This is a genomic window from Verrucomicrobium sp. BvORR106 (assembly GCF_000739655.1).
Classification (GTDB): domain Bacteria; phylum Verrucomicrobiota; class Verrucomicrobiia; order Verrucomicrobiales; family Verrucomicrobiaceae; genus Verrucomicrobium.
This window is the reverse complement of sequence record NZ_BATR01000042.1, coordinates 1-41,836: the sequence shown is the minus strand read 5'-3', so window position 1 is coordinate 41,836 and position 41,836 is coordinate 1. Positions and strand designations below refer to the sequence as shown.

The window sequence follows — 41,836 nt, the reverse complement described above, 5'->3', positions numbered from 1 at the left end:
GCAAGCATCTGCGTTCACCCCGGAGGGGTGACAGCAAAGGTTCGCGTGCTGCTGGAAGTCGCTGGCATCCGCTCCGGGATGCAAGGCCCATTCTGATCACCCGGAGGTATCAGTCGCTACGCTCCTTCGACCGTCCGGCTAATGGCTTCGATGCCTCCGGCATCGAGTAGCCCTTGGGCCCCTCAGGCCTTGCCAACAATGGCGTGCTTTTCACCAGCGCTCTTGATGCCCGCAAAGCACGGAGCCGACAAGCTTACCGTCCAATCTGAGAAGACGCCACCGTGTCAGTTTGTCGCAATAGGGGCAAAACTGGCCCTCTGATCCGCCCCTTCGCCCTCATCCCACGGACTTCAGATGGCCCCTTTGCGGCCGCCTTTCACACCGAAAAATCAGCATAACACCCTGATCATGAGCGTTTCACCCCCATCCGCCAGCCTGCCTCAGTAACGTCAGGGCCACGCTAGGAACGGAATCTGCACAAGGTAGAGGTTCGCCGTCCGGGTCCTGTCGCCCGTCATCCTACCGCCTCTTGCCACCAGCCTCTCTTCAGTGCATAGTCCCGACCCCCTTTGATCCGGCGGCCTAATCTCGCCGCCGGTCTGCACGGCTTCCATTTCTCTTTCTGCTCATGAACTCAACGACCGAAGAACCCATCGCAGCTCAGGAGCCTGTCGCTCCCGAGACCGAAACCCAGGCCGCTGACGCCGCTCTCGAAACCGAATCGGCTCCCGTGGCCGCGGATCCCATCGCCGAACTCCAGGCCGAAGTGGCCAAGTGGAAGGACAGCGCCCTGCGCACCGCCGCTGAGCTGGACAACTACCGCAAGCGCGTGGCCCGCGACACCCAGGAAAGCCGTGCGTATGCGAACGCGGACCTGCTGCGCGACCTGTTCCCCATCCTCGACAACTTCGAGATGGGTCTCGACGCCGCCAAGGCCGAAAGCGAGAAGAGCATGATTTACATCGGCCTCAGCATGGTGCGCCGCCAGTTGGCCGACTTCCTGCGCGACGCCGGGGTGGAAGAGGTGCCCGGGCAGGGTGCCAAGTTCGACCCGAATGTCCACGAAGCCGTGAGTCATGAAGCCAGCGCCGATCAGCCTGAGGGCACCATCCTGAAAGTCATGCGTCGCGGCTTCAAGCTGAAGGACCGTCTTCTGCGTGCCGCGACCGTTTCCGTGTCCAGCGGCCCTCCGGCGGCGTAAACCCCTGCACGGGCCCTCCTGCCTGCGCCCACTTGATCCTTTCCTCTCCACATGGCCTCCAAACGCGACTATTACGAAGTCCTCGGCGTCTCCAAGACCGCCTCTCAGGACGAGCTCAAAAAAGCCTACCGCAAGCTCGCGGTTCAATTCCATCCGGACAAGAACCCTGGCGACCATAGCGCAGAGGAGAAGTTCAAGGAGCTGGGCGAAGCCTACGATGTGCTGGGCGATGAGCAGAAGCGCGCTGCCTATGATCGCTACGGCCATGCCGCCTTCGCGGGTGGCATGCCAGCCGGCGGCGGTGGTGGTGGTTTCCATGATCCCCTGGACATCTTCCGCGAAGTCTTCGGCGGCGGTGCCGGTGGTGACATCTTTGAAAGCTTCTTCGGCGGCGGCGGTGGACGTCGGGGGGACGCGGCGGCAACGGCCCGCAGCGGGGCAGCGACCTGCGCTACGGCCTGGAGATCACCCTCGAAGAGGCGGCCAAAGGCGTGGAAAAAGAGCTCGAGTTCGAGCGCCTGGCCAACTGCAAGACCTGCAAAGGCTCCGGCTCCAAGAGCGGCGGGGGTACCAAACAATGCCGCACCTGCGGCGGCGTGGGCCAGGTCATCAGCGCTCGTGGCTTCTTCCAGATCCAACAGACCTGCCCGGATTGCATGGGCACCGGTCAGACCATCTCGGATCCCTGCGGCGACTGCCACGGCCAGGGCCGGGCCAAGGATCGCACGCGCATCCGCCTCAAGATCCCCGCAGGCATCGAAGAAGGCTCCCGCCTGCGCTCGAGCGGCAACGGCGATGCTGGCACCCGCGGTGGCCCCAGTGGCGACCTCTATGTGGTGATCAGCATCAAGTCTCACGATCTCTTCGAGCGTGAAGGCGCAGACCTCCACTGCGATGTCCCCGTGAGCTACCCCATCGCTGCCTTGGGCGGTGAACTGGCGGTGCCCACCTTGGATGGCAAAGCCAACGTGCGCGTTCCCGGCGGCACCCAGAACGGGGCCACCTTCCGCCTCCGCGGCCAGGGCCTCAAGCACCTGGACAGCGACCGTAAGGGCGACCTGTACGTGCACGTGCAGATCGCCGTGCCCACGAAGCTCAACGCCGAGCAGAAAGAGAAGCTTCAAGACTTCGCCAAGGCTCTGGGAGAACACAACTCCCCGCTCCAGGAGACCTTCTTCGAGCGCGCCAAACGCTTCTTCACCTAGCGCCTGACTGCCCCTCCTTTGCACCCGCCCGCGCCGCCCCTCGTGGCAGCCGGGCGGGTTCTTGCTTTCTGGAACCCCCGCCCGATCATGAATATGACGATCTGGTTACTTGCGGGGAACTCCATCCTCCCGGAAGCCATCCGTTCCTCATTCATCATTCTTAATTCCTAATTCTCAGAGCGTGTCCGACGGATTTCTTCAGCCCTACCTCGACTCCACCTTCGGCCACTGGCTCTACATTGACTCCGCGATGTGGACCGCGGTGGGCTTTCTGGGAGCCGCCATTTTCGGCAGCCGCTTCGTCCTCCAGTGGTTGCAGAGCGAGAAGGAGAAGAAGCTCGTGGTGCCCTGGTACTTCTGGCATCTCAGCTTTTGGGGCAGCGTGCTGAACCTGCTCTACTTCCTGCACATCGACAAAGCCCCACTCATTCTGGGCAACTGCTTCCTGCCCTTCCTCTACGGCAGAAACATCATCTTCCTCCGCCAGACCCAGGATCGCCGTCGTGGCGGCGGCCGCATGGTCATGGCAGGCGTGGTGGTGCTCATGCTGGCCACCTTTGGCTACACCGCCCTGACCAGCCCGGATGCGAAACTCCGCAAGGATGTGCAAGCCCTCAAGGACATGGAGTCCATCGTCCAGGGGGTTAAAGGATACTACGCCGAGCACCACCAGCTGCCCAAAGGGGAGGCCCCTGCGATGGTGCGTGAACTCATCAAGGACAATCCCCGGCACATCGCCTATATCAATGTGCCCAAAGAGCGCCTCGACAAGGAGGGGGCCTGGCTCGATCCCTGGGGACAGCCCTATCGCATCTTCGTCTCAGGCAACCAGGCCATCGTTCGCTCCGCCGGCAAGAATGGGCAGTTCGACGACGGCCTGGATGACAAGCGGGACGACATCCTTGTACAGGGTGCGGTAAACTGAGACGCGACAGGAAGAGATCCCCTGCAGGTCGGTCAGTCAGCCGCCGGGGGAATGAACTTCGCGGAGATGCGATCCACGCCCACCCGCGGCCCATCGATCTTCTTGAAGCCCCCAGACGCCTCCCAGCCCGTCTTGCCCGGATAGGGATAGAGGGGGATGTCGATCTCGGTCTTGCCGTTCACGATGCGCTGGCCCTGGATGACGTCTGGCACCGCAGCTTTCTCGCGCCAGTCCACCACCAGCTTCAGCATGTTGGGCAGCTTATTGATGCCTGGACCAGGCCCATGGCTCATGCCGGGGACCAGGTAGAGGCGCAGGAACGAGCGGACCTTGTCGAGCGAGCCAAAGTGCTCAGCCGTGCGCTCGTAGTAGTCGATGGAGGCGTGATAAGGCACCACCGAGTCTGCGGAGCCCGAGATCATGAGCAGCTTGCCGCCGCGCTTTTCGAAGGCGCTCAGATCTGCGTTCTCGGCATTGAGGTAGGGAGCCAGTGCGGCGGTATAAGTGTCAATGTCCGCACCGAAGTTGAGCTCCGCCAGGTTCTTGTCTGGACCAAAGACCCATCGGAAGAGATACAGGTGGCCATGCGCCGCCTTGAATGAGCTACCAAAGGGGATGCCGCAGAAGATGCGCTCCCCGGTTACCGAGTGCTTCGGGCCGTCGAAGAGCTTGCGCATGGCCTCGGCGTGCTGGTCCGTGAGCGTGGTGTCTTTCTTCCTGGCCAGCTCAATCACGGCCTCGATGTCCGCTTTGCTGCACCGCGGGTCTGACACCAGCTTCCCGGCGGTTTGAGGAATCTCCCGTGTGGCCATGTACTCATTCCCGGCAGCGATGATGTTCGCCTCCTGGGACTCTGTGAACGGACACTGACGCAGGATCTGGTCGTTCCAGAGGAAATAAGCATGGAGGGGCGTGCGGCAGTGGGCCGGCACATTCGCCACAATGCCGTCGTAGTCCTCAGGGTAGCGTTGGGCCTCCTGCAGTGCCTGCTGTCCGCCAGTGGATCCTCCGTTGAAATACGAGTACTCCGGCGCCTTGCCGTAGTACGCTTTGACGAGCTGCTTGGCCGTCACCGTCATGAGATGCGTGGCGCGGAATCCAAAGTCCTTCCACACCTCTTTGTTCCCGATCCCGGAATCCGAATTGGGGGCTGTGCCCATATCCGTCGTGGCGACGGCATACCCCTCGGTGATCGGTCCGGCAAAACTTCCCGGATTGATGTTCCCCGCCGCCCCGCCATTGCCCAGCCCCAGGAACCGCCCGTTCCACTTCTCGGGGTCAGGCAGCCAGGCTTCGACCCGGAGGTTGGAGCCTTTTGCCGGATTCAACACGAGCTTCACCACCGTACGCGGCGGCAGGTTCTTGTACGCAGCACCGTTCGGAGCCGTCAGCGCAGTCTCCGTGATGCGCTCGATGGAAACCGCCTTCCCGGCCTCAATGGGAAGCGCCTTCAGCGCCGCAACCCGGTCTGTCGGCACAGGCGGTTCGGCCATCAAGGTCGCTGATGTCGCGACGGCAAAAAGAAACAAGCAACGCTGGATTTTCACGGCAGAGTTTAAGTAAGGTTTCGAGCAACAGTCCATGGGGCGTCTCAATCAGCTTCAGGACCTTTCATGGAACGGCCCCCTGAGGCCTGATCGAACAATTTGTCAGATCTTTTTGCCAAAGAAGCCATCACCCCAAACATGAGCCGCTTCCCCATCCCTCTTTTCCGCATTTGGCACCTGGCGACAGCGTGGGCCCTCTCCATCGCTACCGACGCAGTCCGAGCCCAAGATCATCCTGCACCTGAGGCCATTGTGACACCGTGGTTGTCAGCCATCCCGGAAGCCCCCTATCAACTGGACGACTGGTTTCCCCGGCCCGAGGATCTTCCTGACAGGCTCGGTGACGACGACTGGTACTGGTTGACCTCCAAAGCGACCCCTACCCAACGATTCAACGGACTCGTACATCTGCTCGCACCGCGAGCAGGCGTCTATCCTTCCCTGACGGCCATGAAGGACCTGCTCAACCAAGCCAAGCCGGAGTGGCAGTTCAGCGAGGAGCAGATCTCCCAACTCAACCAGACCATGCTCGCCTACGTTGCGCATCACCGGGCTTCCAAGGTGGCACCCGAGAGCGCCATCCGACTCCGGGCGTATCTTGAGGGATTCAGTCGTGAAGTTCATCTTTATCTTCTCGAGGGCGCTCGCACTTTGCCTCCAGAGCTGGTCACAAGATCCGACCAAGTGGTCAAACCGGACGCTTTGGTCGTGCAGCGATTTTGGAGGAAAACTGATCCCGGCGCTGCCGATGTGTATGAGAAGAAACGCGGGGAGCGCGCGGCGGACAGAGATCTGCTGGCGTGGACAGACGCCCTCCCTGACGCCAAGTCTCATGGACTATGGGAGCTGGACTTGAACTCTGGTGACATTCGCACCGAGCCCATCCCTGGATTTGACAGCGATGACACCATGAGGTTTTTCGCCCACCAAGGTCGCCGACTTGTGACTTCCGAACACGATGGATTTGGCCGCAAGGGAACCGGAGAGACTTGGCGTACATTTGAACTGCCACAGTTTGCCAGACACCTGCATGTCCTACCGTGGCAATCCGGTGCACTTCTCCTGTGGACCGCCCCACCCCATTACTTTGGAGAGGTGGAACGAGAACGCGACAAGGAGAAAGCGGAAGAGATGCTGAAGTCACTGGCTCCCACATTCGATGTCTGGGACGGAATTGCCGAGCAAGTCACCTCCATTCCCAAGAGTGACAGCATGCACTTCCTCGACAATCCGGAGATTGAACTGAACCCCACTTTGGTCACTGCAGGCGGACGGCTGGTTTTGGGTGTCCGGCAGCGCATTCCTGAGGACCCATCGGTACCAGTCAAAATCGCCGTGTACCTCAGCGCCCCGGGCGATGCTTCACGCTATGAGCATTGGGCAGACGTGCCCGGCAACTGGGAATTCCGCACCCGGCCCGGTGCAGAGAAGGATGAGGTTCTGATTCTCGTGAACCGTCCTGGCAACCGCTACTCCATGTGGGACGACGAACCCCAGCCAGAACGCGTATTTTCCTGCAACCTCATCACGCGCAAAGCCCAACTGCTGTGGAGTCTGGATGCGAACGAAACCGTGCGACATCCCTGGACCGTGAAGGAGATCAAGGAGCCCACCGCACCACGCTGGAAGCTACCCGCAGACTACGATCCTCCGCAGCCAGGCATTGTTCACGAATGGTTGCGGACCTTCGGACACGCGGGTCGTCTTTACGCGTTATGCTCCCGGATCGAAGTGGGCAAACAAGCCCTGCCCGACTATGAGCTGCTGATCTTCGCGCCGGATCACCACACCGCAAAGCGGGTGCCCTTGCACTTCGTCCTGCCCAGCGGTCTTCGCGAAGATGGGCTGGCCCCCCTACCGGTTCCTACCGATAACTACCTGGCATTCGACACCAGCTGCGGGGTGTTCTGGGTGAGCTGGAAAAGCGTAGAGGAGATAGCCAAATGAAATCAGAAGTCATGCTCCGCGCACTGTGACGGTTTGCTGGACATGACCCGCTTCCGCAAGGTGCCATCAACGGTTCGAGCCTCGCGTCCTGCCTACTTCCGCTTGCCACTTGCATCCGCAGGTGGTTCGCCGCCGCTTTCGAACAAGGCATCGCTGGCTTCAGTCACGGTCTGACCAGGCTTGGTGAAGGGGCTGGCTGAATATCCTCCCCCTTTGACCGAAATCAGCCAGTCAAGTATCGCGAGCTGGCCTGAACTGCCTGTGGCTTCGAAGATTTCCTTGTAGTGAGCTTCCGCTTTAGCAGGGGCAGCCAGGTGGACAACGCGCACCCAGGCAAGTCCATCTGACTTGAGAGATGGTGATGTTAGCGCTTTGGTGGCGACTTTGAGCAGCGGGGTTGGATCCTCAAGAGAGACCGATTCCAGATAGAAACAAAGCGCGTTCGCGCCATAAAAGCGGTCTCTCTCGTTTTTCCCCTCCGCAATCGGCTTGATGGCATCGGCAATTCTTTGGGTCGTTGCGACATCCGATTTCCCCCTTGCCAGTCCAAGCTCCTTGAGAAAGTTCGAATTGACTGGGTCCTCCAGAACTTTCGGCTCCTGCCCCAGGCAGAAAGCACTGATTCCAGAAATGATGAGGGACAGAATCTTAGTTTTCACGAGGCGCAGTCGAAACAAGCGACTATAACTTATGCAGAGACCTACTTCACGCCAGGCATCATCGTCAGCCTGACTGGAAGCCATCGGCACTCAGCGCTTTGTTCGGGGCTGGGCACCGCCTCAAAGTTGGCATCCGGCCGGGTTGTGATGAAGACGAAGATGTAAACCATGGGAACAAGGGCAGAATTTCCCCCGGTGTCATCAGCCCAAGCTCCATTTTTGAGGATGATACGGGCCCCTCTCGGCAGACTTCCCGACTTGAAACAACGGCGTGATAGATCTGCTAGCCCCGGATGCTCCAGATCCAAATGGGAGTCCCCTCCGAGTGCCAATGCGTTGGAAAGCTCTGCCGTTTTCAGCGCCGCCACACCGTGCTTCGTCATCCAATCCTTAACGACAGCATTGAAACTGGTTGTTGCGTCGGCGAGAGGCGTCTCTTGTCTGATCTCATAAGTCAAATACAGCGGAGCCTCAGCCCAAATTGAAGGACAGCAGACGAGCGCAGCCGCGATGAGCATAAGACGACAAACGAGTGTGGGCATACGGCTTGACTGGTAGGTTCTAAAAAAAGGCGATCCACCTAAATTGTCAGAAAACTCCTGATGGAGTCGTGACTCTGTTTTAGGAAACTGCTCCACGGTTGTTTGGCATCGAACTCATAGGCCTCATGCTCAAACTCCACGAGGACTCCTCGGCGAACATCCGGCAAGTCGAGGTATCCCATCGCGTCCCCAGATCCCCAGTCAAAGAATGGATAGTAAACTTCTGCGATACTCGGATGGGTTTTAACGAACCAGTCACGGATCAAGACCGAGAAGCCATGAAACTCGCGGGTCGGGAGGAACTGCCATGCCATCTCCTGATTGGGAAGAGCCAGCCCCACACCATCATGATGAGAATAGAGGTCACAGAACTCCTCGGTCCAGTGATAGCCAGTGCTTCGCTTGAACTCGGAAATGGCTTGCTCAGACACGGGTGCAGGCAACACCAGTTGGCTGTCGCCACTCTCATAGTAACGCCCATGTCTTTGTGTTAATAGATCTGTCCAGTTCTTCATGGAATTCTTGAACCAAGCTTCATCAAGGAACAAGGCCCCAAGAGAACGAGCCCTCCTTCATTATCTCGTTGACAGTGATACTGACGATCCTGCCCGTACCACCCTGTTGCGAAACGCGAATCCGCCATTGCTCCACACCTCCTGTGCCGGTGATGATCCAGCAGGCGATGGTTTTTTCCTCCCCATTCCCTTCTATTTTGGGATCGATAAAATATTGCTTCAGCGTGCGCTTCTCTTTGATCGCCCCCGCCATCCAGGCGTTCTGGGAGGGGTTTCGGGTCCAGAAATCAGATGACAGATAAGTCCGCTTGGGGCCCTTGTGCAAATAGGCAAGACTCCCACAGAGGCGTCCCACATCATCCTTGTTTGTTTCTGCGTTCAAGGCTCCGAGCCTCGTCCCGAACATGCCTGATATGATCTTGAGCCCTTCCTCGCCACTGACGCTGATCCATCGTCCTCGTTGAATCACATAACGGCAGCTCCCCCCATTCCCCTTGTAAAGGAGCACCACGTGCTGGGACGTGTCGCCATAGTCTATCATGTTGTTTACCATCCACTGCTCCACCGGAGACTTTAAGACGGCCATGGTTTGCCGCACCACAGCGTGGGGAACATCAACCCAGGCCCATTGTGGTTTGGCGGGATCGCCAACGCGGATGGTGGGGGGCAGTTCGGCGGCAGCCACTGATGCTGAGCAGCAGGCAAGGCCCCCGATGATCATCACCGTTGCCATCCAGTACTTCATTCGTGCGACGCGTCCCATGGCTGATTCGTTTTACAGACCCTCGGCTGAAAAAGGTTTGGCGTTCTTGGTGGTCTATTCATGGTCAGGGTTCATTCAAGCACAAAGAAAACCCAGGCCGATGAACCTTTCTGGCCAAGCGCAGAGAACTCACTCGCCTGGCACAACCCCGCAAAGCCTACTGCTTTCGCTTCACCGAGAGCGGCAGCTTGAGGAATTCATAGCTGCGCCACCGGCCTCCGTGGGAGAGCGTTGAAAGATCCAGATGAAGCCCAAGATAGAGGATGCAAACAAGCTCCTCCACTTCGAAGGTTGCGTTGCCGGCATGGACTTCCACGACACCGGAACCAAAATGCAGGAGGCTCCCCATGGGCAGAGTGCCTGACTCGATTGATCGCACAAGGTCGGACACGAACTCCGACTCGGGATGCTCTCGCGTGTAGTTCAGCATGCCCAGTAGCACCTGTTCATGGGAAACAACGGGCAACTGTCTGTTTCCAAACTTTTTCTTCAACGCGACATTCAAACCAGCCAGGCCCTCGGCAATCGGCGTCTCCGCCTTGAAGCCTCTCCAAAGACTGATGTGCTCAGCGATCTCCCGCTGGGTCATGTCTTGCCCCATCGCGCCTGTGGCCAGGCCTGCCATGCAAAAGACAACCAATGGGAGTTTCGAGATCATTCTGGATAGGCGCATTGGGTGAGGTCACCCATTGATGATCTGGCGTCGTTTTCTAAACCACTCGACGAGCGCACTCGGACCTGCACAGGCGAGAAGGCCATATAGCAAAATCGCGATGACTGCCATCACATGGCCTCCTATCAAACCTGAAAAAATGTCGAACGTGCTGCTCTTGCTGGTGCCAAGGATGACTTGGGTGGGATCGTGCGGCAGAGACAACACAGAAACACTCTGCCCTTCCGGCAACCTCCCCCGAAAGTCTTTCACAAACCGGCGCCCATCCATTTCGAGGACGTAGTAGAAGGTGTTGCCGCCCTTTGTCGAATGACTGACGTGATCCAGCGCCACCACATGCGCCGTCTTTTCGACCCCATATCGGCTGAAAGCGTACGTCTCAAACGCGAGCCCAATCGCTATCCAGGCTAGAAGCACCGCCCCCGCCGGGACCAACAGCCAGATGAATCCGTTCCAAAGTTTTTTCATAGCGTTGCACTGAGACTCGGAAACGACTGCAAGTCATCCATTCCCGCAAGCTGCAGTAATTCGAGGGGTGAATTCCTCGCCCGCCTACCTTCCCACCGGCCCCAGCTCCTGCTTCACCTTCACCGGTTCTGCGGCAGGTTCGGCTGGCTTCAGGAACTCCATGACCGCAGGTGTCAGTTCTTTGGCAAAGAGCTCGTATCCCTTGGCTGTGAGGTGAATGTTGTCTGCCTGGAAGAGACCTTCGAGGAGTTTGCCGTCACGGCGGAGAAATTTGGCCCCGGGGTTCAGGAAACTGACGTTGTTCCACTCCTCAAGCTGCGCGGCCAGCACGTTGAACTCCGTCGCACGCTGACGGTTGACGTCGGTGAGATCTGCGCCCACGGGCAGCAGCCCCACCACGAGGATCTGGCTGCTGGGGACGCTGCTGCGCAGCTTCTCCACCACGGCACGCAGACCCGCCACCACCTCTTCACTGCTGTTCTGCCCGCTCCAGAGGTTGTTGAGGCCCACCATGAGCACGACGACCTTGGGGGCGGGGTCCTGATCTTCCAAAAGACCGTTTTCCAGACGCCAGAGGAGATTGCCGGTGGTATCGCCGCCGAGGCCGAAGTTGGCCGACTTCAGCGGGACCAGAATCTTCTGCCAGGCCTCACGACCCGTGGTGGTCCAGCCCTGGGTGAGGGAGTCGCCCAGAAAGGCCACCTCGAAGCCGCCCTCTTCGGCGCGACGCACCTGACTCTCATGAAAGAGCTTCCAGGCCCGGGGGCGGTCTGGGAAATAACCCGGCACGGCCGTCACCGGCACCTTCTTCACTTCAGCGGGCGCTCCCGGCGCCTTGGGTTCTGCGCCAGGCTTCACGACGGTGACCTTGATGCCCTCCGCCTTCAGCTTCACATCATCCAGCCAGGCCTTCCCCTGCCCCTCCACATAGAGCGCGATGGCGAGCTTGCTGGCATTCTCCGGCACCGCGATCTCGGCCTCCAGCTCCTGCCAGTCATGGGTGCCCTCCAGCGTCTTTACCGGAAAGCAGTCGTTGGTGGTAAACCGTTCATCAAAAAACTGGGCCGCAAAGTTCACCTTGGCCGCGCCCTCGGTCTTCACCCAGCCGCTCAGCGTGATCTTGGACGCCGGCTTGACGGACAGCATCTGGTGCGCGCAAGCGTTGCGATTGTCTGTAAGGGTGCTGCGATCCACACAGAGGCTGGCCTTGCCGCCGTGAAACACAGTCGTGTCCCGGGCGACGATGCAGTCACCAAATTTGCCCGTCCAACCCAGAGGCACGCCCTCCCCACCTTCCATGCCGGGGTTCAGCAGGCGCAGCTTTGGCTCTTTGTCTTTATCCTTGTCGTCCTTCTGCTCCTTGTCCGCCGCCCCCAAGGCAAACGGGAAAAGCAAACCCAGAGCGATGGTGCAGAATTTCATGGGGGCAGGGCTGGAAAGGTCAGGTAGGCGACGACGCGGGCGTCGCATCGGATTCGCGGGAATCAGGAGACTGGTTGTCAGATTTTTTTCCACTGTGCAACCAGTTCAACAGCCATCCTTCGGCGATGACCAGGACGAGCACTCCCGTGAAGCGCTTGTGGAACCAGATCGGCTCACCCAGCTTCATGAGCAGGGCCATGACCAGCGTCCAACCGCCCACGGCCAGAATCACCAGACCCACCGCCTGCCAGAGACCCTTCTTCTCCACCATGCCTTTCGCCCGGGCCGCCAGCACGCCGCCCCAGATCAGGAGGACATAGCCTAGGGCAAAGGTGATCTTGCCGCCGAGGATTACAGATTTTTCATCCACATCCAGCCCCTTCATCAGCCAGCCAATGTATTGGAACAGCAGCCCAAAGGCGAGGCACTGGGAAATCTTGAGCTTGTGGGCGTACTCCATGGCGAGGCCCGATACTGGCTCATCTGGAGCAAATCTCAAGCGAGCAATCCGACTGGTCGCGGGGCAAACTCTGGGAACACTTCCTGCGGGCGCCCCAGCCCCATCGCCCCCTTCAGCACCTCACCAAAGACGCTCCGGTAGTCATGGGAGATCTTCATGCCCCCCGGACCGGTGAGCGTCTCCTCCACCACGCAGGGCCAGCCACCCAGGATCTGGCCGCCCCGCAGACGCTCGCTCAGCACCAGGGTGGCAAAGCCCCGGCCGTGATCGGTGCCCAGGGAGCTGTTCTCATAGATCCGGCGGCCAAACTCGGTCATCACCATCACCGTCACGTTCTGGCGATGCTCCTTGAGATCGTCGTCAAACGCCGCCAGACCTTCTCCCAACACCTTCGCCCGCTGGGCTTGAAGTCCCTCTGCCGCGCCCTGGATGAAGTGGGTGTCCCATCCTCCCAGGTCCAGGCACGCCACCTCCAGCCCCACCCTGGCCTTGATGAGCCGGGCCACCTCCCGCAGGCCATTGCCAAACCCATCCTTCGAATACTTCGCCCCGTGCGCAGGCGCGTAGTCGTTGGTCTGGAGTTGGCGCACGCGCTCGAACAAGTCCAGCGTCTCCCGCCCCTGCTGCCCCAGCAAGGTGACATCCGCTCCATACAGCCTCGCCAGGGCTTGCGCTGCGGCCTCCGTCTTGCCGGAGGGCGTCTTCAAAGCAATCTCCTGGAGCGACTGGATGACACTCACGACAGGCGCTCCGCGCAGTGACTCCGGGAGCGTGGTCCCAATCGCGACGGCGCTGAGTGGGCCTATGGCGGGATTTGCCCGCGCCCGGAGAAACCTTCCCAGCCACCCTCCTCCTGCCGGGGTGCCCACCATGGAGTCGCCATGCTCCATCTGGTCCTGACATTCAAAATGCGATCCGCTCGTGTTGTCCGTCCCCACCCCCTGGATGATCGACAGCCGCCCTTCGGCAAACTTCTCCTGAAGCGGCTGCAACATGGGATGAAGCCCATAACGATCGTCCAGACGAACGGCAGACGCACTCCCGCCGCCCGGCGGCTTGATGCCGATGGTCGGCCGGGCCCGGTAATACACATCATCCGCATACGGCACCACGAGGTTCATCGTGTCCGCCCCGCCCCGGAGGAAAATACACACCAGCGTGTGCTTGCCAGCTTCATCCACCGCAGGAGATGAAGAGACGGCCAGGTTGGTGAGGAGGCGCATGGGGAATGAAGTTCTTAGTTCTTGGTGCTTCGTGCTTGGTTAACGGGACGGCACCTCAATCCCTTTTAGCACCTCTGAAAAGCCGGGGAGGCCAGGACGGCACCGAGCAGTTCACCGGGATCCGTCAGATGCGTCAGCGCCTCCTGCTCCGCTTCCACAGGACGGCGACCGCAGGCGTGGGCGAAGAGATTGTCAGCAAACTTCGCTGAAGGCGGGTTCTTGAATTTGGCACCGGGTTCGAGGACACGACGCAACGCCCAGGCATCGATCCCGACGGTGGGCACCTTGCCGCCTGCGAGTGCGAAGGCGAAGTTCCAGCGCCAGAGCAGCGTGCCCAGCCAGGGAGCCTCTTCATCCGGATAGCCATCCGGGGTCGGGTGCTGAAAGAGCCCCTGCCCCATGCGATGCAAGTAGTCCAGGAGCGGCTTGTGAGCGTGCGTGTCCGCCGCCACCGCCCGCAAGGCGGAGACCACAAAGCGGAACGGCCGCTTGAAAAGGGCACCTCGTGATTCCGCGAACTCCTGGCTGTTCAGGATCACCCGCAGGAGACTCTTGATGTCTCCCGAGGTGCGGGTGAACTCCGCCGCCACCCGGTCCACCAGCTGAGGGACAGGCGTGTGGCTGACAAAGCGGTGACAAAGCTTGCCTGCCAGATAACGCGCCGTGGCGGGGTGGTTGCAGGCAATGTCCACCAGCCGTTCCAGATCCGCCTCGCCGCCTCCGGCGGGAATCTTCTGCCCCAGCACCGTCTTGGCCCCGTCATCATGCCAGTCCGGCTTGAAGTAGGTGACGCCACGGGCGGGGGCAAAAAGGTTCAGATCCTTCAGCATGCCGCGCTTCAGATCCACCGTCCAGCCCGTGAGGCAGCGCGCCGCCTCGTGCACATCCTCCTGCGAGTAGCCACCGGCCACGCCCAGCGTATGCAGTTCCATGAGCTCCCTGGCATAGTTCTCATTGGGGGCATCCTTGGGGAAATGCCGGCGCACCTTGTTGTCCCGCCCGTCCAGGTACGTGAGCATGGCGGGCGATTTCGCGGAGGCCAGGATGAGCTCACGAAAGCTGCCCAGCGCATGCCGGCGCACCACGCGGAGGTCGTCGCTGGGTTTCAGGTAAATGCAGTCGCCTTTTTCGAGGTCGACGTTCAGGTGGTCCGTCCAGAACTCCACCATCACCTCAAAGAGCTGCCGCCGGCTGTACACGGCCCGCAGGAAGGCGTGCCGGGTGATCTCGTCGCGCAGCACCTCCTTGCGGAACTCCCACGCGTTCCCCGGCTCGAAGTGGAGAGACTCAAACGCCCCGGTGCGCAGATCGCAGAGGGTGTCGTCAAGCGACTCCGGTTGCAGTTGTTCCTCGATCCACGCCGCCCGGCCCAGAGCCCGGAGCCGCTCCACCTCACCCGGCCAGGGGCCAAAGGTGGCCCGGCTCAGCAGGTGAAAATCCGGATCCACCTCCGCCGCATCACACACCGCCAGGGAGTCCGGCAGGCGCTGCCTCGCCTCCTGGCTCAGCAGGCTGGTGGCCCGCTCACAGGAGGCCAGCATGCCCACACCGCCCGCCAGCGCGGAGGATACGATGAAATCACGTCGGCTCGTTTTCATGTCAGGACCCCGTTGTCACACGCGGACGACTTGCGCATTCAAAGCCGGATCACGCCTGAGGCAGACTGGGCGGCCCCGGCACCAACGCGGACGGCAGGGGCGGAGCAGCGACAGGTTGCGGCAGATGAGCCTGCCTGCGCCCGAACCACGAACGCACCTGGATGCCCGCGCCCAGCACTGGCATCATCAGCAGCAGGAAGAACCAGCCGATGAAGGGTATCAGCAAACAACCCACCACGACGAGCCCGCCCTTCCAGGTCGCCCGCCACGCCTCGTCCCCGGTCTTGAACTGGGGCCACAGGATCTCGCCCACATGGGTGGCCAGCCCCGCCAGACCGGCCAGGGACCACAGCAAGGTCCCGCCCAGCAGCAGCACGTTGGCGATCTGGAACACGGGCTTCCCACCGGTGCTCAGCACTTTGGCCAACAGAAGGACAGCCGCCACCACGGGCAACCCCACCAGCAGGCTGACCAGCAGCCGCCGTGTGGAAGCATTCCGATTGCGTTCCACCATCGCAGGCCACTTGGCCCGGGTGAAAAGCCACAACGCCGGCAGTCCCACTGCCGTACCCAGCCCCATCAGAAGGTAGAAGAATGTTTGGGAGAATAGCATGGTGATACAACGCATGACGCCGCATCAGCCCGCTGGTTACACGCGAATTCAGCCCAAGTGATCCAGAGTTGAAAATGGATCACCTTCTGAAACGGAGTCTCCGCCTCACACCGCAACCCGGGAGACCCGCCAGACTCCGCTTTCATCGCGATGCATCGCCAGCGCCCCCAGGTAATCCGTGCGCGCCGCCCCCTTCTCATACAGAGCGAAGAGGAATCCTTCTGTGGGATCGACCACCTCGGTCAGAATCCTTCGCTCCCGCGGGGATTTGGCCACGGCCTCGGCAATCGATGATGACCAATCAGCACCGGCAGGCAGAGGCACCACCTCGTTCCCCCAGGCATCAGAGATCAAAAAGCTCCGGCCCGATGCATTCAGCAACGAGAGCTCTTCCCAAGCCGCGATCTCCAAGACTGGAATCACCGCACCCGGAGGCAGTGGCGTGGGATCCATGACCCACGAGCCCGGCAGCATGCCCCCCAGCACATGCACATGATTGCGACGCAGCGGCTGCTCCCAATCGGTTTGAAAAGGCTGTAGATGCAGCAGCGCGGGCCAGAGCGGCGCATTGGCCAGGACTGGCACCGCCACCTGAGGCGGCAGGGTTCGAGGAGCATCCGGCTGCACGCGGTGCCATGCATCCAGCACCCGATCTAAAAGAGATTCAGGCACGATCGTTGGCTGCACGCTCCAGCCCCGCCGGTGCACCCCGAGCGCCAGCGCGAAGATGCCTTCGTCCGCGAGAGCGATTTCAGGAGCCTCCGGCAGTCCCTCCAGCAGCGGTGCGAGGACTGGCCAGGGGTTCTCCGCGCGCAGTCTCTCCAGCTCGCTCGCGCTTGCAGAGAGGAACCGGTCCAGCAGATGCCCCACGGAGGTCAGATCTTTGTGCCGGGCCCGGCCTAGATGAACGGGTGCTGATGGTGCGAACGCCCCCAGTTGGGAAAGGTCTTGAAGGGCGGAGGATGCGGGGAAGGCCTCAAAGAACATCGGAAAGAACTCGGCAAAAGAGATGATGGCGCGGGGTCAGCCCAAGGGGGCTAGTTCAGTTTTTGGCACACGGGGCACCAGCAGGCGGTGCGCCCACGCAGGGATTCCCTCACCAGTTCTGCCTGACAACGCGGACAAACGTGACCGTCTTCCCACCGGTAGCGGAAGAGCCAGTCCTGCGGAGGATCGCTCCAGTCCACCCCCACCGTGTCCATCGCCCCTTTGCACACCTTCTTCACGGTACGGTGCAGGGCAGTGACCTGCTTGGCGGTCAGGCTTCCAGAGGGGGTGGCAGGAGGCAACTTCATCTGCCACATGATTTCGTCCGCCATCCAGTTCCCGACGCCGGGAAAATAGCGCTGATCGAGAAGGAGCATCTTGAGCGGCACCCGGGCGTGGCGTTGCAGCACCCCAGTAAGCAGCGCAGTGGTGAAGGCATCACTCCCGATTTCGGGTGGCAGCGCCTGCCAGAACTCCGGCAGAGCGTTCCCCTGATGGTACTGCACCAGGCCAAACTGGCGTGGATCCGTGAAAATCAGCGCTCGATCGCGCAGGTGGAGCACGAGGTGGTCGTGCTTGGCAGCCTCATAGGGCTGCGGTGCCACACGCGTCTCCCCGGTCATGCCCAGATGCACCGCCAGCCATTGCCCCCGGCTGAACTTGAACAGCATCTGCTTCCCGTGGGTCAGTACCTCCTTGAGCGCCGCTCCGTTCATTCCCTCCTCCAGCGCCCCCGTGTCACAGCCGCGAAAGACCCGGGATTGGGCGTGCAGTTCCACCCTTCGGACCGGCTTTCCCATTCCAGCCGCCCACTGCTTCGCGTAATAATAAACTTCTGCCAGTTCCGGCATGGTGACCTCCCGTTGCAGGCCCAGTTTCCACTTTGGGCTCAGGCCTCACCTTGGCACGGGTCCCCTGAAGCACAAGCGCCCAGTCCCAGGCCCGCTCCCACGCCGGTTGGCCCGAAACATTCTCCCCCCGCCAAACGTTTTCCTCTGACCTCCTTTTGATCCGCCCTCCCCGGCATGCCGTCCCGTCTGCTCCAGACCCTGCCTTCCGCGCTTGCCCTTGCACCTCTGCTGGGCTGCGGCGCGCTTGCGGCCGGTGAGGTCTCCTACACGAATGACGTGCAGGCGGTGATCGCCAAGGCGGGCTGCAATCTGGGCACCTGCCACGGCAACGCCACGGGAAAGGGCGGCTTCAAGATGTCCCTCCGGGGTGACGACCTGGACTATGACTACGCGGCGCTCATCCAGGATGTGAGCGGCCGACGCGTGAACCTCTTTGAGCCGGATCGCAGCCTGTTGCTGCTCAAGGCCACCCAGGCGCTTGCCCACGAGGGCGGCAAACGCTTTGGCAAAGACTCCTGGGAATACCGCACCCTGCGTGACTGGATTGCCCAAGGGGCCACGCGCCATCAACCCGGCGAACGCAAGCTCATCAAGCTGGACGTCACGCCACAGGAGCAGATCCTGGTGGAGCCCGCTGCCGAAGTACAGATCAAGGCGATCGCCACCTTCTCCGACGGATCGCAGGAAGACGTCACCTCCCAAGCCGTGTACGAACCAGCCCAAGTGGGGCTGATCCAGATCACGCCCGCGGGAAAAATCACCAAGCTGCAGAACGGCGAGCCCACGCTCATCGTCCGTTATCTGAACAAGCAGCAACCGGTGCGGCTGGCCTTTGTCGCCGCCCGACCCGACTTCGAGTGGACGCCCACCCGCCAGAACAACTACGTGGACCGCCACGTATTTGCGAAGCTGAAGTCCCTGCGCATGACTCCTTCCCCTCTGGGATCGGACGAAGTCTTTGTGCGTCGCGCCTACCTGGATCTTTGCGGCATCCCACCCACCGGGGCAGAGGCCCGGCGCTTTGTGGCGGATCAGGCACCCGACAAGCGCGAGCTCCTGGTGGACCGGCTCATGGCGACCCAGGAGTTCGCCGACTTCTGGACGCTGAAATGGGCCGACTCCCTCCGCGTCGAGTCCCGCACCATGGACAAGCGCGGGATGACCGCCTTCCATCAGTGGATCCGGAACGCCGTCGCGACCAATGTCCCCGTGGACCAGTTTGCGCGCACCATTCTGGCGGCCCAAGGCAGCACCTATGAGGTGCCGGAGGCAAACTTCTACCGCGCCATGCGCGAACCCAATGCCCGGGCAGAAGGCATCGCCCGCGTCTTTCTGGGCACCCGGCTTCAGTGTGCCCAGTGTCACAACCACCCCTTTGACCGCTGGACGCAGGACGACTACTTCCAATGGAGCGCCGTCTTTGGTCGTGTGGACTACAAGGTCCTAGAGAACAAGGGCGTGGACAAGAACGACAAGCACGCCTTCAACGGTGAGCAGGTCGTGGAGCTGATGAAGGAGGTGAAGTTCACCAATCCGCGCACGGGGGAGAAACTGAAGCCCAAACTGCTGGGGGCCGCGGAGCTCGATGCGCAGACGCTCTCGGCCAAGAACGACCTCAAAGCCGCGGCGGACTGGATCACGAATCCCGCCAACGCCCTCTTTGCCGAAGCCCAGGTGAACCGCATCTGGGCCCACCTCATGGGGCGCGGCCTCGTGGATCCGGTCGATGACTTCCGCGCCACAAACCCGCCCACCCATCCTGAACTGCTCAAGCAGCTCGCCCGCGAGTTTGTGGACTCAGGCTATGATCTTCGTCAGATCGTCCGGCGGATCATGACCTCCCGCACCTACCAGCTCACCAGCGAGCCCAACGCCACCAACAAAGACGATCAGCAGAACTACTCGCACGCCCTGGTGCGCCGTCTCGGTGCCGAGCAGTTGTTTGACTCCTTGCACCAGTTCGCGGGCATCACACCGGAGTTCCGCGGCTGGGGGCCGGAGATCACCCGCGCCGTACAGCGCCCCGGCCCCACCAACGGTCGCAAGCGCGACACCGTGGGCGGCGACAGCGAACAGCTCCTCGCCCAGTTCGGCCAGCCTCCACGTCTGCTGGCCTGCGAGTGCGAGCGGACCGATGAAACCACCATGGGCCAGGCCTTCACCCTCATCAGCGGGCCCAAGGTGAACGAACTCCTCAAGCGGCGCGGCAACGCCCTCGGCCGCCTGCTGGACAGCAACACCCCACCCGAGGAGCAGGTGGACACCCTCTTCTGGAGTGCCCTTTCCCGCGCCCCCTCCCCCGAGGAACGCGCCACCCTCGCCAAACTCCTTTCCCAGTCCTCCGACAAACGCGCCACCCTCGAAGACCTCGCCTGGACCCTCGTCAACGCGAAGGAATTCGTGCTGAGGCGATGAGCTTGCGGAAGATGAGATTCAGACAGAATTAACGAAATTAACAAAATTTAGAACTCATGTGAGACTCGTGTGAAGCCGAATACGCAACAGCAGAACTCTCATTCAATTCTGTTAATTCTGTCTAAAACCTTCCTATTGTTTCGATGAACCCTCGCTCCCACGCCTGCACAAACTTCGCCGCCACCCGGCTGCTGAGCCGGCGCTCCATCCTGCGCGTGGGCGGTCTGGGACTCTTTGGCATGAGTCTGCCGAAGCTGATCTTTGCCGAGGAGGCCGCACGCAATCCCAAGCTCGTGGCCAAGGCGAAGTCGGTGATCTTCCTCTTCCAATGGGGCGGCCCCAGCCACCTGGAGACTTTTGACATGAAGCCGGACGCCCCCAGCGGCATCCGGGGTTTTCACAAACCGATGTCTTCCAACGTGGACGGCATCCAGGTGAACTCACTGCTGCCCAAGACGGCCAAGGTCATGGACAAGGTCACGCTCATCCGCAGCGTGCACCACAACATGAAGAACCACAACTCCGCCGGCTACTACGCACTGACGGGGCATGCGCCGCCCAGTGATGATCAGCGGCTCAAGGACACCCCGGATCTCTTTCCCGCCTACACCAGTGTGGTGGACCGCATGAGCCCTGCGATGGGTGAGGTTCCCACCTCGGTGCATCTGCCCTATGTGGTCAGTGATGGCACCCAGACACCAGGCCAGTTTGCCAGCTTCCTCGGCAAGGGCCGCGATCCCTTCCTCGTCACCCAGGATCCCAACCAGCCCAAGTTCGCCCTGCCCGAACTGAGCCTGCCTGAGGGGATGACCTACGAGCGGCTGCGTTCCCGACGGGAGATGCAGAAGCTCGTGGATTCCCAGAGCCGCCTGCTGGAGTTCTCCGCCGCCGCCCAGGGTCTGGACGGCTACTATGAGAAAGCCCTGGGCATGCTGGAGAGCACCCAGTTGCGTGAGGCGTTCGACCTCAGCAAGGAGCCGGACAAGGTTCGAGACGCCTACGGTCGCACCACCTACGGCCAGAGCTGTCTGCTCGCCCGCCGCCTCGTTGAGGCGGGGGTGAAGTTCGTCACCGTCACGTTCTCAGAGAGCATCGGCGGACGCACCACCACCGATGGCGGCTGGGACACGCACGGGTTCGACAACACCCGCATGTTCCCCATCATCGAGCAGCGTCACCTCCCCATCACAGAGCAGACCCTGCCCACCCTGCTGACCGATCTGGATGAGCGTGGGTTATTGGATGAAACCCTCGTGATCTGGGTCGGCGAATTCGGCCGCACGCCCAGGGTGAACAAGGCCCTGAGCCGCGACCACTGGCCCTTCTGCTACACCGCCCTGCTGGCGGGCGGCGGTGCCAAGCGCGGCTTTGTTTATGGGGCATCCGACAAGACCGGAGAACACCCCGCCGACAAACCGGTGACGCCCGATGACCTGGCCGCCACCATGTACCAGCTCATGGGCATCGATCCGCACACCGAGGTGCGTGACGTGGCCAACCGCCCCGTGCCGCTGAGCTACGGCAACGCGATTGAAGGCGTGATGGCGTAGTGCGGTTTTCGGGCCGTATCGTAGTTTCATTGAACCTAGAAGGGGTGCCAAATGGCGCTGGATGTGGCGTCATGTTCTGGCACACCTTTCAGGGTGCCCATCCTAAAACGACTTTCCAGGGGTATCGCTACGCTCAACCCCTGGCTACCGTCTCGAATGCCTTCGGCATGAGAAGGATCTCGCGGCCATCATCGCTGGAGAAACCCGAATGGGACCACAGGCCCCATGGCATATCTGCTGTATTTGAGGGCTCGCTCCGCCAATGTGGACGAACCGTCCCGGTTCGTGCGCCCACACTACCCAGCACACCCAAGAGCCGGGACGGCTCTTCTACCTTCCCCAGGCGCCCTGCTCCCGGTAAAGAAGGCGGGGTCTCCGGCCCCGCGTGGAAGCGGAGAGTCACATTGAAGCATGGCCGTGGCGACCTCTGACCGCCCACCACCTCAGGCTCACGGTGAGCGTTGCATCTCTCCTTCGCGCTTCAATTCACACTCGCGCCTCTATGCCGAAGGCATCCCAGAAGGTAGCCAGGGGCCGGGCGAGTTCAACGAGCCCTGCCCCTGGTATGATGGCTATTTCATTGCACCCTGAAGGGGTGCCAGACGTGGTCTCACGCGATACTTCACCCCATCAATCAATCAAACCGGATCGTGATGTCCTGCTGCACCGGCATCACGGCCGCCGGGGGCGGTGTGGCGGCAGCCGGGGCTGCACCACGGGAAGGTGCTGCTGGCGCCGGGGCGGGGGCTGCGCCGCCAGGACCGGGAGGGGTGAAGTTGGCAATCGGCGTATTACCTTGAACCGGAGCCGGGGCGGGGGCCGTCGGCTGGGCTGCAGGACGAGGAGCCTGCGCCTGGGGTTGGGCTTGACCACCGCCACCGCGGGAGTCACCCCAGCTGAAGACAAACGTGTTGGCATCCACCTGCCGCATGCCAGTCTGACCACCGGAACTGACGGGAGCCTGAGTTGCGGAGGGGGCCGGAGCCGAAGCCGCCACGTGAGGCGCGGCCGCCGGTGTGGATGCAGGAGCCGGGCTCGAGGACGGAGCGATTTCTGATCCCGCCCCTGCCCAGGCCGCGCCACTGCTACCTGCTCCCGCGCCTGCGGGCTGGCTCTTGGCCTGCACATAGGCCGCCTGCACTTCCGCCGGAGCTGGAAGTTTCCAGGTGCCACCGAGGTCCGCCGTCACAGGGAATACCAGGCGCATCTTCTCTCCGCTTTCTGCCAGGATGTTGAAGGTGATGGCGGAGTTGAAAGTGACCAGCAGTTCACGGGGATACTCGATCGACTTGAGCGAAATTTCATCCACCCGACCACCTGGCGTCTGTTTCTGCACCAGCTCACGCAACTGCTTGGCCTTGCGCGTGAGATCATCCTCCAGCTTCGACGCGATGGCATCCATGTCGAACTTCACGGGAGCATCAGCCGTGGAGGTCTGCTTCCGCGCAGCCGCCAACTGGTCCTCAAGTTCGGTATTGCGGGCCTTGAGCCGGGCGACCTCATCGGACGAGGCGGAGGCACCGCTCATGCGCTGCATTTTTTCCTTGAGCTCATTGAGCTGTGACTGGGTCTGCTCGAGCTCGCGATTGCGCTGTTCCATCGCGGCGCGTGTCTCAATGATCTGTGACTGAAGGGCGTCATCCTCCCTCGCACAGGAACTCAATGACACCATGCCGAGCACCGCCAGCAGGCTACTTGCATTTCGCAAGGGGTTGGAAAATCGGGTCGGGGTGTACCTTGTTTTCATAAAGTTTGGCTTGCTTTGCTGCTGGCAAAAACCTTAGTTCGACCGCTATTTTACATCACCCCGCGCCATTCGCCAGCCATGATGCTTCGATTTCGCCCCCTTCTTCTCGGATGCTTCGTTCTTCCACTCGCCCTCACCCAACCCGCTCCTGCACAGGAAAAGGCCGGTTTTGACCCCAGCAAGGCAGAGATTGCCCCGCTTGGTCTACCCAGCCCCTATGACAAGTTCCTCGGCCTGGACCAGGTGCTCAGTCTGAATTTTGATGACTGGAAAAAAGTTTATGGCGACATCGCCACGGACGTGGTGGCGGACAACTTCACCAACGAATCCGACACGGCCCTCGCGCTTGGCGTGAAGATCGCCGACGGCGTCATGGCCATCAAGGCGCGCAACGTCCAGGGCCTCAATGACTGCTCCAAGCAGATCGAAGACCTTGCCAAAAAACTTGGCGTCAAGGACGAGGAAATGAGCCGTGCGAAGACCGTGCGCGCCCATGCCAACAAGGGCGAATGGCTCCAGGTGTTCATGGAACTGGGCTTCCTGCAGACGGACATCATGAAGTCCCTCCGCGCCCAGGGCAACACGAAGCGCCGCTCCCTCATCATCACCGCCGGCTGGATGCAGGGTCTGCAGTACACGGCCTATGTGGTGAAGAACCACTACTCCGCGGCCGCTTCCAACTACCTGCGTGAACCGGTGCTGGTAAAGGCCATGCAGGCAGACCTGAACAACCTTCCTGAGGACATCAAGACCTCACCCAAGGTCGCGGCTGTCATTGCGGCTCTCCCCTCCATCCTCGAAGGCGTGAACATCCCTCTGGATGGCTCCATCTCCAAAGACGGCGTTGAAAAGCTGAATAACGCGGCAAAAGGCATCGTGGAAAAAATTACTGGGAATTGAAAAAGTTTGTCACAGGGGCGTGTCAGTCCACATGCATGCAGCAACCCCTTAAACCATCTTGCCAAACAACTACAATACCATGAAACACCGTGTTAAGTCCCTGATCGTTGGCGCTCTGATGCTCGCCTCCACCACCGCCCTCAAGGCTGACCCCCGCGAGGCTGAAGATGTCGCCTACCGCATGGCCACCAGCTATGTCGCGAAGGGCTTCTCCATGGCCCCCACCGACCACAGCGGCGTGCTGGGCGGCGGTCAGGCAGTTCGTTTCCTCATCCCCGTCACCAAGGGCCTGGACTATGTGTTCCTGTCCGGTGCGGACCGCAGCGCGCTCGATGTGGACGTGTATGTGTACGATGAAGTGGGCAACCTGATCCTGGATGACCGCCGCGGTTCCAAGCTGGCTGGCGTTCAGTTCCGCGCCTCCTACAACGGCACCGCCATGGTCTACCTGCACATGGCCCGCGCCAACGGCCTCGCCTCCTACTACGTGCTGGTCGGCCGCCGCGGTGTCGCCAAAGACGGCGGGCCTTCCGCTGTGACCGGTGAAGCCGGCGTGCAGCCCAACTAAGCAGCCCCTCCGCCTCCGAATCTACTTTTTGCCAAACTCAAACCCAGTGATCCAAATGAAAAGCATCCTCAAGCTGACCATCCTGGCCGCCGTCTCCGCTTCGCTCATGAGCTGCGCCTCTGACCCGCCGCCAGAAGTGCACAACCACTACTACCCGACCCGGACGGTCCGCCCCACCACCACCTACACGAAGTCCGCTTCCGTGAGCACTGGCGGGTACAGCAAGACGCCTGAGAACTTCGAAGCCGTGACGCCTCCTCACAGCTACTCGAATTAATCGGTCACAAAAAACGTCTCTTGCAGCCCTCACGCTGCATCATGCGCCAGCTCGGGGAGCCCGGGCTGGCGCCTTTTTTATTTCAATACCCGCCGCAGCTGGGCTGGCAGAGGTCTTTCGTTTCCAACAATTATCAGCCCCAGCACGTGATCATTTGCAAAGCGGCGCTCTTCCCCGACTATATCCCGCTTTTGCTCCCCAGCCATGTCTGACGAAAAGCCGCCTATCAACCTGGATGACATCGATTTTGGTCACACGATCCGTGGGCACCAGAAAGGCGACCGCGTCTTTGAACGCTTCATCCTGCAGCGTCTGCTGGGTCGAGGGGGCATGGGAGTGGTCTGGCTGGCCAAGGATGAGCGCCTCGGGCGGGAAGTCGCCCTCAAGTTCGCCCCGGAAGCCGTGCGCTATGACGACGTGGCCGTGGATGAGCTGAAAGAGGAAACGCTCAAAGGCCTGAACCTCGCCCACCCGGGCATCGTCAAAATTTACGACTTCCTGCTCGATGACGACCATGCCGCCATCAGCATGGAGTTCATCGATGGCGAAAACCTGGGTGTCCTGCGCACCCGCCAGCCCAACAAGGTGTTTGAGCCCCGCCAGATTGCGGCGTGGGTCAGCCAGTTCCTGGAGGCGCTCGACTACGCCCATCGCATCGCCAAGGTCATCCATCGTGACCTGAAGCCAGCCAACCTGATGGTGGACCGGGACGGCAACCTCCGCGTGACCGACTTCGGCATTGCCCGCAGCATCTCGGACGCGATGAACCGCGCCACCATGGCCGTGGGCAACTCCACCGGCACGCTGGCCTACATGAGCCCCCAGCAGGCCGACGGGAAGAAGCCCCACGTCAGCGATGATATCTATGCCTTCGGCAGCACGCTCTATGAGCTGCTCACTGGCAAGCCCCCCTTCTTTAGTGGCAATATCATCCACCAACTGAAGGAGGATGCCGTGCAGTCCCTCTCGGAACGGCGGCAGGAATTCGGCCTCATCAATGCCGAATCCATCCCTGTAGAATGGGAGCAAACCATTCTGGCCTGCTTGGAGAAGGCCCCAGAAAATCGTCCCAGCAGTGCGCAAATCGTCCGTCAGCGCCTGGGCCTGGCCCCTGCTGGCGGCCCAGAGATTCCGCCACTGCCCACCACCTCTGGTCATTCGACCGCCACGGGCGCTCTGCCGCCCGCCTTCCCCGGTCACCTCACCTCCCACGCCAACGCCACCCAGACCTATGTCCGGGCAGGAGCCGGGATGACTGAAATGAGCGTCCCCACACGGGGCATCGGCGCGGGTGCGGTGCGAGTGGGCCCGGGTGTTACCCCGGCCACAGCGGGCTCCCATCCCTCCACAGGGACGGCCCCTGGCACCGGCACGAGTGAAGTTGCCCCGAAGAAATCCAACGGCGTCATCATCATGGTGGTGCTGGTTATCCTGCTCATGGGCGTCGGCGTCATGGGAGCAGGCGGTTGGTGGGCCTACAACAATCTGCCCTATTTCAAGAAGAAGCCAGTGCCGACCGATCCGCACGTGGCGCCCAATCACCCCACCTCGCCTCCCACTCCGAATTCCAATCCCAGCTCGAATTCGAATCCGAGTTCCAATTCCCACACCACCCCACCCGTGGTGGTGAAGAACGAGACGAAGCCGGAGCCCCCTGCCATTCCGCCGACTCCCAAGACGGAGCCCACGCCGTCCATTCCGTCACACACCCAGAATCCTCCCACTCCCCCGCCTACTACTTCAGGCAAGGTGACCACCCTCCAGGCGGCCATCAACGCCGCCAAGGCTGGCGACACGGTGACGATCCCTGCGGGTATCTATGAGGAACAGATCCGCTTCAAGTCGGGCATCAACCTTAAGGCAGAAGCCACCGGCAAGGTGATCGTGCAAACCGACGGCAAGGCAGGCTCCGCCCTGCTGGCCGAGAATTGCGAAGGCGGCTCGATCAAAGGTTTTATCTTCCAGCACACAGGAGATGACGTTCCCGACAAGGTGAGCTGGCCCGTCGCGATGCTCAAATCCAGCAGCCTGCTTCTGGAAGACTGCACCTTCCAATCCGGGATTGGCGATGGATTGCTCGTCGCCGGCGCTGGCAAACCCCAGATGGTGCGTTGCAGCTTCCAGAAGAACACCCGTAACGGGATCACCCTGGAAAGCGGCGTAAACGGCAGCCTGACCGAGTGTGAATCCCGCAAGAACGGTGAAAACGGCGTCGAAGTCCGCCATACCGGCACTTTCCCGGTCCTCCAGGCCTGCATTCTCGCTGAGAACGGCCTCTCCGGCGTGGTCGTGAAGGACGGCGCTTCCGTCAACGTGATCGCCAAGACCCAGTGCCGCTCCAACGCGGAGGCCGGACTGGCCGCCGCGGGTGATGGCACCAAACTGACGGCGACCGATGTTGTCTGCGAAGACAACGGCGTCGGTGTGGCCGTCCAGCAGAACGCGGTGGTCAAACTCGAGAACAACAAGGTGCTCCTCAGCAAACAAGCTGGGATTCAGCTCGACTCCCCAGGCACCGGCAGCGCAGTGCTCACGAACGAAGTGGAAAAGTGCAAGCGCGACGGGATCCTCGCCGTGGGGGGCAACGCCGTCTCCATCAGCATCGTCGGCAACAAGGTCAAGGGCAACGCCGGCACGGGCATCGTGGTCTTCGGCCAAGGTTTTAAACCACGTGTGGAACAGAACGAATGTTCCACGAACGGAGAGTACGGCATCCTCGCATCCGAAGGGGTGGGCGGATCCATCACGGACAACACAGCCCGGGGCAATCACCTGGCCGGTGTTTTCAACCAAGGCGGGGCCAAGGACCTGGTAATTCAGGGCAATATTGCCGACCAGGGCGGCAATTGAGTTGAGCGCCGGAGCGATCCGGTTGTCCACGTTCTGCGACAATTAACCACTCCCTCGCACAAGGGAGTGGATGATTGACACCCCTTGCTCCAGCCCCTAGGATCACCTTTTTCTAAAATTCTTCATGGCCAAGCCTGTTGCCATCCTCAGTCCCGAATCCAATAAGTCCCACCATGTGGCTCAAGCTGCCTTGTACACGCTGGCCGGGATCACAGTGGCCGGAGTCGTCTGGGCGCTCGGCCTCCGATCCGGCAACGAAGCCCGGCAGTCTGGTGCCACCCCGGTGGGTTTGGAACCCTCCAACCCAGCTGGGGTGATCCCGCAGCCTGCGCCCACTCCGCAGCCTCCCGCGACGCTTTCGACAGCTGCTCCCCTGCCGGCACCGGCACCGGTACCGGTCGCCGCCTCGCAGCGACCACTCCTGCCCGCAGGGCGGGAGTTGACGCAGCCACAGATTCTGGAGGCCCTGGCGGTCGGCCGTCAGGCCCGCTCCCAGGGGGACATGCAGGGCTCGCTTCAGGCCTTCCGGCAGGCAGACCTTCAGCAGCCCAACCATCCTGAAATTCTGTCTGAAATGGCCCTCTCTTATGAGGCCATGGGCATCATGACCAAGGCAGAAGCCCTTTGGCGCTCGATCGCCGCCATGGGCGAAGCCGGGGCTGGCGGGTACGCCTCTCTCGCCAAGGCCAAGCTCAGCGGCGGCACCGGCCGTCCTGAACTGACCGCTCCAGCGTCATCTGGCAGCCCCATTACTTTGGGTGCCTGCACGATCATCAAGGATCCCACCGTGACCAAGGGCGAACGCATTGCCGTGCGCGTCCCGCTGATCGCCACCCCCGGCACGGTCATTGATCCCGCCCAGATGGACATTCACGTGTTCCTCTTTGAAAAAGTGAACGGCGAACGGGTTGAGCAAGCCCGTGCAGCCGCCCCTACCCTCAACTGGGTCTCTGCCCCGGTGAACTGGAAGGATGCCAACGAGGAGCTGGTGGACGTCGTGTACGATCTTCCGCCACCCAAGCCTGAAGAAGTGCGGGACCTCGGCCGGAGAACCTTCCACGGATTCGTCGTTAAGCTGTTCTACCAGAACAAACTGGCTGGAGAACAGGCCCAACCTGGGGACTTGCTCGACTTCTCGTCACAACCCAGCGCCCCCGCTGGTCTGGACAATGCTCTCTTTCCCAAGTGAACGGATCCCCCCAAGCGATGGTAGTCCTGTATGTTGACCCAAATGCTGAAGTTCGCGCCACACGGGTGGCGAGCCTCGCAGAACAGGGGTACACCGTGCATGAAGCCGATGACGCGGAAACGGCGGTGGGCTTGGCGCAGAACCTCCTCGAGCTGAACGTGCTGATCTGCGAAGGCGTTCTGGGAGAGTTCACCGGCTTCGACTTGCGCGACGCCATCACGGAAAAGTTTCCCGAGCTGCAAACGGTCTTCACCAGCCGCTATGACCTCACGGGCTTTGAGGAGGCCATCAATGGATGCCCCCTCGTTTACGATCCTGTGCCGGTCTCCAAACTGATCAGCATCATCAAGGAAGCAGCCGTCACCGTCTCCGCTTCCGGGCAGAATCTTGAGGCAGTCGTCGTGCAGGCGGCCGCGACCGCGCCCGCAGTGGTCCAGGCCTCCCAAGCCACCGCCAAAGTACCGCGCCCGGTCGCTCCTGCGGCGGCTCCCCACAAGAATGAGGCACCCAAACCCGTCAAACCTCCGGCCCAAACGGCACGAGCCACGGCAGTGGTCGGCACCGGTCCGGGCAAGGTGGCACGTGCCGTCCCTGTCTCAGGAAGCGATACCGGGGTGCTTCAGGCCGCGCTAGTGAGCGCCGACGAGGACGAAGAGTACAAGAAACCTCCCCTGCTGGCCCCGGAAACGGTCCTGGGAAATTACATCATCAAGGAACGGCTCTACGCCGAGCCGGACACGGAGTCCTACATCGCCGTGCAGCAGGGCGTGCATCGCGAGGTGGTGCTCGTCGTGCTCAAACCGGAAAAGATCGTCAACCCGAGCGCCATCTCCGACTTCCAGGAGCGGCAGCGCGTGAAGGCAGCGGTGGCACACCCCCGCATCGCCCCTCTCTATGAGGGCCTCCAGATTGGTCGCTATCACTTCTACACACGGGAGATGCCGCATGGCATGACCGTGGACAAGCTGCACGAGACCGGTGAAAAGTTTGGGGAGAAGATCCTCGCTGATATCATCGGGCACATCGCAGAGGCCATGAGTTATGCCACCCACCGTGGCTATCATTACCGCATGCTGTCCGGCCGCGATGTCTTCGTGGACAGCGAACATCAGGCCAGCATCGTCAACGTCTTCCGTCCAGCGGGCAGTCGCACCCGTGACTTCGTCGCCGATACCAAGAAGCTGCTCTACATGCTCCGCACCATCGCGGATGGCCCCCGGGCCCGGCATCTGATAGACGACTTGGTGAAGGAGAACCTGGACTGGGAAGGTCTCCGCCAGCAGGCGATTGAGTTTCAAGAAGAGTTCCGTGAGCGCAGCTTGCTGAAACGGGCGGACACCAAGGAAGCCCAGGTGATTGAGTCTGCCCGCCAGTCGCGGGTACCAGTGTGGGCATATGCGGTCGCCGGTGTGCTTCTGATCGGCCTGGGTGCCGTAGTGGTGCAGCGCATCACGGGTGGCCCCAAGCTGGCCGCACCGGTCGAGCAGACCATGAAGCTCATCCCGGAAGGGAAGTTCCTCTTCCGCCGTGGCGAGACCAAGGAACTCCCCGCCTTCTGGATGGATACCCACGAGGTCACCATCGGGCAGTACGCGATGTTTTTGGACGCCTTGGAAAAAGATTCCGCGGCAGCCAAGGCCTACGACCATCCAGACCAGCCCAAGGCGAAGAAGAATCACCGTCCTGAACGCTGGGAAGCCTATCTCGCGGCCGCACGCACGGGAGGCTTCTTCAACAACCAGCCCATGGACCTCAACTGTCCCATCGTGAATGTGGACTGGTGGGACGCATTTGCCTTCGCCAAATGGCGGGGTCACCGCCTTCCCAGCGAGGAAGAATGGGAAAGAGGCGCACGTGGCACCGACGGCCGAGCCTTCCCCTGGGGCACCGAAAACCGCCCCGCTTCCGCCAACTTGGGCACCGACTACGACCCGAAAGGCAAGGGCGGTGACGTGGACGGCTACAACTACTGGGCCCCCGTGAACAAGATCGTCGAAGACCTCAGCCCGGAAGGGATCGCCGGAATGGCGGGCAACGTCGAGGAGTGGACCTCCACCTGGAGCACGCACCCAGACTACCCTGACCTTCTCGTGCCGGTGGTACGGGGTGGGCACTTCGCCCAGAAGACGCCCAGTAACGTCCTCTCCAGCCGCACCTATGCCCAGTCTGCCTCAGAGGCCACCTTGGCCCGGGGTTTCCGCACCGTCAGCGACAAGGCGCCAGAGATGGACACCAAATCCAAGTCCTGATCTGATGGAGCACCCCGCCGGATTGAACATCTGGCAGCGCTCCGGTTCTCATCCACCCGCCCTTCACCTTCACTCTTCTCTGCTCCATGCCTTCCCGACTCTCCCGCCTTGTCCTGTTTGTTGCCTTGGCCATGGGTGCATGGTCTACCCAGGCCCACGCCCAGTTCCTGACAAACGTCAAACTCAACAAGGCCACCTACCTCACCTATGAGGCCGTGGAGGCCACCATCACCATCAACAACCGCTCCGGCACGGATGTGGTGATGGGTGGACCCAACGGCCTGGCCTGGCTCGCCTTTGAGGTCATCAATCCCGCTGGCAACCAGGTGCCGACCATCCGTCTGAACTCAGACGAGAGCATCATCTTCAAGTCTGGCGCGAGCATCAGCCGCAAAATCCTCATCTCCGACTCCTACTCCTTCTCCGAGTACGGCCAGTACACCATCGCCGCCAGCGTGTACCACCCGCCGTCCCAGCAATACTTCATCTCGAACAAGGCCCGGGCCCAGTTCGTGGACGCCCGCCCACTGGACATCCCCAACCTCAACTTCGGCGTGCCCCCTGGCCTTCCTGGCGAGGGCCAGATCCGCAAGTATTCCCTCTCGGTGCTGCGCGACTTTGACCGGTCCTACCTGTATGTCCGTCTGCTTGATGAGAAGACCGGGCTCAAGCTGGCCACCTTCTCCTTGGGAGCCTGCATTCTGGTTTCTGCCGACCCCCAGGTCACCGTGGACCGGGAAAACAAGCTTCACATCCTCTTCATGGCGGCTCCCCACATCTACGCCCATGTGTGCGTGGACACCCAGGGCAAGATCATCCGCCGCGCTTACCACAAGGAGAACAAGTCGGACCGTCCTGAACTCGTAGTCCAGGCGGACCAGAGCATCGGCGTCGTCGGTGGCGAGACCTACGACCCCAGCGCCCCGGTGGCCGACAACAAGCCCAAAGGTCGCTCGATCAAAGAGCGTCCTCCAGGACTGTAAGGCTGGCTGTTGAAAGTAGTGCTGGGCTTTAGCCTGGCGTTGCATGACGTGAAACGCGCAACTGACGAGCTGAAGCTCCACACTACTTTTCTCCTCCCGCTTCCGCGCAAAGATTGATTGCGCACCTTAGCGCCTGCGTTTTTTGTCGCAGCGATGCCGATGCCCCCATTGCGAGCCATCTCAGGTCTGTTTGTTCTCACGGCTCTTACGTTCCCTTCCTGCGCTGGTAGCGGGGGAGGCTCGCCACTCCAGTCCCCCCCATGGATCGGGCGGCCTCGGCCTGGAAAGTGCTGGGGAAGGAGAACCTCACTCCCTTTGGTCGTGAGGTGGCCGTGAGCCGGTACCGCGAAGCGGTCACCGATGTCGTCCAAAAGCTAAGTGATCAGCCTCCCCACCAGTGGCCGCAAACCGTGACCCTGCCGGGCCGTGACGGCCCTTGGACAGTGCGGATCGACCCTGGACTTGCCCGAGGCTCTGGCCACGATGTCTGGCAACCTGCCTTGATCGACAAAGTCCGCCCGTTGGCGCTGGAAACCCGACGCACCCCGGAATATGCCCGGCTTCGCCGCAAGGGCATTGGAGCCCCCTACCTCGCCATTCACAAGCCTCGGGAGGGCGAAGCCACCAGCAAGTTCACCCCGGAAAAGGGACAGTTCCTGCCCATGACGGCGCTGCTGCAGTTCGATGGGAATCAGCAAGCGACGCTGAAACTCGCCGACCCGCGCGCCTTGAGCGAAGTGACGGCCGGAGACCGCCCGTGGCCGGTTGCGGCGGACTTCTCCATGCCGGTGAGGAAGTCACTCCAGCCCGCCACCTTTGTCTCTGCCACGGTGGGAGGCCTGATGCGGCCTGGCAACTACGTCACCCGAAACGGGCTCTACCTCATGGAGCCCTACCGCGCCGACAAGGTGCCGGTGATCTTCATCCACGGCCTGATGGCCGATCCTCACATCTGGCAGGCGCATGCGGCCGCATTGATGGCCGATCCGGAGTTGGGACCACGGATTCAATGCTGGTACTACGTCTATCCCACGGGTTTACCGGTGGTGTCCTCCTCCACCTGGTTCCGCCAGGCCCTGGCTGAACTGAAAGGGAGCGTGGATCCCGAGGGGAACGATGCTGCGTTCAAGAACATCCTGGTCATAGGCCACAGCATGGGTGGGCTGGTCGCCCGGATGCAGGTCACGGAGTCCAAGGACGTCTTCTGGAACACCTGGTTCGCCTGTGCGCCTGACCAGCTGCAGCTCGATGCCCCCCTGCGGGATGAGCTGCGCAACATGCTGATCTTTCACGCCAATCCGGATGTGAAGCGGATCATCTTCATGAACACACCACACCGGGGCAGCCGCATGGCAGGGAGCTGGCTGGGGCGCTGGGGATCCTCCATGGTGCGTACCCCTGGGCAGATGGTGGATCTGGTCACCGCGGTGGCCCGGCTCGATCTGGCCCACATCAATCCCAACCGGGGACGGTTCGATGGATTCGGTGTGGACGGCATCAAGTCCATGCAGCCAGATCATCCGCTGATTTTGGATCTCTCCCGACAGCCCATCCGGGCCAAGTATCACACGATCATCGGTGAACTGTTCGAGACTTCAGACCCAACCAAGTCCAGCGACGGTGTGGTGCCCTACGAAAGCGCTCATCTGGACGGCGCAGAGTCTGAACTAATCGTGCCCACGTGGCATGGTGACGTGACGAACCGGCGAACGATCAACGAGATCCGCCGCATCGCCCGGCTGCACGTTCTGGGCAAGGCCGCTGGTGCTCCCCAGGAAAGCAGGTAGCTACGAGCTGAACGGGCATAAAAAGACCGCCTCCCTTTGGAGGGAGGCGGCTTGAAAAAGGTCGGTCGCGTGACGTTACGCGATGAACTTCACCGCGCCCGACTGCTTGGCCATGGCGGCGTGCTGCTCATCGGAGCAGGAGGAATTGATCGGCGCATCCGGCTCGACGTCGTTCTGTTCCAGCAGGTTGTTGTCGAGCATCCAGCGCTCCACTTCTTCGCCGCTGATGTCTGGCAGCATGGTGTCGTTGATCTCCACGCAGGGGCTCAGGGGCTGGCCGCTCTTCTGCTCCATTTCCCAGCGGAAAGCGGGGTTCTTGATGATGTCCTTCTCCTCGTAAGGCAGGTTGTACTTGCGGAAGATGGCGCGCACGCCTTCGCTCCAGCCACAGTAGGTCTTGAGGTAGGCGGTAATTTTGGGTTGGCTCATGGCGAAAGCAGGTTGGGGATGAAATTGAGGAAAGGGTACGCCCCCAAACTAGGGTCCGGCAGGGAAAATGCAACCTGCCAGACCAGTAGGGGTGAGTCCGCACCCGTTGGCTGCTACCAGCCGCCGGCGCTTTTCGCCAGGCGCTCGCAGGCCTTGACGTCCAGTTTGCCGCTGGCCAGGACAGGAATCTCCTGCACACGAACCATCTTCTTGGGGATCCAGAGGGGCGGCATACCGCGGTCGAGCAGCTTGTAGCGCAGATCCAGGATCTCCTGCTGCACATTGCCACCGGAAACCGAGGTCAGCAGCACCAGGGCTTCGCCCTTTTCCTGATCCGGAACACCCACCACGGCAATGCGCCGGGCCAGTTCATGCTCCAGACCGAGGGTCTTGTTGACGGAATCTTCCACCGTCTCATGCGGCACCATTTCGCCCCCGATTTTCGAGAAGCGGCTGATACGGCCTTCAATGTAAAGGAAGCCGTCGGAGTCCAACCGACCGATGTCGCCGGTGCGGAACCATTCTTCCTTGATGACCTCCTCGGACTTCTTCGGGTTCTTGAGATAACCTTCGAAGACGTTGGCCCCCTTGAACCACACCATGCCGCTCTGAAGAACAGGCAGCGGCTCGTCGCTCTCAGGGTCGGTGATGCGCAGGGCCATGCCAGGGAGCAACTGGCCCACGCTGCCTGGACGATGGCTCGGGAAGACGACCGTTTCACCCTCTGGGGTCGGGTCGTGCAGGTTGACGTTGGTGGCCGGGGAGGTCTCCGTCAGGCCATAGCCTTCGAGCACCTTTTTCCCAAACCGGCCTTCAAAGGCATCGGCCACGGCTTTGGGCAGCTTTTCTGCGCCCGTCACCACCAGTTTCAAAGAGGCGAACAGGTCGGGATTGATCCCTTTGAGATATCCGCGCAGGAAGGTGGGCGTGGCGATCTTGAGGGTGACCTTGTGCTTGTAGATCAGCTCGGCGAGTTTCTTGGTCTCCAGCGGCGTCGGGTAAGTGACAAGCGAGAGCCCCTGAATGATTGGGAACCAAAGGGTGACCGTGCACCCGAAGCTGTGGAAGAGCGGGAGACAGCCCAGAATGCTGTCGGTCGAGTTCAGATTCAGGCGACTGCCAAACTGGCAGACGTTGGCCATGAGGTTACGGTGAGTGAGCACCACGCCCTTGGGATCCCCGCTGCTGCCGCTGGTGAAAAGCAGCAGGGCCTCTTGATGGCCCCCCTTCTTCGAAATACCCAGCAAGGCCGCGATGGCGCTGGCGGGAAGCAGCTTGCACAACACGAACCACTGGGAGATGGCGGCCCGCTTGAGCGGCAGCAGGCGCTCGATGAAGGTGAGCTGACGGTTGGGCGGCCAGGGGAACGTCTGGAGCTTCCGGACAAAAAGATCTGCCGTCAGGTAGTGGTCCAGATCCGCCTGTTTCATGGCGCTCTCCACCGACTGCCGACCTGCGGTGAAGTTCAGGTTCACCGGCGTTTTGCCAGCGAACAGGACCGCGAGGTTCGCCACCATGGCCCCGAAGCCAGGAGGCAGGATGATCCCCACACGGGACTTCTGGGTGACGGACTTCACATGTTTGCTCAGCACGATGGCCGCAGCGAGCACCTTGTCATACCGCCACGTCTGGTCGTCTTTCCCGTCAAACAGGTGAGCACGGGAACCATGCTTCTTCAGGCCCTGGACGAGTGCATAGGCCAGATTGCGGTCCAGCAGCGGATTCTTGGCAAAGCACACCTCGGCCAGCACCAGCATGGACTGCAGGAGCTCCGCCGTATTGATCTTGTCCCCCTTCAGAACGGGGCCGAAGGCAAAAATCGCATCACCCGTTGGCTTGGCGGCCTCAATGGCAAGCACCACGTCGTTGGTGTGCAGAATGTGCAGTGGTTGCAGCGGAACTCCCAAGGAAACGAACAAATCCAGTCGGGCGCCTGGCACAGAAGAGAGCGCGGCGGGTTGCGTCGCGGCGTCAGGCGTCACATACACCAGCACCGTCCCCTTCTCCACTTCCTGCTTGAGGGACGCAGAGAGAGCCGCCACATCGGGGGTCTTCCCGTCAAACTCGATGACCCGGACGCTTTCGCCATGCAGATGGCTCTCCACCAGAGTCTCGACGCCAGCGGACTTGTCCTTCACATAAGCCAGCGGCCGCCCTCCCAGGAATTTTTCCAGATGGAGCAGGTCGTAGTACGCCAGCTGACTGGGGATGATGAAGACTCCCCCGGAAAGCACATGCTCCTGTCCGAGAATGAGGATTTCCTTGAGCTTGGGAGGTTCGTGGAGAGTCGACATGGATGGGAATGGATGCTAGCAAGGTTTCTGCCCGATACCAAACGCGGAATTGACAAAGTACGGCTGCAAAAAACGCGGGAAAGCGGTCTGGGGCAGGATGAAGGGCAAGTCAACCTTGCACCGTATTTTTTCGAAGGTGACGAAGTTGTTGCGGGGTGGTTTCAAAGATCCCGTGTTCGGTGATCAATCCGGTGACGAGTCGTGCCGGGGTGACGTCAAAAGCATAGTTGGCCGCCGGGCTCGCGCTGGGGAACAAGCGCACTGTTTCCAGTGCTCCTGAGGCCGTCAGCCCCTCCATGCAGGAGACTTCATCGCCGCCGCGCTGCTCGATGGGGATTTCCTTTAGCCCATCGCCCATCGTCCAGTCCATGGTGCTGGAAGGGAGCGCCACATAGAACGGCACCTCATTGTCCCGGGCGGCCAGCGCCTTCAGGTAGGTCCCGATCTTGTTGGCCACATCCCCGTTCCCTGTGACCCGGTCGGCCCCGGTGATGACCAGATCCACCAGCCCATGCTGCATGAGGTGCCCGCCCGTGTTGTCGGCGATCACGGTGTGCGGCACCTCTTCCTGGGCCAGTTCCCATGCTGTGAGGCGCGCCCCCTGATTGCGAGGGCGGGTCTCATCCACCCAGACGTGCACGGGAATGCCAGCGGCGTGAGCAGCGTAGATCGGGGCCGTGGCACTGCCGTGATCCACAAAGGCCAGCCACCCAGCATTGCAGTGGGTGAGGATGTTCACCGGCTCTCCAGAGGGCTTGTTCTCGTGCAAGGCACGGATGAGCTGCAACCCGTGCTCGCCAATGAGGCGGCAGGCCTGGACGTCCTCTTCCGCAATCTCTTCTGCCAGGGCCTGGGCACGGAGCAGGAAATCGGTTGGCTCCGGGTGCTCCTGCAAGAGCTGGAGATGCCGGTCCACCGCGTAAGCGAGGTTCACCGCGGTCGGCCGCGTACGCTTGAGCTGGTTCGCCCGCTGCTGAAAGGCGGCATGGAAATCAGGCTCCTGGCTTGCCTCCAGAGCGGCCAGCCACATGCCATAGCCTGCGGTGGCACCAATGCAGCCGGCCCCGCGCACCCACATGTCCTTGATGGCCACGGCCACCTCCCCGACCGAGCGGAGCTCCACGAGCTGGAAATCCCAAGGGAGCTTCAACTGATCGATAATCTCGATCACATGCGGCTCACCGGGTTTGAGCCGGACGGTGCGGTGGGGAGTACCATTGATGTGCATGAGCGGGGAGCGCGGACGTGAGGCTTCTTTTCAGTGGGCAGCGACGAGCAACGGGTGCATAGACTGGACCCCAAGTCCGGCAGGTATGGGACCAAACACCCGTCCGGCCGCTGCGGAAACAAAATTAACGCCACTTCCCCCGCTCACTCTTCATCTATCGCGCCCAACATGTCTCCCGCTGCTGTCCTGACTGCAACGATGCCCGTCTATCTAACGATGCTGGCAGGAGCTCTGGCGCGAAAGTTCGGCTGGCTGAAAAAGGAGTCGGATGCGGGGATCATGACGCTGGCGGTGCGGCTGCTTTTCCCGTGTCTGGCGGTGGAGCGTATTGTGGGCAATCCGGCGCTCAAGAACGGCTTGCAGGTGCTGTTGGCTTCCGCCCTCGGGTTCGGCCTGGTCGTGGTGGCGATGTTCCTCTGCTATTGGATCGCTCCCCTGCTCGGCCTCAAACGCGGTGAGGGTGCCCGCACCTTTGCCCTCTGCACCAGCTTCCAGAACTACGGCTTCGTGGCCATCCCGGTAACCGAGGCGCTGTTTGGCAAGCCGCTGGTCGGGGTGTTGTTCACCTACACGCTCGGGGTGGAAATCGCCATGTGGACAGCCGGAGTGGGCCTGCTCACCGGGTTTGGCAAGGCCCCGTGGCGGCACGCGATCAATCCGCCTGTGCTCAGCATCTTGGCGGCACTCGCGCTGCACTACAGCGGAGTCGGCGTGTACATCCCCACCATGCTGCACTCGCTCATGGGCCAGTTGGGGGCATGCGCCGTCCCTCTGTGCGTGATCCTCATCGGTGCCAGCATCATGGACCTCATCGGCGCAGAGCGCTTTGCCTGGGGCACCGCCATCTCCAGTGCGGTGCTGCGCCAGTTGGTGCTGCCGTGGACCTTTCTCCTAGCGGGAGTGCTTTTGCCTCTGGGCACAGAGATGAAGCAGATCCTCGCCGTGCAGGCGGCCATGCCGGCGGCGGTCTTCACCATGGTGCTGACCCGCCACTACGGAGGCCATCCGCCCACTGCCATGCTGGTGATCGTGGCCACCACCATCGCCAGCATCTTCACCGCCCCGTTCGCCATCGGCTTTGCCTTGCGGTGGTTCGGCGTCTGAGCAGGGGTGAGGCACAGGCGGCGGAACTCCACCGCGTGTATCCGGATCTGATGCGAAAGTGACTCCCTCGCAAGGGATGGGGGCTGGGCGGCGTTCTCTGCCTCTCTCAGCCAACCACTTCTCCCATGCGTCTCCCTGCCTTTCTCCGCCCGCTTCGCCGGGCGCTGCCCCTGCTGGCCGTAGTCTCCTTGATCCCGCTGACCAGCCCTGCTGCGGACCAGGGCTTCACTTCGCTGTTCGACGGCTCAACCTTTGCGGGCTGGAAGACCGAGACCGCCACCGGCTACAAAGCGGAGAAGGGCGTACTCAGCTGCACCCCCGAGGGCAAACATCTGGTGAGTGAGAAGACCTATGGCAATTTTCACCTGAAGTTTGAGTTCAAGCTCTCCGAGGGGGCCAACAACGGCATGGGCGTCCGCTGCGATGACATCAAGCCCGGCAGCAAGGCCGCCCCGCACCTCAACGGGATGGAGATCCAGATCATCGACGCCAACGTGCCCAAACACGCCACCATCAAGGACTGGCAACACCACGGCAGCATCTACGGAGTCGTACCCGCCAAGCGCGAAGGCTTGAAGCCGGTCGGCGAGTGGAACACCGAGGAAATCATCGCCCAGGGCACCAAGGTGAAAATCATTCTCAATGGCGTGACCATCGTGGATGCCGACCTGGCCACGCAGAAGCCCATCGACGGGCATGAACACCCGGGACTGCTCAACAAAGAGGGTCATCTCGTGATCTGCGGTCACAAAGACCCCGTTGATTTCCGGAACCTCCAGATCAAGACGCTTTAGGCTGGGACGCCCCCCTGTTTTCTGATTCAATAGCTCCAACTCTTTCCTCCATGAAACCACGCTTCCTTTTCACTGCCACCGCCCTGGCCGCAGGTCTGGCACTCCACTCCACCCACGCCCAGGAAAAGCAGCCCGCTCCCGCCCCCCCAGCCGCGACACCAGCCGCTCCCGCACCTGCAGCCGCAGCGGTTGCCAAGCCGAAACCCGCGGCCCAACCCAAGGGCCTGGGGCTCAAGAACGATGACCGCTTCATCTTCATCGGCGACTCCATCACCCACCAGTGTCTCTACACCCAGTTCGTGGAGAACTTCTTCTACACCCGCTATCCCAATCTGCGGCTGCACTTCCGCAATGCCGGGATCAGCGGGGACCGTGCGCAGGATGCCCTCAACCGGTTCGAGGAAGACATCGCCGCCTTCAAACCCACCGTGGCCACCATCCTGCTGGGCATGAACGACGGCAGCTACAAGGACTTCGACAAGGCCACCTTCGACACCTATGCGAAGGGCATGACCGAGCTCATGAACCGGCTCGATGCCATCAAGTGCCGGGTCATCGTGATGAGCCCGACCATGTTTGACCACCAGGCCTGGGACGTGCGGATCAAGGAAAAACCCGACTACGCCAAGGGCCGCATCGTGGACAACTACAACGCCGTGCTGGCGTACTACGGCAAGTGGTTGCAGGAAACTGCCTGGAAGCGCGGCTACCAGTTCGTGGATCTCTTTGGTCCCCTCAACACCCTGACTGTGGACCAGCGCCGCTCGGATCCCAACTTCACCCTCATCGCCGATGCCATCCACCCCGGCAACGACGGCCAGTTCGTCATGGCCTACTCCCTCCTCAAACAGACGGGTGAAACCGGCGGCATCCTGGGTGCCGGCGTCAAGGTCGTGAACGGCCAGTGGAAATCCCTGAACCCCGGCGTGGTCACCGAAGTGAAGGGCAACCCCGGCCGCTCCGTGAGCTACACCATCAAGCCCCGCGCCCTGCCATGGACACCCTATGCCGATGCTCCGATTGGCGCGAAACTCACCAAGGCCGGCCACACTGCCTCCCAGGAGTCCCTGGTTGTCTCCGGCCTGATCAACGGTCGCTATGACCTCCTGGTGAACGGCAAGATCGTCGGTGTCTGGGATGAACGCCAGCTGGCTGTGCATGCCGAGATCCAGGAAGACCCGGACTCCCCCACCTACCAGCAGTCCATGCAGGTGGCCGCGCTCAACAAGAAGCGCAATGACGAGGCCGTGCGCCCGCTGCGCAACCTGTGGGGCAAGCAGAAGGGCATGTTCAACAAGCGCGAAGCAGACCCCGCTGCCTATGAAACCTGGCAGGTCGAGTTCAAAGCCAAACGCGCCGAACTCGATGCCCTGGCCGCCAAGTACGAGGAAGAAATCTACAAGATCAACAAGCCCCCGGTGCTGAAAGTGGACGTGCATCCCACCGTCGTGCCCGCCCCGGCGGTCACCGCACCACCCGCCAAGCCCGAAGTGAAGCCAGCGCCAGCAGCCGCTCCAGCAGCGCCCGCCACTGAGCAGAAGAAGGCAGCGTAGCCCGCTGCGCGAGAGACGAAAGTAGTCGGCTTCAGCCTGTTCAGTCGCGCCGTTCACGTCAAGCGTCGCCAGGCTGAAGCCCAGCACTACTTTCAGCTGCCAGCCACGGGCGTAGTCCGGTTGTGCCAACCGGCTGTAGAAGCGGAGGGATAAGACGTGGTGCGGTGCTTGATCGAGATAAGGTCTGGAGCGTCAGCGGCCACGCGCCCGACCGGGACAGGAATGTCCCTCGCTCCTTTTACTGACCGCGAAGCGAAGCAAAGTAGTGCAGAGCTTTAGCTCGTCAGTCGCTCTACCCACGTCTTCCAATACCGAGCTTC

The 41,836-nt window shown here is 61.5% G+C and carries 34 protein-coding genes and 1 pseudogene; 17 read left to right on the top strand and 18 right to left on the bottom strand.

The window, feature by feature from the left end:
• Positions 1-628: 628 nt before the first annotated feature.
• From grpE to BV106_RS35150, 3 genes and pseudogenes are all read left to right on the top strand, one after another.
• The gene (grpE, locus tag BV106_RS06580; RefSeq protein WP_051945270.1) at positions 629-1,201 is read left to right on the top strand and encodes a nucleotide exchange factor GrpE; all 573 of its coding nucleotides are present in this window, start codon (positions 629-631) and stop codon (positions 1,199-1,201) included.
• 51 nt (positions 1,202-1,252) lie between these two features.
• Positions 1,253-2,406, top strand: a pseudogene (gene dnaJ / locus BV106_RS38130) (molecular chaperone DnaJ).
• Between the two features lie 181 nt (positions 2,407-2,587).
• Positions 2,588-3,331, top strand: a complete 744-nt coding sequence (locus BV106_RS35150; RefSeq protein ID WP_051945267.1) for a lipid-A-disaccharide synthase N-terminal domain-containing protein — start codon at positions 2,588-2,590, stop codon at positions 3,329-3,331.
• A 32-nt stretch (positions 3,332-3,363) separates the two neighbouring features.
• Here BV106_RS35150 and BV106_RS06565 read toward each other — a convergent pair whose 3' ends face one another.
• Positions 3,364-4,878 carry a tannase/feruloyl esterase family alpha/beta hydrolase gene (locus BV106_RS06565; RefSeq protein WP_265595396.1) on the bottom strand — a complete coding sequence of 505 codons (1,515 nt, stop codon included), beginning with the start codon at positions 4,876-4,878 and terminating at the stop codon, positions 3,364-3,366.
• 138 nt (positions 4,879-5,016) lie between these two features.
• Here BV106_RS06565 and BV106_RS06560 point away from each other — a divergent pair, with 138 nt between their 5' ends.
• On the top strand, positions 5,017-6,825 hold the full coding sequence (locus tag BV106_RS06560; RefSeq protein WP_265595395.1) for a hypothetical protein: 1,809 nt from the start codon (positions 5,017-5,019) through the stop codon (positions 6,823-6,825).
• 92 nt (positions 6,826-6,917) lie between these two features.
• Here the strand turns inward: BV106_RS06560 and BV106_RS06555 are convergent, their stop codons facing one another.
• The 13 genes from BV106_RS06555 to BV106_RS06495 all read right to left on the bottom strand — a co-directional run bounded on the left by BV106_RS06555 (position 6,918) and on the right by BV106_RS06495 (position 17,599).
• Positions 6,918-7,484, bottom strand: coding sequence for a hypothetical protein (locus BV106_RS06555; protein WP_265595394.1), 567 nt, complete (start codon positions 7,482-7,484; stop codon positions 6,918-6,920).
• Between the two features lie 41 nt (positions 7,485-7,525).
• Positions 7,526-8,026, bottom strand: coding sequence for a hypothetical protein (locus tag BV106_RS06550; protein ID WP_265595393.1), 501 nt, complete (start codon positions 8,024-8,026; stop codon positions 7,526-7,528).
• Positions 8,027-8,064: 38 nt separating this feature from the next.
• Positions 8,065-8,541: a hypothetical protein gene (locus tag BV106_RS06545; RefSeq protein WP_265595392.1), complete on the bottom strand. Its 477-nt coding sequence runs from the start codon at positions 8,539-8,541 to the stop codon at positions 8,065-8,067.
• Positions 8,542-8,563: 22 nt separating this feature from the next.
• Positions 8,564-9,304 (bottom strand): hypothetical protein, encoded by a 741-nt coding sequence (locus BV106_RS06540; protein ID WP_038162274.1) that lies wholly within the window; start codon positions 9,302-9,304, stop codon positions 8,564-8,566.
• A 157-nt stretch (positions 9,305-9,461) separates the two neighbouring features.
• Positions 9,462-9,962: a hypothetical protein gene (locus tag BV106_RS06535; RefSeq protein WP_265595391.1), complete on the bottom strand. Its 501-nt coding sequence runs from the start codon at positions 9,960-9,962 to the stop codon at positions 9,462-9,464.
• 24 nt (positions 9,963-9,986) lie between these two features.
• Positions 9,987-10,445, bottom strand: coding sequence for a DUF3592 domain-containing protein (locus BV106_RS06530; RefSeq protein ID WP_038162271.1), 459 nt, complete (start codon positions 10,443-10,445; stop codon positions 9,987-9,989).
• A gap of 84 nt (positions 10,446-10,529) precedes the next feature.
• Positions 10,530-11,867: a GDSL-type esterase/lipase family protein gene (locus BV106_RS06525; RefSeq protein WP_038162269.1), complete on the bottom strand. Its 1,338-nt coding sequence runs from the start codon at positions 11,865-11,867 to the stop codon at positions 10,530-10,532.
• Positions 11,868-11,886: 19 nt separating this feature from the next.
• Positions 11,887-12,327: a hypothetical protein gene (locus BV106_RS06520; protein WP_038162267.1), complete on the bottom strand. Its 441-nt coding sequence runs from the start codon at positions 12,325-12,327 to the stop codon at positions 11,887-11,889.
• Positions 12,328-12,362: 35 nt separating this feature from the next.
• Positions 12,363-13,550, bottom strand: a complete 1,188-nt coding sequence (locus BV106_RS06515; RefSeq protein ID WP_051945264.1) for a DUF1501 domain-containing protein — start codon at positions 13,548-13,550, stop codon at positions 12,363-12,365.
• Positions 13,551-13,615: 65 nt separating this feature from the next.
• Positions 13,616-15,148 carry a DUF1800 domain-containing protein gene (locus BV106_RS35145; protein ID WP_051945262.1) on the bottom strand — a complete coding sequence of 511 codons (1,533 nt, stop codon included), beginning with the start codon at positions 15,146-15,148 and terminating at the stop codon, positions 13,616-13,618.
• Positions 15,149-15,197: 49 nt separating this feature from the next.
• Positions 15,198-15,761 carry a hypothetical protein gene (locus tag BV106_RS06505; RefSeq protein ID WP_265595390.1) on the bottom strand — a complete coding sequence of 188 codons (564 nt, stop codon included), beginning with the start codon at positions 15,759-15,761 and terminating at the stop codon, positions 15,198-15,200.
• 105 nt (positions 15,762-15,866) lie between these two features.
• The gene (locus BV106_RS06500) at positions 15,867-16,748 is read right to left on the bottom strand and encodes a hypothetical protein (protein WP_038162265.1); all 882 of its coding nucleotides are present in this window, start codon (positions 16,746-16,748) and stop codon (positions 15,867-15,869) included.
• Between the two features lie 50 nt (positions 16,749-16,798).
• A complete protein-coding gene (locus BV106_RS06495; RefSeq protein WP_038162263.1) occupies positions 16,799-17,599 on the bottom strand; it encodes a DNA-formamidopyrimidine glycosylase family protein in 801 nt (266 codons plus the stop codon).
• A 174-nt stretch (positions 17,600-17,773) separates the two neighbouring features.
• On the opposite strand from BV106_RS06495, the gene BV106_RS06490 reads away from it, so the two are divergent.
• On the top strand, positions 17,774-20,014 hold the full coding sequence (locus BV106_RS06490; RefSeq protein ID WP_051945260.1) for a DUF1549 and DUF1553 domain-containing protein: 2,241 nt from the start codon (positions 17,774-17,776) through the stop codon (positions 20,012-20,014).
• Between the two features lie 143 nt (positions 20,015-20,157).
• On the top strand, positions 20,158-21,564 hold the full coding sequence (locus tag BV106_RS06485) for a DUF1501 domain-containing protein (RefSeq protein WP_038162261.1): 1,407 nt from the start codon (positions 20,158-20,160) through the stop codon (positions 21,562-21,564).
• Positions 21,565-22,198: 634 nt separating this feature from the next.
• Here BV106_RS06485 and BV106_RS06480 read toward each other — a convergent pair.
• On the bottom strand, positions 22,199-23,272 hold the full coding sequence (locus tag BV106_RS06480) for a hypothetical protein (protein WP_265595389.1): 1,074 nt from the start codon (positions 23,270-23,272) through the stop codon (positions 22,199-22,201).
• A gap of 117 nt (positions 23,273-23,389) precedes the next feature.
• Here BV106_RS06480 and BV106_RS06475 point away from each other — a divergent pair, with 117 nt between their 5' ends.
• From BV106_RS06475 to BV106_RS06440, 8 genes are all read left to right on the top strand, one after another.
• On the top strand, positions 23,390-24,211 hold the full coding sequence (locus tag BV106_RS06475) for a hypothetical protein (RefSeq protein WP_038162257.1): 822 nt from the start codon (positions 23,390-23,392) through the stop codon (positions 24,209-24,211).
• Positions 24,212-24,290: 79 nt separating this feature from the next.
• A complete protein-coding gene (locus BV106_RS06470) occupies positions 24,291-24,779 on the top strand; it encodes a hypothetical protein (RefSeq protein ID WP_038162256.1) in 489 nt (162 codons plus the stop codon).
• A gap of 55 nt (positions 24,780-24,834) precedes the next feature.
• Positions 24,835-25,056 carry a hypothetical protein gene (locus tag BV106_RS06465; RefSeq protein WP_038162254.1) on the top strand — a complete coding sequence of 74 codons (222 nt, stop codon included), beginning with the start codon at positions 24,835-24,837 and terminating at the stop codon, positions 25,054-25,056.
• 204 nt (positions 25,057-25,260) lie between these two features.
• Positions 25,261-27,906, top strand: coding sequence for a right-handed parallel beta-helix repeat-containing protein (locus BV106_RS35140; protein WP_051945259.1), 2,646 nt, complete (start codon positions 25,261-25,263; stop codon positions 27,904-27,906).
• Between the two features lie 124 nt (positions 27,907-28,030).
• Complete coding sequence (locus tag BV106_RS06455) at positions 28,031-29,095, top strand: hypothetical protein (RefSeq protein ID WP_038162253.1); 1,065 nt, start codon at positions 28,031-28,033, stop codon at positions 29,093-29,095.
• 17 nt (positions 29,096-29,112) lie between these two features.
• Positions 29,113-31,344 (top strand): SUMF1/EgtB/PvdO family nonheme iron enzyme, encoded by a 2,232-nt coding sequence (locus tag BV106_RS35135; protein WP_051945257.1) that lies wholly within the window; start codon positions 29,113-29,115, stop codon positions 31,342-31,344.
• 86 nt (positions 31,345-31,430) lie between these two features.
• Positions 31,431-32,327, top strand: a complete 897-nt coding sequence (locus BV106_RS06445) for a hypothetical protein (RefSeq protein ID WP_038162252.1) — start codon at positions 31,431-31,433, stop codon at positions 32,325-32,327.
• Between the two features lie 260 nt (positions 32,328-32,587).
• Entirely contained in the window at positions 32,588-34,114 is a 1,527-nt protein-coding gene (locus BV106_RS06440; RefSeq protein ID WP_038162251.1) for an alpha/beta hydrolase, read from the top strand.
• 75 nt (positions 34,115-34,189) lie between these two features.
• On the opposite strand, the gene BV106_RS06435 is transcribed toward BV106_RS06440, so the two are convergent.
• The 3 genes from BV106_RS06435 to mtnA all read right to left on the bottom strand — a co-directional run bounded on the left by BV106_RS06435 (position 34,190) and on the right by mtnA (position 38,065).
• On the bottom strand, positions 34,190-34,543 hold the full coding sequence (locus tag BV106_RS06435) for a glutaredoxin (protein ID WP_038162249.1): 354 nt from the start codon (positions 34,541-34,543) through the stop codon (positions 34,190-34,192).
• Positions 34,544-34,656: 113 nt separating this feature from the next.
• Positions 34,657-36,837 carry an AMP-binding protein gene (locus BV106_RS06430; protein WP_038162247.1) on the bottom strand — a complete coding sequence of 727 codons (2,181 nt, stop codon included), beginning with the start codon at positions 36,835-36,837 and terminating at the stop codon, positions 34,657-34,659.
• A 109-nt stretch (positions 36,838-36,946) separates the two neighbouring features.
• Positions 36,947-38,065 carry an S-methyl-5-thioribose-1-phosphate isomerase gene (gene mtnA / locus BV106_RS06425; RefSeq protein ID WP_038162244.1) on the bottom strand — a complete coding sequence of 373 codons (1,119 nt, stop codon included), beginning with the start codon at positions 38,063-38,065 and terminating at the stop codon, positions 36,947-36,949.
• Positions 38,066-38,233: 168 nt separating this feature from the next.
• Here mtnA and BV106_RS06420 point away from each other — a divergent pair, with 168 nt between their 5' ends.
• From BV106_RS06420 to BV106_RS06410, 3 genes are all read left to right on the top strand, one after another.
• Positions 38,234-39,169 (top strand): AEC family transporter, encoded by a 936-nt coding sequence (locus BV106_RS06420; protein WP_081891556.1) that lies wholly within the window; start codon positions 38,234-38,236, stop codon positions 39,167-39,169.
• Positions 39,170-39,294: 125 nt separating this feature from the next.
• Complete coding sequence (locus tag BV106_RS06415; RefSeq protein ID WP_051945255.1) at positions 39,295-39,963, top strand: DUF1080 domain-containing protein; 669 nt, start codon at positions 39,295-39,297, stop codon at positions 39,961-39,963.
• A gap of 50 nt (positions 39,964-40,013) precedes the next feature.
• Entirely contained in the window at positions 40,014-41,516 is a 1,503-nt protein-coding gene (locus BV106_RS06410) for an SGNH/GDSL hydrolase family protein (protein WP_038162240.1), read from the top strand.
• Positions 41,517-41,836 lie beyond the last annotated feature (320 nt).

What these genes read in the sequence shown, in the direction of transcription:
- mtnA (WP_038162244.1), bottom strand. Translation starts at nt 38,065, where the DNA reads ATGCACATCAATGGTACTCCCCACCGCACCGTCCGGCTCAAACCCGGT.
- BV106_RS06535 (WP_265595391.1), bottom strand. Translation starts at nt 9,962, where the DNA reads ATGATCTCGAAACTCCCATTGGTTGTCTTTTGCATGGCAGGCCTGGCC.
- BV106_RS35140 (WP_051945259.1), top strand. Translation starts at nt 25,261, where the DNA reads ATGTCTGACGAAAAGCCGCCTATCAACCTGGATGACATCGATTTTGGT.
- BV106_RS06435 (WP_038162249.1), bottom strand. Translation starts at nt 34,543, where the DNA reads ATGAGCCAACCCAAAATTACCGCCTACCTCAAGACCTACTGTGGCTGG.
- BV106_RS06515 (WP_051945264.1), bottom strand. Translation starts at nt 13,550, where the DNA reads ATGCGCCTCCTCACCAACCTGGCCGTCTCTTCATCTCCTGCGGTGGAT.
- BV106_RS06430 (WP_038162247.1), bottom strand. Translation starts at nt 36,837, where the DNA reads ATGTCGACTCTCCACGAACCTCCCAAGCTCAAGGAAATCCTCATTCTC.
- BV106_RS06560 (WP_265595395.1), top strand. Translation starts at nt 5,017, where the DNA reads ATGAGCCGCTTCCCCATCCCTCTTTTCCGCATTTGGCACCTGGCGACA.
- BV106_RS06445 (WP_038162252.1), top strand. Translation starts at nt 31,431, where the DNA reads ATGCCTTCCCGACTCTCCCGCCTTGTCCTGTTTGTTGCCTTGGCCATG.
- BV106_RS06415 (WP_051945255.1), top strand. Translation starts at nt 39,295, where the DNA reads ATGCGTCTCCCTGCCTTTCTCCGCCCGCTTCGCCGGGCGCTGCCCCTG.
- BV106_RS06505 (WP_265595390.1), bottom strand. Translation starts at nt 15,761, where the DNA reads ATGCTATTCTCCCAAACATTCTTCTACCTTCTGATGGGGCTGGGTACG.
- BV106_RS06475 (WP_038162257.1), top strand. Translation starts at nt 23,390, where the DNA reads ATGATGCTTCGATTTCGCCCCCTTCTTCTCGGATGCTTCGTTCTTCCA.
- BV106_RS06530 (WP_038162271.1), bottom strand. Translation starts at nt 10,445, where the DNA reads ATGAAAAAACTTTGGAACGGATTCATCTGGCTGTTGGTCCCGGCGGGG.
- BV106_RS06420 (WP_081891556.1), top strand. Translation starts at nt 38,234, where the DNA reads ATGTCTCCCGCTGCTGTCCTGACTGCAACGATGCCCGTCTATCTAACG.
- BV106_RS06490 (WP_051945260.1), top strand. Translation starts at nt 17,774, where the DNA reads ATGCCGTCCCGTCTGCTCCAGACCCTGCCTTCCGCGCTTGCCCTTGCA.
- BV106_RS35135 (WP_051945257.1), top strand. Translation starts at nt 29,113, where the DNA reads ATGGTAGTCCTGTATGTTGACCCAAATGCTGAAGTTCGCGCCACACGG.
- BV106_RS06495 (WP_038162263.1), bottom strand. Translation starts at nt 17,599, where the DNA reads ATGCCGGAACTGGCAGAAGTTTATTATTACGCGAAGCAGTGGGCGGCT.
- BV106_RS06465 (WP_038162254.1), top strand. Translation starts at nt 24,835, where the DNA reads ATGAAAAGCATCCTCAAGCTGACCATCCTGGCCGCCGTCTCCGCTTCG.
- BV106_RS06520 (WP_038162267.1), bottom strand. Translation starts at nt 12,327, where the DNA reads ATGGAGTACGCCCACAAGCTCAAGATTTCCCAGTGCCTCGCCTTTGGG.
- BV106_RS06455 (WP_038162253.1), top strand. Translation starts at nt 28,031, where the DNA reads ATGGCCAAGCCTGTTGCCATCCTCAGTCCCGAATCCAATAAGTCCCAC.
- BV106_RS35145 (WP_051945262.1), bottom strand. Translation starts at nt 15,148, where the DNA reads ATGAAAACGAGCCGACGTGATTTCATCGTATCCTCCGCGCTGGCGGGC.
- BV106_RS06540 (WP_038162274.1), bottom strand. Translation starts at nt 9,304, where the DNA reads ATGGGACGCGTCGCACGAATGAAGTACTGGATGGCAACGGTGATGATC.
- BV106_RS06485 (WP_038162261.1), top strand. Translation starts at nt 20,158, where the DNA reads ATGAACCCTCGCTCCCACGCCTGCACAAACTTCGCCGCCACCCGGCTG.
- BV106_RS06550 (WP_265595393.1), bottom strand. Translation starts at nt 8,026, where the DNA reads ATGCCCACACTCGTTTGTCGTCTTATGCTCATCGCGGCTGCGCTCGTC.
- BV106_RS06525 (WP_038162269.1), bottom strand. Translation starts at nt 11,867, where the DNA reads ATGAAATTCTGCACCATCGCTCTGGGTTTGCTTTTCCCGTTTGCCTTG.
- grpE (WP_051945270.1), top strand. Translation starts at nt 629, where the DNA reads ATGAACTCAACGACCGAAGAACCCATCGCAGCTCAGGAGCCTGTCGCT.
- BV106_RS06470 (WP_038162256.1), top strand. Translation starts at nt 24,291, where the DNA reads ATGAAACACCGTGTTAAGTCCCTGATCGTTGGCGCTCTGATGCTCGCC.
- BV106_RS06410 (WP_038162240.1), top strand. Translation starts at nt 40,014, where the DNA reads ATGAAACCACGCTTCCTTTTCACTGCCACCGCCCTGGCCGCAGGTCTG.
- BV106_RS06440 (WP_038162251.1), top strand. Translation starts at nt 32,588, where the DNA reads ATGGATCGGGCGGCCTCGGCCTGGAAAGTGCTGGGGAAGGAGAACCTC.
- BV106_RS06500 (WP_038162265.1), bottom strand. Translation starts at nt 16,748, where the DNA reads ATGTTCTTTGAGGCCTTCCCCGCATCCTCCGCCCTTCAAGACCTTTCC.
- BV106_RS06545 (WP_265595392.1), bottom strand. Translation starts at nt 8,541, where the DNA reads ATGAAGAACTGGACAGATCTATTAACACAAAGACATGGGCGTTACTAT.